The sequence below is a fragment of the Streptomyces sp. NPDC099050 genome (assembly GCF_044759865.1).
Lineage (GTDB): Bacteria > Actinomycetota > Actinomycetes > Streptomycetales > Streptomycetaceae > Streptomyces.
In genome coordinates, this window is record NZ_JBIWAE010000002.1 from 254,805 (window position 1) to 311,569 (window position 56,765).

Consider the following 56,765-nt stretch of genomic DNA (forward strand, 5'->3'; position numbering starts at 1 on the left):
CCGCTGCACCGAACAGTCGATGGACTTGGCGAGCGCCTTGGCCAGCATCGTCTTGCCGACGCCGGGCACGTCCTCGATCAGCAGGTGGCCCTCGGCGAGCAGGACGGTCAGCGCGAGGCGGACCACCTCGGGCTTGCCCTCGATCACGCTCTCGATCGATTCCCGCACCTGCTGCGCCGTGCTGGTCAGATCCGCGAGGCTCGCTCGGTCGTCATACGTGGTCACCTGGTTCTCCTCGACCCTTTCCCAGGGCCGGCGCACCATCGCGCATGACCGGCCCACCCCGAAACACCTCAGAAACCGCGAGCAATCAAGAACGTCGAAACGCGATCACCGGCCCGGAAGCTTCTTCCGGGTGACGTCTCCCCGCATTCTTGACGGCCCTTGGCCCTGGTGTCACTCAAGAGGTGGGATCGATCTCCCGCAGGAGCCCGGTGTGCACGTCGAAGACGAAGCCTCGCACATCGTCCTTGTGGGGCAGGAAGGGGTTCGTACGGACCCGCTGCATGGACTGGCGGACGTCCTGGTCCACGTCACGGAAGGCTTCGACGGCCCAGGCGGGACGCTGGCCGACCTCGTCCTCCAGCTCGTGCCGGAAGTCCTCGGTCAGGCTTTCGAGACCGCATCCGGTGTGGTGGATGAGGATCACCGTGCGGGTGCCGAGGGCCCGCTGGCTGATGGTGAGGGAGCGGATGGTGTCGTCGGTGACCACCCCGCCGGCGTTGCGGATCGTGTGACAGTCGCCCAGCTCCAGGCCGAGGGCGGCGTGCAGGTCGAGGCGGGCGTCCATACAGGCCACGACGGCCACCTGGAGGACCGGGCGGGCGTCCATGCCGGGGTCGGTGAACTTGGCGGCGTAGGCGCGGTTCGAGTCGACCAGGCGGTCGGTGACGGAGAGCTCCTCGGCGGCCTTGGACGCGGAGGCGGCGGACAGGGGTACGGAAGTCGTCATGGGTACGACGTTAGTGGTCACAGGGCGTATGAGCATGGAGTGAGGGTGGACAAAGAAGGTCACCTGATCCTGTTGTGAGCTAACCCACAGAGGTGAGGCGCACGGGGCCGTCCGGGTGATTCGCGGCTTTCGCGGCTTCGGTCGCACCGGGGCGCACGGCGCGCGGGGCGGTTCGTTGACCGCGGCGACCGTTGCACTAAAGTGACGCGAACCGGCCGGAGCCCGGCCCTGACCGGCCGCCCGGCCCTTTGGTAAGACTCCGCGTGCGCGGCGCGGCGTATGCCTGCCGCGCCGTTATCTGAGAGGGCGCTTTGACTAGCGAGTCCCGACACGTCCCGGTGATGCTCCAGCGGTGCCTGGACCTGTTGGCCCCGGCACTGGAGAGGCCCGGGGCCGTCGTCGTCGACTGCACCCTCGGCCTCGGCGGCCACAGCGAGGCCCTGCTCACCCGGTTCCCCGAGGCCCACCTGATCGGCCTGGACCGCGACAAGGAAGCCCTGCGCCTCTCCGGGGAGCGCCTCGCGCCCTTCGGGGACCGGGTCACCCTCGTCCACGCCATCTATGCCGACCTGGCCGAGGTGCTGGACGGCCTGCGCATCCCCACCGTGCAGGGCATCCTCTTCGACCTGGGCGTCTCCTCCATGCAGCTGGACGAGGCCGACCGCGGCTTCGCCTACGCGCAGGACGCCCCGCTCGACATGCGGATGGACCAGACGACGGGCATCAGCGCGGCCGAGGTCCTCAACACCTACGCGCCCGGCGAGCTGGTCCGCATCCTGCGCCAGTACGGCGAGGAGAAGCAGGCCAAGCGGATCGTGTCCGCGGTGGTGCGCGAGCGGGACAAGGACCCCTTCACCAACAGCGCCCGCCTCGTCGAACTGATCCGCGACTCCCTGCCGCAGGCGGCCAAGCGGACCGGCGGCAACCCGGCCAAGCGCACCTTCCAGGCCTTGCGCATCGAGGTCAACGGCGAACTGTCCGGACTGGAGCGGGCCATCCCCGCCGCCGTGGACCGGATCGCGGTCGGCGGCCGGATCGTGGTGCTCTCGTACCAGTCGCTGGAGGACCGCCTCGTCAAGCAGGCCTTCGCCGCCGGCGCGACCTCCACGGCCCCGCCCGGGCTGCCGGTCGTACCGGAGAAGTACCAGCCGAAGCTGAAGCTCCTGACGCGCGGCGCCGAGCTGCCGACGGAGGAGGAGATCGCGGAGAACCGGCGTGCGGCGCCGGCCCGCTGCCGCGGGGTGGAGCGCATCCGGGAGGCGCGGCTGTGAAACGCCTGGGGCGGGTGCTGGGGGGCCCGGTCGCCGGACAGGCGGCGCGGACCCCGTTCGTCCTGCTGGTCGTGGCGCTGCTCGGCGGCGGGCTGATCAGCCTGCTGCTGCTGAACTCGGCGCTGAACCAGGGCTCCTTCCAGCTGAGCAAGCTGAAGCGGGAGACGACCGCGCTCACGGACGAGGAACAGGCGCTGCAGCGGGACGTGGACGGCTACTCGGCGCCCGACGCGCTGCAGCGGCGGGCGCACGAGCTGGGCCTGGTGCCCGGTGGCAGCCCGGTCTTCATCGGTCCCGACGGCAAGGTCGCCGGGACCGCTTCGCCGGCCGCCGAGCCGCCGCCCCCGTCGCCGCCCGCGCCGCCCGCGCCCCCGGTGTCCGCCCCGCCGGTCTCGCCCACCCCGGGCGGGGCCGTGCCGAGCCCGGCGGGCTCCCCGGCCCCGGCGGGCTCCCCGCCCCCGGCCGCCTCGGGCGCAGCCGCTCCGGCTCCCGCCGCCGCTCCGTCGGGCGGCGCCCCCCAGCCCTCCCAGACCCCTGGACGGTGACGTAGTGACGCGTACCCCTGCGGGGCTGGTCCCCTACCCGCCCTTCCACCGTTCCCCAGAGGCTCCGGCGCAGCCGGGTTCCGCAGGCTCCCGGGGAGCTGCCGCGTGAGCCCCCAGGAGCCGCCGCGGCGGCGGGTGCCCGGGCCCGGGCGGGCCCGGACCGGGGCGGAACGGGCCCGGGGCGCGGCACGGCCCGCGGCAAGGCCCGCCACCCGCAGGCCCGCCCCCGCGAGGAAACCGCACACGATCCGGCTCGGCGCCCCCAAGCCCCGGCTGCGGCTGGTCGGCGTGGGCCTGACGATGGTGATGCTGGTGTTCGTCGTACGGCTGCTCCAGGTGCAGGCCGTCGACGCGTCCGCGTACTCCGCCAAGGCCTCCGAGAACCGCTTCGCCAGCTACACCCTGGCCGCCGAGCGCGGGGAGATCACCGACCGCAAGGGCGTGGCGCTCGCCACCAGCGTGGACGCGTACGACATCACCGCGGACCCGCACATGTTCACCGTGCAGGAGAGCAAGGCTCCCGACGCCCCCGAGCAGGCGGCGGCCCTCCTCGCGCCGATCCTCGGCAAGGACGCCAAGGAGATCGCCGCGCGCCTGAAGACGAAGAACACCCGTTACGTGGTCCTCGCCCGCCGCCAGACCCCCCAGGTCTGGAACCAGATCAAGGGCCTCAAGAAGGTCTTCGCCGAGAAGGCGACCGCCGACAAGAAGAACAACGGCCCCGGCGCCAACGTGCTGGCCGGCGTGTTCAACGAGAACAGCAGCAAGCGCGTGTACCCGAACGGCGACCTCGCCGCCGGGATACTGGGTTACGTCAACGCCGAGGGCAAGGGCGGCGGCGGCCTGGAGTCCTCCCTCGACAAGAAGCTGTCCGGCAAGGACGGCGAGCTCACGTACGCCCAGTCGGGCGGCCGCCGCGTGCCGACCGCCGGGTCCAGCGAGAAGCCCGCCGTGCCCGGCGAGGACATCGAGCTGACCATCGACCGCGACATCCAGTGGGCCGCGCAGAGCGCCATCACCGAGCAGGTCGCCAAGTCGGAGGCCGACCGCGGGTACGTCATCGTCCAGGACACCGCCACCGGCGAGGTCCTCGCCATGGCCAACGCCCCCGGCTTCGACCCCAACGACCTCTCCAAGGCCAGCTCCGCCGCCATGGGCAACGCCGCGCTCCAGGACGTGTACGAGCCCGGCTCCACCGCGAAGGTGATGTCGATGGCGGCCGTCCTGGAGGAGAAGAAGGCCAAGCCCGACACCCACGTCGAGGTCCCCAACCGGCTGCACCGCGGCGACCGGCTCTTCAAGGACGACATCGACCACCCGACCTGGTACCTGACCCTCAACGGGGTCCTGGCCAAGTCCTCCAACATCGGCACCATCCTGGCCACCGGCCAGCTCGGCCCGACGCAGCCGGAGTCCAACAAGGTCCTGTTCTCGTACCTGGACAAGTTCGGCATCGGCCGGTCCACCGGCCTGAACTACCCGGGCGAGTCCCGCGGCATCCTGGCCCCGCCGGAGAAGTGGTCCACTTCCCAGCAGTACACGATCCCCTTCGGCCAGGGCCTGTCCCTCAACGCCATGCAGGCGGCCTCCGTGTACTCGACCATCGCCAACGGCGGGGTGCGCATCGCCCCGACCCTGGTCCGCGGCACCAAGGGCCCCGACGGCCGCTTCACCCCGGCGCCCGCACCCGCGAAGAACCGGGTGGTCAGCAAGGAGACCGCCAAGACCCTCGCGGAAATGCTGGAGTCGGTGGTCGACGACCAGGAGGGCACCGGTACCAAGGCCCGCATCCCCGGCTACCGGGTCGGCGGCAAGACCGGCACCTCCAACCGGGTGGATCCGGCCACCGGCCGCTACAAGGGCTACACCGCCTCGTTCGCGGGATTCGCACCTGCGGACAACCCGCGCATCACCGTCTACTGCGCCATCCAGAATCCCACCAAGGGCAGTTACTTCGGTGGCCAGATCTGCGGGCCCATCTACAAGAAGGTCATGGAGTTCGCCCTCAAAACCCTCCAGATCGCTCCCACCGGAACCGCTCCCGCCGGACTCCCGGTCACCTACGAACCCGGCGTGCGGCCCGGCCTTCAGCCGAGCCCGCAGCCCGGTCAGTGACCGGCGCCCCCGGCCGGCCCGCCCCAGAAAAGCGTGAGGCACCATAAGTGACAACGATCACCCCCGAATCCGGGAACCACGCGTCCGCCGCCCCCCAGGCCGGGCCCTCGCTTCGCGAGCGGCCCGCCGCGCCCGGTACGCTCACCGCCGTGCCCCACGCTGATCAGCCCAGAACCACCCAGAACGACGCACCGGCAGCGCCGCCGGGAGCGCCACGTCCCCTGTCCGTCCGCCCGACCCCCCTGGGCGAGCTGGCGGAACTGCTGGGAGTGGAAGTCCCCGCCGCGCAGACGCGGATCACCGGCATCACGCACGATTCCCGTGCCGTGCGCCCCGGAGACCTGTACGCGGCCCTGCCGGGAGCCAAGCTGCACGGCGCGGACTTCGCCGCGCAGGCGGCCGCCCTCGGCGCCGCCGCGGTGCTGACCGATCCGGCCGGCGCCGAGCGCGCCGCGGCCACCGGACTCCCGGTCCTCGCCGTCGCCGACCCGCGCGGCCGGATGGGCGCCCTGGCCGCCGCGGTCTACGGACGGCCGGGCGAGGACCTGCTCCAGATCGGCATCACCGGTACCTCCGGCAAGACCACCACGGCGTACCTCGTCGAGGGCGGCCTGCGCGGCGGCGGACGCCGGACGGGGCTCATCGGCACCGTCGAGATGCGCGTCGGTGACGAGCGCATCAAGTCCGAGCGCACCACCCCCGAGGCCACCGACCTGCAGGCGCTCTTCGCGGTCATGCGCGAACGCGGCGTCGAGGCCGTCGCCATGGAGGTCTCCAGCCACGCCCTGGTGCTCGGCCGGGTCGACGGCTGCGTCTTCGACGTGGCCGTCTTCAACAACCTGAGCCCGGAGCACATGGAGTTCCACTCCGACATGGAGGACTACTTCCAGGCCAAGGCGCAGCTCTTCACCGAGCGCCGCGCCCGCCTCGGCGTGGTCAACATCGACGACGAGTATGGCCGCCGCCTCGCCAAGGAGTCGCCGATCCCGGTCGTCACCTTCTCCGCCACGGGCGACCCGGCCGCCGACTGGCGGGCCGAGGACGTGGTCTCGCGCCACATGGACTCGACCCTGACCCTGGTGGGTCCCGCGGGCGAGCGGGTCCGGGCCACCGCCCCGCTGCCCGGCCCGTTCAACGTGGCCAACACCGTGGCCGCCGTGGTCACGCTCGCCGCCGCCGGCCTCGACCCGCAGACCGCCGCCGACGGCGTCGCCGCGGTCCCCGGGGTGCCCGGCCGGCTGGAGCGGGTCGACGCGGGACAGCCGTACCTGGCCGTCGTGGACTACGCGCACAAGACGGACGCCGTCGAATCGGTCCTGCGGGCCCTGCGCGAGGTCACCACCGGCAAGCTGCACGTCGTACTGGGCTGCGGCGGCGACCGCGACACCACGAAGCGGGCCCCGATGGGCGCGGCGGCCGCCCGGTTCGCCGACACCGCCGTACTGACCGCCGACAACCCCCGCTCGGAGGACCCCCTCGCGATCCTCGCCGCGATGTTCCGCGGCGCCGTGTCCGTACCGCCCGCCGAGCGGGGCACCGTCCTCGTCGACGCCGACCGGGCGGCGGCCATCGCCGCCGCCGTCGCGCGCGCCGAGGCCGGCGACACCGTGCTGGTGGCCGGCAAGGGCCACGAGCAGGGCCAGGACACCGCGGGCGTCGTACGCCCCTTCGACGACCGGGCGGTCCTGCGCGCGGCCATCGAGACCCAAGCACGCCAGCGTCCCCGACAGGCCGAGGTGAACCAGTGATCGCCCTTTCCCTCGCCGAGATCGCCGAGATCACCGGTGGGCAGCCCCACGACATACCGGATCCGTCCGTCATGGTCACCGGTCCCGTCGTCTACGACTCCCGCGAGGTCCAGGCCGGCAGCCTGTTCGCCGCCTTCGTCGGGGAGCGGGTGGACGGCCACGACTACGCCGAAGGCGCCCTGGCCGCCGGGGCCGTGGCCGTCCTCGCGACCCGGCCCGTCGGCGTCCCGGCCATCGTCGTCCCCGACGTGGTGGCCGGGCTCGGCGCGCTCGCCCGGTCCGTCGTCGAACGCCTCGGCACCGACGTCGTGGCCCTCACCGGCTCCGCCGGGAAGACCTCCACCAAGGACCTGATCGCCCAGGTCCTCCAGCACCACGCGCCGACCGTGTGGACCCCCGGGAACCTCAACAACGAGATCGGCCTGCCGATCACGACGCTGCGGGTCACCGAGGACACGAAGCACCTGGTCCTGGAGATGGGTGCCCGCGGCATCGGCCACATCGCCTACCTCACCGGACTGACGCCCCCGCGGATCGGCGTGGTCCTCAATGTCGGCACCGCGCACATCGGGGAGTTCGGCGGCCGGGAGCAGATCGCGCAGGCCAAGGGCGAACTCGTCGAGTCCCTGCCGTCCGAGGCGGAGGGCGGCATCGCCGTCCTCAACGCCGATGACCTGCTGGTACGTGCCATGACCGGGCGTACGAAGGCCCGTACGGTGCTGTTCGGCGAGGCCGAGGACGCCGACATCAGGGCCACCGCGGTCCGGATGACGGACAGGGGACAGGCTTCCTTCACATTGCGAACACCGGCCGGGTGCAGCGACGTGACCTTGCGGCTGTACGGTGAGCACCACGTGTCGAACGCGCTCGCCGCGGCCGCCGTCGCCCACGTACTGGGCATGTCCGCCGAGGAGATCGCCATCGCGCTCTCCGGGGCGGGCAGCCTGTCCCGGTGGCGGATGGAGGTCACCGAGCGGGCGGACGGCGTGACGATCGTCAACGACGCCTACAACGCAAACCCCGAGTCCATGCGGGCCGCACTGCGCGCACTTGCCGCGATGGGCGGTGCCGGCAAGGCGAACGGGGGCCGCACGTGGGCGGTGCTCGGCCCGATGGCCGAGCTCGGAGACGACGCGCTCGCCGAGCACGACGCGGTCGGACGGCTTGTCGTCCGGCTCAACGTGAGCAAGCTGGTCGCGGTCGGGGGCAGGGAAGCCTCCTGGCTGCAACTGGGCGCATATAACGAGGGTTCGTGGGGTGAGGAGTCGGTGCTCGTGTCCGACGCACAGGCGGCGGTCGACCTGTTGCGCAGTGAACTGCGCCCGGGGGACGTCGTGCTGGTGAAGGCTTCCAGGTCAGCCGGCCTGGAGCGGGTGGCCCAGGCCCTGCTCGACGGCGAGGTCGCCGGCCGATGAGGCAGATCCTGTTCTCCGGAGTCATCGGACTCTTCCTCACGCTCGTCGGCACCCCGCTGCTGATCAAGGGTCTGGCCCGCAAGGGCTACGGCCAGTTCATCCGGGACGACGGGCCGCGCGGTCACGCCGGGAAGAAGGGCACGCCCACCATGGGCGGCATCTCCTTCATCCTGGCCACGCTGATCGCGTACGCCCTCACCAAGGTGATCACCGGAAGCCAGCCGACCTTCTCGGGCCTCCTCGTCCTCATGCTGATGGCGGGCATGGGCGTGGTCGGCTTCCTCGACGACTACATCAAGATCGTCAAGCAGCGTTCGCTCGGTCTGCGGGCCAAGGCCAAGATGGCCGGCCAGCTGATCGTCGGCATCGCCTTCGCGGTGCTCGCGCTGCAGTTCAAGGACGCGCGCGGACTCGCTCCGGCCTCCACCAAGCTGTCGTTCGTCACGGACTTCGGCTGGTCGATCGGCCCGGTGCTCTTCGTGGTCTGGGCGCTGTTCATGATCCTTGCGATGTCCAACGGCGTGAACCTGACCGACGGTCTCGACGGTCTGGCCACCGGCGCCGCCGTGATGGTCTTCGGTGCCTACACCTTCATCGGCGTCTGGCAGTACCAGGAGTCCTGCGCCAACGCGCAGACCCTGACCAACCCGAACGCCTGCTTCGAAGTGCGCGACCCACTGGACCTCGCCGTCGTCGCCGCCGCCCTGATGGGCGCCTGCTTCGGCTTCCTGTGGTGGAACACCTCGCCCGCCAAGATCTTCATGGGCGACACCGGCTCGCTGGCCCTCGGCGGCGCGCTCGCCGGCCTGGCGATCTGCTCCCGCACCGAGTTCCTGATGGCGCTCCTCGGCGGCCTCTTCGTCCTGATCACCATGTCGGTCGTCATCCAGGTCGGCTCCTTCAAGCTGACCGGCAAGCGCGTCTTCCGGATGGCACCGCTGCAGCACCACTTCGAACTCAAGGGGTGGTCGGAAGTCCTGGTCGTCGTCCGGTTCTGGATCATCCAGGGCATGTGCGTGATCGTGGGCCTCGGAGTCTTCTACGCGGGATGGGCAGCCGACAAGTGACCGCCTGGCACGGCAAGAACATCACCGTCGCCGGCCTCGGCGTGAGCGGCATCAGCGCCGCGAAGGCCCTGGCCGGGCTGGGTGCGCGGGTGACCGTCGTCGACAACGGGGACGGCGACGCGCGGCGTGCGCGGGCCGCCGAGCTCGCGGAGCTGGGCATCGAGGTCCGCCTCGGCGCCCTGGACGGCGGCGCCCGGGCGGGCGAGGTCCTGCCCGAGGGCACGGACCTCGTGGTCACCTCGCCCGGCTGGAAGCCCGACAGCCCGCTGTTCGCGGCAGCCGCCGCGATCGGCGTGGACGTCGTGGGCGACGTCGAGATCGCTTGGCTGCTGCGCGGCCCGGACGCCGCTCCCTGGCTGGCGATCACCGGAACGAACGGCAAGACCACCACCACCCAGATGCTCGCCTCGATCCTGAAGGCCGCCGGCCTCAGGACCGCGGCCGTCGGCAACATCGGCACCCCGATCATCGACGTGGTGCTCGGCGAGGAGCGGTACGACGTACTCGCCGTCGAGCTCTCCAGCTACCAACTGCACTGGGCGCCCTCGGTGCGCCCCCACTCCGCGGCCGTCCTGAACCTGGCCCCGGACCACCTCGACTGGCACGGCTCCATGGAGGCGTACGCCGCCGACAAGGGCCGCATCTACGAGGGCAACACGGTGGCCTGCGTCTACAACGCCGCGGACAAGGCCACCGAGGACCTGGTCGTCGAGGCGGACGTGGAAGAGGGCTGCCGGGCCATCGGCTTCACCCTCGGCGCCCCCGGCCCCTCCATGTTCGGCGTCGTCGACGGCATCCTCGTCGACCGGGCCTTCGTGGAGAACCGGCAGAAGAACGCCCAGGAACTCGCCGAGGTCGCGGACGTCAACCCGCCGGCCCCGCACAACATCGCCAACGCCCTCGCCGCCGCCGCCCTGGCCCGCGCCTTCGGCGTGGAGCCGCGCGCCGTCCGCGACGGACTGCGCGACTTCCGGCCGGACGCCCACCGGGTCAGCCACGTGGACGAGGTCGCCGGGGTCACGTACGTGGACGACTCCAAGGCCACCAACACCCATGCCGCGGAAGCCTCCCTGGCGGCCTTCGAGCCGGTGGTCTGGATCGCCGGCGGCCTCGCCAAGGGCGCGACCTTCGACGAGCTCGTGCAGAAGGCCGCGAAGCGTCTGCGGGGCGTCGTCCTGATGGGCGCGGACCGGGCCCTGATCGCCGAGGCACTGGCGCGACACGCCCCGGAGGTCCCGGTCGTGGACCTCGCACGGACCGACACTGGGGCGATGCTCGCGGCGGTCCGGGAAGCGGCCCGGCTCGCGGAACCCGGCGACACGGTTCTGCTGGCCCCTGCCTGTGCCTCGATGGACATGTTCGCGAACTACAGCAAGCGTGGGGACGCGTTCGCCGACGCGGTGCGCGAACTGGCCGCCGAGCAGGCCTAGGTCCGGCTCGATCCAGGGCAGGTTCCCTCCGGCCGACCGGCTGCTCGCCCCGTACGAGTGGGAGGGGAAGATCACAGATGCCGGCCAAGCAAGTGCTGCCGGGGCGGCGGCCGTCCGCGGACAAGACCGCCAGGGCTGCCCGGATCCCCAGGGAAGCCAGGGGCGCCAGACCCGGTGCGCCCGGGGCCGGCCGGGGAGTGCTGGGCCGGGGTCGCCCCGCGGCACGTCCCGGGAGGCCCGCCGGGGGCGGGCCGCTGACGCGGCTGCGGCGTACGCAACGGCAGTTGCGCCGGGCCTGGGACCGGCCCCTCACGGCGTATTACCTGATCTTCGGCAGCGCGCTGCTCATCACCGTGCTCGGCCTGGTGATGGTCTACTCGGCCTCCATGATCAAGGCGCTCCAGCTCGGGCTCGGCGACGCGTACTTCTTCAAGAAGCAGTTCCTGGCGGCCACGATCGGCACCGGACTGCTGCTGCTCGCCTCCAGGATGCCCGTCAAACTCCACCGGGCCCTGTCCTATCCGGTGCTCACCGGCACGCTCTTCCTGATGGTCCTGGTCCAGGTCCCCGGGATAGGAGTGTCGATCAACGGCAACCAGAATTGGATCTCCCTTGGCGGTCCGTTCATGCTGCAGCCAAGTGAGTTCGGCAAACTGGCCCTCATCCTCTGGGGCGCCGACCTGCTGGCGCGCAAGGGCGACAGGGACCTGCTGAGCCAGTGGAAACACCTGCTGGTGCCGCTGGTCCCGGTCACCTTCCTGCTGCTCGGGCTCATCATGCTCGGCGGGGACATGGGCACCGCGATGATCCTCGGAGCCATCCTGTTCGGACTGTTGTGGCTGGCCGGAGCCCCGACGCGGATGTTCGCGGCGGTCCTGGCCTTCGTGGGCGTGCTCGTCGCCCTGCTCATCAAGACCAGCCCGCACCGCATGGACCGGCTCCAGTGCATCGGAGTCTCCGAGCTGCCCGACAACGGGCTGTGCTGGCAGGCGGTCCACGGAATCTACGCCCTCGCATCGGGCGGATGGTTCGGTTCCGGACTGGGTGCCAGTGTGGAAAAATGGGGGCAACTGCCAGAGGCCCATACCGACTTCATCTTCGCCATCACCGGCGAGGAACTGGGTCTGGCGGGGACGCTGTCGGTGCTCGCCCTGTTCGCGGCCCTAGGCTATGCGGGTATCCGCGTGGCCGGACGCACGGAGGACCCCTTCGTACGGTTTGCCGCGGGAGGCGTGACCACCTGGATCACGGCGCAAGCCGTGATCAACATCGGTGCGGTGCTCGGCCTGCTGCCGATCGCCGGTGTCCCGCTCCCGCTGTTCTCCTACGGTGGGTCAGCCTTGCTGCCGACCATGTTCGCGGTCGGACTGCTCATCGCCTTCGCGCGGGAGGAGCCGGCGGCACGGGCGGCGCTCGCGATGCGGAGGCCCAAGAACGGCCGGCCGCGGACCGGGCAGAGATGGAAGTCGATGAGACGGCGCGTCAAGAAGCGTCCGTCCGGAGAGCGGTGAATTTCGGTGCATGTCGTACTCGCCGGTGGGGGGACCGCCGGCCACATCGAGCCGGCGCTGGCCCTCGCGGACGCCCTGCGCAGGCAGGACCCTTCCGTGGGCATCACCGCCCTCGGCACCGAACGCGGACTCGAAACCCGCCTGGTGCCCGAGCGCGGCTACGAGCTGGGACTCATCCCGGCCGTCCCGTTGCCCCGTAGGCCCACGCCCGAGCTGATCACCGTCCCAGGACGGCTGCGCGGCACCATCAAGGCCGCGGAGGAGATCCTCATCCGCACCAAGGCCGACTGCGTCGTCGGCTTTGGCGGCTATGTGGCCCTGCCCGGCTACCTCGCGGCCAAGCGCCTCGGGGTGCCGATCATCGTCCACGAGGCCAATGCCCGGCCCGGACTGGCCAACAAGATCGGCTCCCGGTACGCGTTCGCCGTCGCGGTCTCCACCCCCGACAGCAAGCTGCGCGGCGCCCGCTACGTGGGCATCCCGCTGCGCCGCTCGATCTCCACCCTCGACCGGGCGCTGGTCCGCCCGGAGGCGCGCGCCGCCTTCGGCCTGGACCCCAACCTGCCGACGCTGCTGGTCTCCGGCGGCTCGCAGGGCGCCCGGCGCCTCAACGAGGTGATCGAGCAGGTCGCGCCGACCCTCCAGCGCTCCGGGATCCAGATCCTGCACGCGGTCGGCCCGAAGAACGAACTGCCGCGTGTCGACAACATGCCCGGGATGCCGCCTTATGTGCCGGTACCGTACGTGGACCGGATGGATCTCGCGTACGCCGCCGCCGACATGATGCTCTGCCGCGCGGGCGCGATGACCGTCGCCGAACTGTCCGCCGTCGGGCTGCCCGCCGCCTACGTCCCGCTGCCCATCGGCAACGGCGAACAGCGGCTCAACGCCCAGCCGGTGGTCAAGGCCGGCGGCGGCCTGCTCGTGGACGACGCGGAACTGACGCCCCAGTGGGTGCTCAGCCAGGTCCTCCCGGTGCTCGCCGACCCGCACCGCCTGTACGAGATGTCCCGCGCCGCCGCCGAGTTCGGCCGGCGGGACGCCGACGAGCTGCTCGTCGGCATGGTGTACGAGGCGATCGCAGCCAACAGAGCCCGCTGACGCGGGAAGCACCGACGCAGGAGGCACAGGAGTGGCCGGAGCGAGCACCGCGCAGCGTGGCGGTCCGGGAGCCGCCGGGAAGGGCTCCGGCCCCCTCAAGCGGCCGGGGACCCCGAAGGCCCCCAAGTCGCCGAAGCCGCCCAAGGGCTCCGGTCCCGGGGGACCCCGCGGGCCGCGCCCGGGCGGCCTCCCGGGAGGGCTGCGCCGGGGGCCCCTCGTGGTCGCCGGGGCGCTCCTCGCACTGCTCCTGGCCGCCGGCTCCACCTGGGTGCTCTACGGCTCCTCCTGGCTCCGGGTCGAGAAGGTCACCGCCACCGGCGCCGAGGTCCTGACCCGGGAGCAGGTGCTGGCGGCGGCGGCCGTCCCCGTCGGCGCCCCCCTGGTGTCCGTGGACACCGACGAGATCGAAGCCCGGCTCCGCGGCCGGCTGCCCCGTATCGATTCGGTCGATGTGGTGCGGGCCTGGCCGCACGGAATCGGTGTGAAGGTGACGGAACGCAAACCTGTTCTGCTCATCAAGAAGGGCGCACAGTTCGTGGAAGTGGACGCTTCCGGTGTGCGATTCGACACGGTCGGACAGGCGCCGGCGGGTGTTCCGCTCCTCGAACTGAGCTCCAAGCAGTCTCCGAGCGGCCGCCGATTCGACGAGGAGCGGCTGCTGCGCGAGGCCGTCCACATCGCCGGAGTCCTCCCGGACTCCATCCGCAAGGAGACCGTGCAGGTCAAGATCCGGTCCTACGACTCGGTGGTGCTGGAGTTGAGCGGCGGCCGGTCGGTGGTCTGGGGGAGCGGCGAACAGGGCGAGGCGAAGGGCCGCGCGCTGACAGCGCTCCTGAAGGCCTCGCCCAAGGCTGACCGATTTGACGTGAGCGTCCCCACCGCCCCGGCGGTGTCCGGTAGTTGACGTCCGGTCGAACAGCGTCGCACCCTGGTTGGCCACCGATACGGGTGATCACATAGGGTGAAAAGAAAAACGGGAGGTTCGGCGTGTTCGTTGAACACGCGCTACTTGTCGACTTAGTGTCCTGTTCGGAAGAGTCCAAGGAACAGACACACTCATAACCCTAAACTTCAGGGTTAGGGTTCGGGTCGGCGTGTACGGACCGTCCCAATTTCGGCATCAGTCGTCGCACCGCAGGCCCGCGAGGCGAACGACACGTAACTCGAGGCGAGAGGCCTTCGACGTGGCAGCACCGCAGAACTACCTCGCAGTCATCAAGGTCATCGGTGTCGGCGGCGGTGGTGTCAATGCCATCAACCGAATGATCGAGGTCGGTCTCAAGGGCGTCGAGTTCATCGCCATCAACACAGACGCCCAGGCGCTGTTGATGAGCGACGCCGACGTCAAGCTCGACGTCGGCCGCGAACTCACCCGGGGCCTTGGCGCAGGCGCCAACCCCGATGTCGGCCGCAAGGCCGCGGAGGACCACCGCGAGGAGATCGAGGAGGTCCTCAAGGGGGCCGACATGGTCTTCGTCACCGCCGGTGAGGGCGGCGGCACCGGAACGGGCGGCGCACCCGTCGTCGCCAACATCGCGCGCTCGCTGGGCGCCCTGACGATCGGTGTGGTCACCCGGCCGTTCACCTTCGAGGGCCGGCGCCGCGCGAACCAGGCCGAGGACGGCATCGCCCAGCTCCGCGAGCAGGTCGACACCCTCATCGTCATCCCCAACGACCGCCTGCTGTCCATCTCGGACCGCCAGGTCAGCGTGCTGGACGCCTTCAAGTCGGCGGACCAGGTCCTGCTGTCCGGCGTCCAGGGCATCACCGACCTCATCACCACGCCGGGTCTGATCAACCTCGACTTCGCGGACGTCAAGTCCGTGATGTCCGAGGCCGGCTCGGCACTGATGGGCATCGGCTCGGCCCGCGGCGACGACCGCGCGGTGGCCGCCGCCGAGATGGCGATCTCCTCGCCGCTGCTGGAGGCGTCCATCGACGGCGCCCGCGGCGTGCTGCTCTCCATCTCCGGTGGCTCGGACCTCGGTCTCTTCGAGATCAACGAGGCCGCGCAGCTGGTGAGCGAGGCCGCGCACCCCGAGGCGAACATCATCTTCGGAGCCGTCATCGACGACGCGCTCGGCGACGAGGTACGGGTCACCGTCATCGCGGCCGGGTTCGACGGCGGACAGCCCCCCGCCCGCCGCGACAACGTCATCGGCGCGGCCTCCACCAAGCGCGAGGAGCCGGCCCCGGCTCCGGTCCGTGCCGCCGAGCCGGCCCGCCCGGCCTTCGGCGGACTCGGCTCGGTCACCCCGCGCGAGGAGCCGGTCCGCAGCGAGCCGGTCCCGGTCGCCGAGGCTCCGGCCCCGCAGGTCCCGACGGCCCGGCCGTACCAGGACAGCCCGGCCGAGGAACTGGACGTTCCGGACTTCTTGAAGTGACCCTGGAGCAGTACAGCGCGAGCGGCGCCCACTTCGCCTTCACCGACCGGTGGGGCGGGGTGAGCGCCGTTCCGTACGAGGAGCTCAATCTCGGCGGCGCGGTCGGAGACGACCCGGCCGCCGTTCGTGCGAACCGGGCCGCCGCGGCGAAGGCGCTGGGCATCGCGCCGGACCGGGTGGTCTGGATGAACCAGGTGCACGGCCGGGACGTGGCGGTGGTCGACGGCCCGTGGGGGCCGGACCAGCCGGTCCCCGCGGCGGACGCCGTGGTGACCGCCCGCCGGGGGCTCCCCCTCGCGGTCCTCACCGCCGACTGCACGCCCGTCCTGCTGGCCGACCCCGTCGCCGGCATCGCGGGAGCCGCCCACGCCGGGCGGCCCGGGCTGGTCGCCGGAGTCGTGGGCGCCGCCGTCGAGGCGATGGTCTCGCTCGGAGCCGACCCCGCGCGCATGGTCGCCCGGACCGGGCCGGCGGTGTGCGGACGCTGTTACGAGGTTCCCGCCGAGATGCGGGAGGCGGTCGCCGAGGTGGTGCCGGCCGCGTACGCCGAGACGAGCTGGGGAACACCGGCCGTCGACGTGGTGGCCGGGGTGCACGCGCAGCTCGCGGAGGCGGGGGTGGCCGACCTCGGCCGTTCCCCGGTCTGCACACTGGAGTCGCGGGACCACTTCTCGTACCGCCGCGACCGGATGACCGGGCGGCTTGCCGGATATGTCTGGTTGGACTGAAGAATGACGGATCGTAAGTCCGAGCTCGCCGAGAACCTCGCGCGGGTGGAGGAGCGGATCGGGGCCGCCTGCGCGGCCGCCGGCCGCAAGCGGGAAGAGGTGACCCTCATCGTGGTCACCAAGACCTACCCGGCGAGCGACGTACGACTGCTGGCGGACCTGGGTGTCCGTCACGTGGCGGAAAACCGGGACCAGGATGCGGCCCCCAAGGCCGAGGCCTGTGCGGATCTGCCCCTCACCTGGCACTTCGTCGGTCAGTTGCAGACGAACAAAGTCCGTTCGGTGGCGGGATACGCGCACCTCGTGCAGTCCGTCGACCGCCCCAAGCTCGTCACCGCCCTCTCGGTGGCCGCGGAAGGCGCCGGACGGGAACTGGGCTGCCTGGTACAGATCGCCCTCGACGCCGAGTCGGGCGAACGGGGGGCCCGCGGCGGCGCGGCGCCCGAGCAGCTCGACGAGTTGGCGGACCTCGTGGCGGCGGCCCCCGGACTGCGCGTCGAGGGCCTCATGACGGTCGCTCCGCTGGCCGGGCGCTACGCGGGACGCGAACAAGCGGCCTTCGAGCGGCTGGTGGAATTGTCATCCCGCCTGCGCGCGGACCATCCGGCTGCCACGATGGTTTCGGCCGGGATGAGCGCAGACCTGGAACAGGCCGTTGCGGCCGGTGCGACACATGTACGCGTCGGCACTGCGGTACTCGGCGCGAGACCCCGGCTCGGGTAACGTCGCGAAGAAAGTCGGACCACAGCAGAAAATATGGTCATTTCCGCTGATGAGCGGATAGGCCACGTGGATCGCGGGCAGTTGGTGACATTCGTGACACGGCGAGACACCTGCGACAGGGCGATCCACCACAGAGCGGAGGACTCAGAGAATGGCCGGCGCGATGCGCAAGATGGCGGTCTACCTCGGCCTCGTGGAGGACGACCGGTACGACAACCCGGGGTACGACCCCGACGACGAGTTCGAACCCGAGCCGGAGCCGGAGCGGCCGCGCGAGCGGGACCGTCGGCAGCAGCCCGTTTCGCATCAAACGCCCGTATCGGACGAACCGGTACGAGTTGCCCAACCCCCGGCACCAAGAGAACCCCTCTCAATGCCGGTTGAAAACGGACGTCCTGCGCGAATCGCCCCCGTGGCGTCCATCACACCCGATCGCTCGAATCTGGAGAAGAACGCCCCCGTGATCATGCCCAAGGTCGTCTCCGAGCGGGAGCCGTACCGCATCACGACGCTGCACCCCCGGACCTACAACGAGGCCCGTACCATCGGGGAACACTTCCGTGAGGGCACTCCGGTGATCATGAATCTCACGGAGATGGACGACACCGACGCGAAGCGTCTGGTCGACTTCGCCGCGGGTCTTGTCTTCGGTCTGCACGGCAGCATTGAACGCGTGACACAGAAGGTGTTCCTGCTGTCTCCTGCTAACGTCGATGTCACGGCGGAGGACAAGGCCCGCATCGCGGAGGGCGGGTTCTTCAACCAAAGCTAGACCGATCCGTCAGATACGGGACCGGGTACAGGGCGGAAGCAGGGGAGAGGGAAGCGCGGGATGGGCGTAGCACTGCAAGTGGTTTACATCGCGCTGATGTGCTTCCTCATCGTGCTGATCTTCCGACTGGTCATGGACTACGTGTTCCAGTTCGCACGTTCATGGACACCCGGCAAGGCGATGGTGGTCGTTCTGGAGGCCACCTACACTGTCACCGATCCACCGCTCAAGCTTCTTCGGCGGCTCATCCCGCCGTTGCGTCTCGGGGGCGTGGCACTCGACCTGTCCTTCTTCGTTCTGATGATCATCGTTTACATCCTCATCAGTTTCGTGAGCACCGCTGCGAGAAGCGTGTGAACGATGAGCTTCCCCGCAGGCGCGGGGACAGTCCCGATACGGTCCTGCCGACTGCCGACGACTACGTAGAGGTGAAGAAGACATGCCGCTGACTCCCGAGGACGTGCGGAACAAGCAGTTCACGACCGTCCGCCTGCGAGAGGGCTATGACGAGGACGAGGTCGACGCCTTCCTCGACGAGGTCGAGTCCGAACTGACGCGCCTGCTGCGCGAGAACGAGGACCTGCGCGCCAAGCTGGCGGCCGCGACGCGTGCCGCCGCGCAGAACCAGCAGCAGGGCATGCGCAAGCCGGACCCCCAGGACGGTGGAGGCCAGCGTGGCCCCGGCGCCCCCGTGCCCGCGGCCATATCCGGCCCCCCGCAGCAGCAGCCCCAGATGGGTCAGCCGCAGCTTCCGGGTGGCCCGCCCCAGCTTCCCGCCGGCCCCGGTGGGCACGGCCAGCAGGGTCCCGGCCCGATGGGCAACCCCATGCAGCAGCACACCATGGGTGGGCAGCAGCAGATGGGCCAGCAGGGCATGGGCCAGCAGCAGATGGGCCAGCAGGGCATGGGTCAGCAGGGCATGGGCCAGCAGGGTCCCGGCCCGATGGGCAACCCCATGCAGCAGCAGTCCATGGGTGGCCAGAACCCGCTCGGCCAGCAGATGGGCCAGCCGATGGGCCAGCAGATGCAGCCCATGGGGCAGCAGATGCAGCCGATGGGCCAGCAGATGCACCAGCAGCCGCAGCAGCTCCCGCAGCAGGGTCCCGGTGGCGACAGCGCCGCCCGCGTCCTGTCGCTCGCGCAGCAGACCGCCGACCAGGCGATCGCGGAGGCCCGCTCCGAGGCCAACAAGATCGTCGGCGAGGCCCGGTCGCGCGCCGAGGGCCTGGAGCGGGACGCCCGCGCCAAGGCCGACGCGCTGGAGCGGGACGCGCAGGAGAAGCACCGCGTCGCGATGGGCTCCCTGGAGTCCGCCCGCGCCACGCTGGAGCGCAAGGTCGAGGACCTGCGGGGCTTCGAGCGCGAGTACCGCACCCGTCTGAAGTCCTACCTGGAATCGCAGCTGCGCCAGCTGGAGACGCAGGCCGACGACTCGCTGGCTCCGCCGCGGAACCCCGCCGGTCCCGCGCTGCCGCCGTCGCCGACCCCGTCGATGGCTCCGGCCGGTGCGATGCACTCCATGGGCGGTCCGTCCATGGGCGGCGGCCCCTCCCCGATGGGTGGCCCGTCCCCGATGGCCCCCTCCTACGGTGGCGGCCAGCAGCAGATGTCCCCGGCGATGACGCAGCCGATGGCTCCGGTGCGGCCGGCTGCTCCGCAGCCGATGCAGCAGGCGCCGTCTCCCATGCGGGGCTTCCTGATCGACGAGGACGACAACTAAGCGGTATCCGTCGGCAGACGGCACGGGCCGGGCCCGGTTCCCCTTCGGGGGCACCGGGCCCGGCCCGTTTCCGTACCCGGGCCCGCGTGGGCGGGTGCGGGTGTGCCGCTGCGCGGGGCGAGGTCCCCTACCCGCCCTTCCACCGTTCCCTGGGCTCCGCCCCAGACCCCGCGCCTCAAACGCCGGCGAGGCTGGATCTTCCAGCCCGTCCGGCGTTTGAGGACCGGGTCCGGGCGGAGCCCGGGGAACGGTGGAAGGGCGGGTAGGGGAAACGCGAAGCGGCCCGCACCCCCCGGCAAGGGGGCGCGGGCCGCTTCGGCCCGGGGGCTACGCCTTGCGGAGGCGGAAGGTCAGGCCCAGGGGCTCGTCCTCGAAGGGGGCGCCGTACGACGCGTCGGCCTCGCCGGAGGCGTAGTCCGTGGCCAGGACCTCGTCCGCGATCAGCGTCGCGTGGTCGGTCAGGGCCGTCACCAGCTCGGGGTCCGACGTGGACCAGCGCAGGGCGATGCGGTCCGCGACGTCCAGGCCGGAGTTCTTCCGGGCCTCCTGGATCAGGCGGATCGCGTCACGGGCCAGGCCCGCCAGGCGGAGCTCCGGGGTGATCTCCAGGTCCAGCGCCACCGTCGCGCCGGAGTCGGAGGCCACGGACCAGCCCTCGCGCGGGGTCTCCGTGATGATGACCTCCTCGGGGGTGAGGGTGACGGTCTCGCCGTTCACCTCCACCGAGGCCCCACCGGAGCGCAGGGCCAGCGACAGCGCCGCCGCGTCGGCCGCGGCCACCGCCTTCGCCACGTCCTGCACGCCCTTGCCGAACCGCTTGCCCAGCGCACGGAAGTTCGCCTTGGCCGTGGTGTCGACCAGGGATCCGCCGACCTCCGAGAGGGAGGCCAGCGACGAGACGTTCAGCTCCTCCGTGATCTGCGAGTGCAGCTCGGGGGAGAGGGTCTCGAAGCCCGATACGGCGACCAGCGCGCGGGACAGCGGCTGGCGGGTCTTCACGCCCGACTCGGCCCGCGTCGCGCGGCCCAGCTCCACGAGGCGGCGTACCAGCAGCATCTGCCGGGACAGCTCCGGGTCGATCGCCGAGGCGTCCGGGACCGGCCACGTGGTCAGGTGCACCGACTCCGGGGCGTCCTGGGTGACCGGGACGACCATGTCCTGCCAGACCCGCTCCGTGATGAAGGGGGTGAGGGGGGCGAGGAGGCGGGTGACCGTCTCGACCACCTCGTGCAGGGTGCGCAGCGCGGCCGCGTCGCCCTGCCAGAAGCGGCGCCGCGAGCGGCGGACGTACCAGTTGGAGAGGTCGTCCACGAAGGAGGAGAGCAGCTTGCCGGCGCGCTGGGTGTCGTAGGACTCCATCGCCTCGGTGACCTCGGTCGTGAGGGTGTGGAGCTCCGAGAGCAGCCAGCGGTCGAGGACCGTGCGGTCCGCGGGCGCCGGGTCGGAGGCCGAGGGGGCCCAGTTCGACGTGCGGGCGTACAGGGCCTGGAAGGCGACCGTGTTCCAGTACGTGAGGAGCGTCTTGCGGACGACCTCCTGGATGGTGCCGTGGCCGACGCGGCGCGCCGCCCACGGGGAGCCGCCCGCCGCCATGAACCAGCGGACGGCGTCCGCGCCGTGAGTGTCCATCAGCTGGATCGGCTCGAGGGTGTTGCCCAGGTGCTTGGACATCTTGCGGCCGTCCTCGGCGAGGATGTGGCCCAGGCAGACCACGTTCTCGTAGGAGGACTTGTCGAAGACGAGGGTGCCCACCGCCATCAGCGTGTAGAACCACCCGCGCGTCTGGTCGATGGCCTCCGAGATGAACTGCGCCGGGTAGCGCTTCTCGAAGATCTCCTTGTTCTTGTGCGGGTAGCCCCACTGCGCGAACGGCATCGAACCCGAGTCGTACCAGGCGTCGATGACCTCCGGCACGCGCACCGAGGTGAGCTCGCAGCCCTCCGCCGTGCAGGGGAAGGTGACCTCGTCGATGTACGGGCGGTGCGGGTCCAGGTTCGACTGGTCCGTGCCCGTGAGGTCGCTCAGCTCGGCGAGGGAGCCGACGCAGGTGAGGTGGTTCTCCTCGCAGCGCCAGATGGGCAGCGGGGTGCCCCAGTAGCGGTTGCGGGACAGCGCCCAGTCGATGTTGTTGTTCAGCCAGTCGCCGAAGCGGCCCTGCTTGACGGAGTCCGGGAACCAGTTGGTCTTCTCGTTCTCCCGCAGCATCGCGTCCTTGACGGCGGTGGTGCGGACGTACCAGGACGGCTGAGCGTAGTAGAGCAGGGCGGTGTGGCAGCGCCAGCAGTGCGGGTAGCTGTGCTCGTAGGCGATGTGCTTGAAGAGCAGGCCGCGCGCGTCGAGGTCGGCGGTCAGCTTCTCGTCGGCCTTCTTGAAGAAGACGCCGCCGACGAGCGGGACCTCCTCCTCGAAGGTGCCGTCGGGGCGGACCGGGTTCACGACCGGCAGGCCGTACGCGCGGCAGACCGCGAGGTCGTCGGCGCCGAAGGCGGGGGACTGGTGGACCAGACCGGTGCCGTCCTCGGTCGTGACGTACTCGGCGTTGACGATGTAGTGCGCCTCGGCCGGGAACTCGACCAGGTCGAAGGGGCGCTGGTAGGTCCAGCGCTCCATCTCCTTGCCCGTGAAGCTCAGCCCGGTGGCCTCCCAGCCCTCGCCGAGGGACTTCTCCAGCAGGGGCTGGGCGACGACCAGCTTCTCTTCGCCGTTGGTGGCGACGGCGTAGGTGACGTCGGGGTGCGCGGCCACGGCGGTGTTGGAGACCAGGGTCCAGGGGGTGGTCGTCCAGACGACCAGCGCGGCCTCGCCCGCCAGGGGGCCGGAGGTCAGCGGGAAGCGGACGTAGACCGAGGGGTCGACGACCGTCTCGTAGCCCTGCGCCAGCTCGTGGTCCGAGAGGCCGGTGCCGCACCGGGGGCACCAGGGGGCCACCCGGTGGTCCTGGGTGAGCAGGCCCTTGTTGAAGATCTCCTTCAGCGACCACCACACGGACTCGACGTACTCGGGGTCCATGGTGCGGTAGGCGTCGTCGAGGTCGACCCAGTAGCCCATCCGGTTCGTGAGCTCGGTGAAGGCGTCGGTGTGGCGGGTCACCGACTCGCGGCACTTGGCGTTGAACTCGGCGATGCCGTACGCCTCGATGTCCTTCTTGCCGTTGAAGCCCAGTTCCTTCTCGACGGCGAGCTCGACGGGCAGGCCGTGGCAGTCCCAGCCGGCCTTGCGGGCCACGTGGTAGCCGCGCATGGTGCGGAACCGGGGGAAGACGTCCTTGAAGACGCGGGCCTCGATGTGGTGCGCGCCGGGCATGCCGTTCGCGGTGGGCGGGCCCTCGTAGAAGACCCACTCGGGGCGTCCCTCGGACTGCTCCAGGGTCTTGGCGAAGGTCTTGCTCTCGCGCCAGAAGTCGAGGACCGCGTGCTCGAGGGCAGGCAGGTCGACCTGGGCGGGTACCGGGCGGTACTGCGGCGGTGTGGTCATGAGGCTGAACTCTTCCTCCGGCGGGGTGTCACTTCCGTCCGGAGGGACGAGAGCCGCCCTCGTTTCGAAGGACCTGCTGCTCCCGCGGTACCACCCTCCTTGGCCCGCGGACCTGTGGTCCGCCGGCCCCCTCATTGGGGTGCGAAGCCGGTTCTACTCGCCCTACGGGAATCCCGGTGGACTTTCTTCCGGCGGCTCCGGGGTGATCCTTCGCATCGCGCTCGCCCCCGGGCTCTCACCGTCCCCGGGTCGCTCCTGGCTGCGTCCGACGCTACTCGTCCCCATCCATGCCTCTCGCTGGGCCCAGTGTACGGGCCGGGGCGCCGGTCGGCAGACCGGTTTGCGGGGCGTGGCGCGGGGGTCCGGGCGGGGCGCGGGCCGGGGCCTGGACCGGAGTCCCGGCCGGGGCTCGGAACCGGTCTCGGACCCGGGCCCGGAGCCGGCCCGCGCCCCTCCCGGACCGGGCCCGGATTGACCCGAATGGGCCGACGGGCCGCTCCGGGCTGCGGTGGGGCGGGTGGGGCGGATTACCGGGCTCCCCGCTGGGCACAACGGATGCAGGTTGACCTCGATGGACGCGTGCCCCGTTGCCGCGGGGCCGGAGTCGATTTATCGTTCCGGCACGATTCGCGAGCAATGATCACAGTATGTGAAGGGGCCGCGGCCATGGTGGCGAAGAAGACCGCCGGGAGTACTGCCAAGAAGGCTGTCGGGAAGGCTGCGGAGAAGCCGGCGCAGGAGCCGGTGACGGAGGTGGCGGCCCCCGATCCGGAGGCCGGACCGGTGGAAGGTGCTGCCGCCGGGAAGAAGGCGGCCGCCACGAAGAAGGCCGCCGCGAAGAAGACGGCCACGACGAAGACGGCCACGAAGACGGCCACGACGAAGACGGCCACGAAGACGGCCACGACGAAGACGGCCACGAAGACGGCCGCGAAGACGGCCGCGGCCAAGACGGCCGGGGCCGAGGGGGCGGCGCAGGCCGCGCACGAGACGGGAGCCCGGAAAGTGGTTGCCAAGAAGAGCACCGGCACGGCCAGGAAGACGGCCACGGCCGCGACCAGCGGGCTGCCGAAGGCGCGGGGCACCGCGGGGCTGGCCCCCGGCGAGCTCGCCGTACGGCCCGGCGAGGACCCCTGGACCCCGGACGAGGTCGCCGACGCGCGGGCCGAGCTGGAGAGCGAGGTGCTGCGGCTGCGCGCCGAGCTCCAGGCCTCCGACGCGGCCATCTCCGGGCTGATGAGGGACTCCGGCGACGGCGCCGGCGACGACCAGGCCGACACCGGGACCAAGAACATCACCCGGGAGTCCGAGCTCGCCCTCGCGGCGAACGCCAACTCGATGCTGGAGCAGACCGAGCGCGCGCTGGAACGGCTGGAGTCCGGCACGTACGGCCTCTGCGAGAACTGCGGGCAGCCCATCGGCAAGGCGCGGATGCAGGCCTTCCCGCGAGCCACGCTGTGCGTGGACTGCAAGCAGAAGCAGGAGCGGCGGCACTGAGCGGGGGCCGGGCGCGGGCCGGAGCGCGGGCCGGGCGGGCCCCGGTCGGGCGCCGGAGGGCCCCGCGCGGGCGCCGGAGGGCCCCGGGTCCGCGCGGGCAGGCTCCGCCGGGGTCCGGCCGGGTCGGCGGCCGGGGCGGCGGCCGAAGGGTGCCCTGACGTACTCTCGTGTCTCGTCAGGGTCCAGGTACCTGGCGGGCTGGTCGGCGGCGGCGCCGTACCGTCCGGCAACCTGGTTCGAGCTAGTTCGAGGGACTCACGTGGCAGAGGCGGAGCGCATCATCGGTACGCCGGAGGTCGGGGAAGACGGTACCCAGCCCGAATCCGCCGCGCCCAAGGGGCGGCGGCGGATCGCCGCGCTGCTCGTCGTGGCGCTTCTCGCCTACCTGGTCGACCTGGGCAGCAAGATGCTGGTCGTCGCGAAGCTGGAGCACCAGCCGTCGATCCAGGTCATCGGAGACCTGCTGAAGTTCGACGCGATCCGCAACCCCGGAGCCGCCTTCGGCTTCGGCGAGGCCTTCACGATCATCTTCACCTGCATCGCCGCCACCGTCATCGTGGTGATCGTGCGGCTCGCGCGGAAGCTGTACAGCCTGCCCTGGGCGATCGCGCTGGGCCTGCTGCTGGGCGGGGCGCTGGGCAACCTCACCGACCGGATCTTCCGCTCGCCGGGCGTCTTCCGCGGTGCGGTCGTCGACTTCATCGCACCCGCCCACTTCGCCGTCTTCAACCTCGCGGACTCGGCGATCGTGTGCGGCGGGATCCTGATCGTGCTGCTGTCCTTCAAGGGCCTGGACCCGGACGGCACCGTCCACAAGGACTGATCGCGGGAATGGTCTTCTGTCGAGTCCTGCATACTCGACAGGTGAGTACGATTCCCGAGATCCGCACCCTGCCCGTACCCGATGGCCTCGAGGGCGAGCGCGTCGACGCCGCGATCGCCCGTATGTTCGGTTTTTCCCGGACGAAGGCGGCCGAACTCGCGGCCGCGGGAAAGGTGCTGGTCGACGGCAGTGTCGTCGGGAAGTCCGAGCGTGTGCACGGTGGCGCCTGGCTCGAAGTCGAGATGCCCGAACCGCCGCGGAAGGTCGAGCTCGTCGCCGAGCCCGTTCCCGGCATGGAGATCGTCCATGACGACGACGACATCGTCGTCATCATGAAGCCGGTCGGCGTCGCCGCGCACCCCAGCCCCGGCTGGACCGGCACCACCGTCATCGGCGGCCTGGCCGCCGCCGGCTACCGCATCTCCACCTCCGGCGCCTCCGAGCGCCAGGGCATCGTGCACCGGCTCGACGTCGGCACCTCCGGCCTGATGGCCGTCGCGAAGTCGGAGCGCGCGTACACCTCGCTGAAGAACCAGTTCCGCGAGCGGATCGTCGACAAGCGCTACCACGCGCTGGTGCAGGGCCACCCCGACCCGATGAGCGGCACGATCGACGCGCCGATCGGGCGCCACCCCACCGCCGACTACAAGTGGGCCGTGACCCAGGAGGGCAAGCCCTCCGTCACCCACTACGACCTGATCGAGGCCTTCCGCGCCGCCTCGCTGCTGGACATCAAGCTGGAGACCGGCCGCACGCACCAGATCCGCGTGCACATGGCCGCGCACAAGCACCCCTGCGTCGGCGACCTGACCTACGGCGCCGACCCGACCGTCGCGAAGCGCCTCGGGCTCACCCGGCAGTGGCTGCACGCGGTGCGGCTCGGGTTCGAGCACCCCTCGGACGGGCAGTGGGTCGAGTTCGCGAGCACCTACCCGGCGGACCTGCAGAACGCGCTGGACGTGATCCGCAAGGAGAGCGAGTGACCGCGGGCGGCGGCGGTGTCGTCGTACGGGTCGCCGCCACCGAAGCGGACCTGAAGGCCTGCTTCGGCGTGCGGACCGAGGTGTTCGTGGTCGAGCAGTCGGTGCCGGAGTCGATCGAGTACGACGCGTACGACGAGATCGCGGTGCACGTGCTGGCCGAGGGGCCGGACGGCGTGCCGCTGGGCACCGGCCGGCTGCTGTACGGGCCCGGGGCCCTGGGCAAGACGGGCTCCCCGGAGGTCGGCTCGCTCGGGCGGCTGGCCGTCTCCAAGTCCGCGCGCGGACTTGGGGTGGGGGTCGCGCTGGTGCGGGCGATCGAGGCGGAGGCGGTCCGGCTGGGCCTTGCGGCCGTTGACCTGGGCGCGCAGACCCATGCGATGGGGTTCTACGAGCGGCTGGGGTACGTGGCCTACGGGCCGGAGTTCGAGGACGCGGGGATTCCGCACCAGGCGATGCGGCGCGCTCTGCCGTAGCCCTGAGCCTGGCTGGGTGAACGCAGGCAGCCCTGCGGGGCCGTCCCCTACCCGCCCTTCCACCGTTCCCTGGGCTCCGCCCAGACCCGGTCCTCAAACGCCGGACGGGCTGAAAAGACCCTGGGGCTCCGCCCCGGACCCCGGACCCCGGTCCTCAAACGCCGGGCGGCTGAAAGAGCCCCGGGCCCGGCGCCCCAGGATACGGCGCGGCACGCAGCCTCAACCCCGTCGCCGAGCGCGGCGGACTGGCAGTGTGTGGGAGTGGATCAGCTCCTGCTGTTGTTCGTGTTGTTGCTCGGGGCCGTGGTGACGGTGCCGCTGGGGGACCGGTTGGGGCTGCCCTCGCCGGTGTTGATGACGCTCGGCGGGGTGGTGCTCGCCCTGGTGCCCGTAGTGCCCAATGTCGACATCCCGCCCGAGTACATCCTGCCGCTCGTGCTGCCCCCGCTGCTGTACGCCTCCGTGCAGCGGACCTCCTGGCGGCAGTTCGCCGCCAACGTACGGCCCATCCTGCTGCTGGCCGTCGCGCTGGTCTTCGTGACCACCGTGGCCGTCGCCTGGACCGCGCACGCCCTCGTGCCGGGGCTCTCGATCGCCGCGGCCGTCGCGCTCGGCGCGCTCGTCGCCCCGCCCGACCCCGTCGCCGCCACCGCCGTTGCCGGTTCGCTCGGGTTGCCCCGGCGCATGGTGTCGATCCTGGAGGGCGAGGGGCTCTTCAACGACGTCACCGCCATCGTGCTCTACCACGTGGCCATCGCCGCCGCGGTCAGCGGCAGTTTCTCCTGGCCCGAGGCGCTCGGGGAGTTCGTGCTGTCGGCCGTCGTGGCCGTCGCGGTGGGGCTCGGGCTCGGCTGGGCCGCCAACCGGCTCATGGGGCGGCTCGGCGATGCCACGCTCCAGATCGGGCTGACCCTGCTGGTGCCGTTCGTGGCGTACGTGCTGGCCGAGGAGTTCCGGGGCTCCGGCGTGCTGGCCGTCCTGACCACGGCGCTGTTCCTCGCCGAGTATGCGACCGACGCCGACGACGTGCTGGGCCGGCTCGCCGGGCACACGTTCTGGGAGGTCGTCGACATGCTGGTCACCGGTGTGGCCTTCGGGCTCATCGGGCTGGAGCTGCACCACGTGTTCGGGTCTGCCCAGGGGCGGGGCTGGGAGATGGCCGGGTGGGCGGCGGCCGTGGTCGCGGTCGTGATCGGCGTACGGCTGGTGTGGCTGCTGCCGGCCGGCTGGCTGGCGAAACGGCTCCACTCGCGGCGCGACTACGAGGAGGAGATCCCGCTGAGCTGGCGGGAGTCCGTGGTGATGTGGTGGGCGGGCATGCGGGGCGTGGCCTCGGTGGCGCTCGCGCTCGCCATTCCCTTCGAGACGGACGCGGGCGATCCCTTCCCGGCCCGGCAGGAGATCGTCTTCATCGCCTTCGCGGTGATCATGTCCACCCTGGTGGTCCAGGGGCTGACCCTGCCGTGGCTGGTCCGCCGGCTCGGCGTGGAGGCCGACACGGACGCGGAGGCGGAGATCGCCCGCGCGCTCGCGATCCGCGCCGCCAAGGCCGCGAAGCGGCGGCTGAAGGAGATCGAGGAGGTGGAGGACCTGCCCGAGGACCTGGTGGAGGTGCTCTACCGCAGGGCGTACGACGTGGGCGCCAGGATCAGCCCGGACATGGTGGACGAGGAGCGGCGGGAGGCGTACGCGAAGCGGGTGGAGCGGATCCGCGACGTGCAGCGCATCCAGCGGGAGATGATGTCCGCCGCCCGGCACGAGGTGCTGGCCGCGCGCAGCGAACCGGGCGCCGATCCGGAGATCGTCGACCGGGTGCTCCGGCACCTGGACGTCCGCAGCCTGCGCAACCCGTAGCCGCAACCACGACCCTGGCCGTCGGGTGCCGCGACCGGGCCCGATCCGGGGATCGGGCCCGATCGGCGGGACCCGACAGGGACGCCTAGACCTGGTAGCGGTCCGGGGCGAAGAGGTGGAGGTGGGCGGCTATCCAGTCCGAGGTGCGGGTCAGGCCCTCCTGGAGGGAGACCTCGGGCTTCCAGCCGGCCCAGTCGCGGGCCCGGGCGTTGTCCGACAGGAGGCGCTGGACCTCGCTGCCCGCGGGACGCAGCCGGGCCGGATCGACGACCACCTCCGCGTCCCGGCCCGAGGCCGTGATCAGGGCCCGGGCCAGGTCGCCGATGGAGATCTCCTCCCCGGTGCCGAGGTTGACCACCTCGCCCAGGGCCCGGTCGCATTCCGCGACGGCGAGGAAGCCCGCGGCGGTGTCGGTGACGTAGGTGAAGTCACGGGTGGGCGCCAGGGAGCCGAGGCGGACCTCGCGGGCGCCCGAGTGGAGCTGGGCCAGGATGGTGGGGATGACCGCGCGGGCCGACTGGCGGGGGCCGTAGGTGTTGAACGGCCGGACCACCGTGACCGGAAGCTCGAACGCATGGTGGAAGGAGAGCGCCATCATGTCCGAGCCGATCTTCGACGCGGAGTACGGGGACTGCGGCTGGAGCGGGTGGCTCTCGGAGATCGGGGCGGTCAGGGCCGTGCCGTAGACCTCGCTGGTGGAGGTGTGGACGAGCCGGCGCACGCCGTGGCGGCGGCAGGCCTCGGCCATGTTCTCGGTACCGGTGACGTTGGTCTGGACGTACGCGCCGGGCGAGGCGTAGCTGTACGGGATCCCGATCAGCGCCGCCAGGTGGAAGACCGTGTCGCAGCCGGCCACCGCGTCGCTGACCCGGCCCGCGTCGCGGACGTCGCCCGCCCACATCTCCACGGACCCGTCCGGATCGGCCAGGTAGCGGGCCAGGTGGCCCTTCTCGGCGTACGGCTTGTAGTGCACGAAGGCGCGGACCTTCGCGCCCCGCGCGACCAGCAGGTCGACGAGCGTGGAGCCGATGAACCCCTCGGCGCCGGTGACCAGGACCGTACGGCCGCTCCAGTCGGCGGGGGTGCGTGCCGGGGTGAGGCTGAGCGTGGGGGTGGGCTCGGGCGTAGGGGTGGGCGTGGTCATACGAGCTCCAGGGGAGTGGGGGAGAAGGAGGGGAAGCCGGCCACCCGCAGGACCTGCGAGGCCAGTAGTTCGGCGGCCCGTGCGTGCGGGCCCGGGTCGGCCGCGCCGGCCATCGCCGCCAGCCGCGCCGGGTCGGCCAGCAGCGGGCCGAGCAGCTCCGCGAGGCGCTCGGCCGTGGCCTCGGCGTCCGCCAGCAGGAGGCCGGCGCCCGCGTCGGACAGCACCCGGGCGTTGTGCGTCTGGTGGTCGCCCGGGGCGTACGGGTAGGGGACCAGGACGGCGGGGATCCCGGTCGCGGCGAGCTCCGCCACCGTCGCCGAGCCCGCCCGGCACACCACCAGGTCGGCGGCCGCGTAGACCAGGTCCATCCGGTCCAGGTACGGCACGGCGTGCGCGATCCGGCCCCCGCCCGAGGCGGACAGGGCGGCCACCGTGTCCGCGAGCGTGGCCGGACCCGTCTTGATCAGCAGCTGTACGTCCTCCCGCGCCTGCCAGGCGGCCGCCAGCCCGGCCGCGGCGGAGGTCAGGCGTACGGCGCCCAGGCTGCCGCCGTTGAACACCACGAGCCGCCGCCCGTCCGGCACCCCGAGCTCCCGCCGGGCCCGAGCGCGCAGGGCGGCCCGCTCGGGGCGGGACCGTCCGGCCAGTCCCGACAGCGCGGCGGAGATGGGCATTCCGGTGGTCAGCGCCCGCGCCCCGCCCGCCAGGTGCTCCCGGCTGCGGTCGAAGGCCACCGCCATGTGCGGGGTGAGTCGGGCCGCGAACTGGTTGGCCCGGCCCGGTACCGCGTTGGACTCGTGGATCACCGCCGGCAGTCCGGCCAGCCGGGCCCCGAGCACGGCGGGGGCGCTCGGATAGCCGCCCATGCCGACGGCCACGTGCGCGCCCTGCGCCCGGATCACGGCCCGCGCCTGCCCGGCCGAGCGCAGCAGCGCCGCCGGGAGGAGGAAGCGCCTGGCGCCCAGCGCCGGGTCGAAGGGGATCATGTCCACGGTGTGCAGGCGGTAGCCGGCCGCCGGGATCAGTTCGGTCTCCAGCCCGCGTTGGGTGCCGATGAACGAGATCGTCGCGTCCGGGACGGCGGCGCGCAGCGCCTCCGCCAGGGCGAGGCCGGGATAGATGTGGCCGCCGGTGCCGCCCGCGCCGATCACGACGGAAAGCGATGAGGGGGAGGGTGAGGAGGTCATGGACGCAGACTTCCGGTGCGCCCTAAGAAGGTTCTAAGAGGTTCTCCCGGAGCATTTGGGAGGCTTTGCCGCATGCAGCGGATTCTGGTGGTGGACGACGAGCCCGAGGTGCGGGCCGCCGTCGAGGACGGCCTCGCCGTCGAGGGGTACGAGGTGCGCGGCGCGGCCGACGGGCTGGCCGCGCTGTCCGAGGTGGCCCTCTGGCAGCCGGACGCGATGGTCCTCGACGTGATGATGCCGGTGCTGGACGGGCTCGCCGTGTGCCGGCAGCTGCGGGCGGTGGGCGACCGTACGCCCATCCTCGTCCTCACGGCCCTGGACGCGGTGAGCGACCGGGTGGACGGGCTGGAGGCGGGCGCCGACGACTACCTGGTCAAACCGTTCGCGCTCGACGAGCTCGTGGCCCGGGTACGGGCCCTCCTGCGGCGGGCCGCCCCCGACGATCCGGCCGGGGGCGCGCCCGTGCTCGCGTACGGGGACCTCGTCCTCGACCCGGCCACCCGCACCGGGCGGCGCGGCGAGCGGCCGCTGGAGTTCAGCCGAACCGAGTCGGCGCTGCTGGAACTGCTGCTGCGCCACCCCGGGCAGGTGCTGCCGCGCGAACTGGTCCTGGAACTGGTGTGGGGCCGGGACTTCGGGCCGGACTCCAACTCCCTGGCCGTCTACGTCGGCTACCTGCGCCGCAAGCTGGAGGCGGGCGGCGAGCCCCGGCTGGTGCACACCGTGCACGGGGTCGGCTACCGGCTGGACGCCGCGTGAGTGGGCGGGGATCCGGCGGGGGATCCGGTGCGGGGCCCGGCGCGGGGCCCGGTGGGGGATCCGGTGCGGGATCCGGTGCGGGATCCGGCGCGGGGCCCGCTTGGGGATCCGGTGCGGGGCCCCGCGCGGGATCCGGGTCCGGTGCGGGGTGGCGGCGCAGGTGGCCGTTGCGGACCCGGCTGGCGCTGGCCGTCACCGCCGCGGTGGCCTTCGTGGCCCTCGGCGTGTGCACGGCCGCCTTCCTCGAAGGGCGGGCCGCGCTCTACCAGCAGCTCGACCTGAGCCTGACCCAGGCCGCGCGGCTCGCCGCGAAGCAGTACGGGGACTCCCCGCCCGGGGTCGCCTCCTGGGACTGCCGGTACCTGGCCGCGCCCGCCTGCGCGCAGATCGTTCCGGTCGACCCGCGCAAGGACCCGGGAGGAGGGAAGAGCGCCTACCGGATGCCGGTGGCCCCGGCCACCCGGCTGGTGGCCGCGCGGGAACTGGCCCCCTTCTACACGGACATCGTCGTCGAGGGGCATCCCGCGCGGATGCTCACCACCGACTTCCTCAAGGACCGGGCCCTCCAGGTCGCGGTGCGCTCCGACTCGGTGGAGACCGGCATCGACCGGGCCGCCCGCCGGCTCGCCGTCACCGCCGCGGGCGGGGTGCTGCTCGCCGCGCTGCTCGGGTACTGGGTCGCGCGGACGGGTCTGGCGCCGGTCACCCGGCTCACCGCCACCGCCGAGCGGATCGCCGCCACCAGGGACCCGAGGCACCGGATCGAACTGCCGGCCCCCGGGCGCGGCCGCGAGGACGAGATCACCCGGCTGGCCGGGAGCTTCAACACCATGCTCGGGGAGCTGGAGCAGTCCGTCACCGCGCAGCGGCGGCTCGTCGCGGACGCGTCGCACGAGCTGCGGACCCCGCTGACGGCGCTGCGCACGAACGCGGAGCTGCTGGCGCGGGGGGACCGGCTGACGGCGGAGCAGCGGGAACGGGCCTCGCTGGCGCTCGGGAGGCAGCTGCGGGAGGTGACGGGGCTGGTCAACGACCTGATCGAGCTGGCCCGCGACGAGGAGCCGCAGCTGCTGGTGGAACAGGTGCGGCTGGCTCCGCTGGTGGAGTACTGCGTGGGGGCCGCGCGGGCGCACTGGCCGGGGGTGGCGTTCCGGGTACGCGTCCCGGCGGAGCCCGTGGTGGTGGCGGGGGTGCCGGCGCGGCTCAGCCGGCTGCTGGGGAACTTGCTGGACAACGCGGCGAAGTTCAGCCCGGGCGGGGCGGAGGTGGAGGTCGGCCTGGTGGTCCGGGGCGGGGCCGCGGAGGTGACCGTACGGGATCACGGGCCGGGGATCTCGGACGAGGATCTGCCGTACGTCTTCGACCGGTTCTACCGGGCGGGGGCGGCGCGGGCCCTGCCGGGGTCCGGGCTGGGGCTGGCGATGGCCCGGCAGATCGCTCGGGCGCATGCCGCGGAGCTGGTGGCCGAGGTCGCCCCGGGCGGGGGTGCGATGTTCCGGCTGACCTTCGCGGTCCCCGGCTGACACCGGCCCTGTTCACGGCCCTCCGGGGCGGAGTCCCCGCTGCGGCCGTTGCCGCTGCGCGGGGCGAGGTCCCCTACCCTCCCCCAGACTCCGTCCGCGGGGACCCCCGGTTCCACCGTTCCCCGGGGCTGCGCCCCGGACCCCCTGGGGCTCCGCCCCAGACCCCGGTCCTCAAGCGCCGGACGGCTGAAAGGACACACCCCGGACGGCTGGGTGGGATTACTGGGAAGGCGGGAGGGTCGCCTCCGTTGTCGCGATGTGGGGGAGGGCGTACGGGTGGTGGGTCGTCAGCCAGGTGATCAGGCGTTCGCGGACCGCGCAGCGGACGGTCCAGACGGCGTCGCCGTCCTTCGCCGTGACCACCGCGCGGACCTGGATGGTGTGCGGGGTGGTGTCGGTGACGGCCAGGGAGCCGGTGCGGCCGTCCCATTCCGGGATGTCCTTCAGGATCCGCTGCAGCTGCTCGCGCATCAGGTCCACCGGGGCGCTGTGGTCCAGGTGCCAGAACACGGTGCCCGTCATCTGCGCGCCGCCGCGCGACCAGTTCTCGTAGGGCTTGCTCGTGAAGTACGCGACCGGCATCGTGATCCGGCGCTCGTCCCAGGTGCGGACCGTGAGGAAGGTGAGGGTGATCTCCTCGACCGTGCCCCACTCCTTGTCCACCACCACCGTGTCCCCGATCCGGACGGTGTCGCCGAAGGCGATCTGGAGTCCGGCGAAGAGGTTGCCGAGGGCGGCCTGCGCCGCGATGCCCGCCACGATGCCGAGTACGCCCGCCGAGGCCAGCATCGAGGTGCCGACCGTCCGCATCTCGGGGAACGTCAGGAGCATCGCGCCGAGGGCCACCACGATCACCACCGCCGTGACCACCCGCTGGATGAGGGTGACCTGCGTGCGGACCCGGCGGACCCGGGCCTGGTCGGAGGCGTCGGCGGCGTAGCGGGCGTACGTGGAGTCCACGATCGCCGTCGTGATGCGCACCAGCAGCCACGCGGCCGCCGCGATCAGGACCAGGGTCAGCACGTGCCCGGGGCCGTCCGCGCGCCGGCGCACGGCCTGGAGCAGGGAGGCGGCCAGGACCACCAGGAACGGCGGGCGGCAGCGGCGCAGCAGCCCCCACAGCGGGGTTTCGCTGTGCCGGGCGTCGGCGCGGCGCAGCAGCAGGTCCAGCAGCCAGCCCGCGAGCAGGGTGATGGCCAGGGTGCCGGCGACGGCCGCGATCGGGCGCAGGAGGGAGTCCGTGTCCATGCAGGCCAACGTAACCGGAGGGGGTCGCTCGAAGCTGGCACGATGGGGGCATGAACATCATGCTTTTCCATTCGACCTACGGGCTGCGGCCCGCCGTGCGGGAGGCGGCCGACCGGCTGCGCGCGGCCGGGCACCAGGTCCAGGTGCCGGACCTCTTCGAGGGACGCACCTTCGAGACCGTCGAGGAGGGCATGGCCCACCGGGACGCGATCGGCCGTGACGAGCTGCTCAAGCGGGCGGTCCTGGCCTCGGCCCCCTATTCCGACCAGGGCCTGGTCTACGCGGGCTTCTCCTTCGGCGGTTCGGTCGCCCAGCACCTGGCGCTCGCCGACGAGAAGGCGCGCGGGCTGCTGCTCCTGCACGGGACGGCCGACCTGGAGGAGAACTCGTACGTCGACGAGCTGCCGGTGCAGCTGCACATCGCCGACCCGGACCCCTTCGAGCCGCACGACTGGCTGACGGCCTGGTACCTGCGGATGCGCAAGGCCGGGGCGGACGTGGAGGTCCACGGCTATCCGGGGGCCGGGCACCTGTTCACCGACCCGGGGCTGGACGACTACGACGCCGAGGCCGCGGAGCAGGCCTGGGCGGTCGCCCTCGCCTTCCTCGACGGTATTTAGACGGTATCTAGACGCCATTCGGGCGTTATTCGGGCGTCATTCGGGCGCGGACGCGAGGAAGGGGCCCCGCTCGCGGGGCCCCTTCGTCATGCGTGCGTCAGGCGCGGTACGCCGTCCACATGCTCTTCATGCGGGTCACCTGGCCCGCGGTGAACTGGTACATGCAGGAGTCGTACGTGTAGTCCATGAAGTTGTGGATCGGGTCGACGCCCGCCTTGCTGGCGCAGGTGTCCCGTCCGGTCGGGCACTCGAAGGCCGCGCTCTTCTCGGCCGGGGTGTCCGAGACGGAGTCGCCCGCGCCGTTACAGCCGCCCTGGAAGGTGTGGTAGAGGCCCAGCCAGTGGCCGACCTCGTGGGTCGCGGTGTCGCCCTCGTTGTAGTTGGCGGCGGAGCCGCCCGGCAGCGAGGTGTCCAGGACGACCACGCCGTCCATCTTCGGCTGGGAGGCGTAGGAGCTGGGGAAGGTGGCCCAGCCCAGCAGCCCGCCGGAGAGGTTGGCGGTGTAGAAGTTGAGGGCGTTCGCGCCGCCCTGGCGCAGGGTGTTCTTCATAGTCTTCTCGGCCGTGGAGCCGGAAGCCAGGTTGTACCAGCTCGCGTTGTCCGTGTAGTCGGTGCCCGCCAGGGTGAACTGGTAGGTGCTGTCGACGTTTCCGGTGCCCTGGCCGGCGAAGGCCGCGTTCAGGACCGCCAGCTGCTTGCTGATGTCGGTGGCCGTCAGCTTTCCGGTGGTGCCGGAGTGGATGACGTGGAAGTACACGGGGATGCTCGTGGCGGCCTCGGCGGCGCGCAGGCTGCGGGGCTCCTTCGAGATCTTGTCCAGCTTCGCCTTGAGGTCGGCGTCCATGGCCTTGGACTGGGCCTCGGTGACCTCGTTCGGCTCGGCCGCGTGCTGGTCCTTCGGGCGCGCCACACGGGCGTTGGCCGCGGCGCCGGAGGCGTCCTCGGCGCACACCTCCGCGCCGGTCTTGGCGGCCGCGACCGTGGTGGGGGCGGCGAGCGGGGTGAAGGCCAGGGTGCCGGTGAGTACGGCGGCGCCCATCAGGCGGCGGCGAAGAAGGGGGGATATGCGGGCAAGAGCGCGCACGTGTGCTCCTCGCGAGTGGGGGGTTGAGCGGGAGGGATCTCCTCAGCTGGCGGGAATCTTACGTGCGCATGTCATAAACAGGTCAAGTGGTCTACGTAAAAGATTTGTTGCTTCTGATGACGAAGGGGCACCTGGTCTACGCCAAGTGCCCCTCCACGCAGGAAATCCGGCCGAATGTCAGCGCACCGGCCGGTCCGCCCGTTCGACCTTCTGAGTCCCGTTCAACGTGCGGTACGAGCGCGCCCAGGCGGCCGTGGCGTCCTGGCGGCGCTTGTCCGAAACCACGTAGTAGTCCATCTGGGAACGCTCGGCGGTCACGTCCAGCACGCCGTAGCCGTGGGCGTCCATGTCCAGCCATTTCACGTGCCGGTTGGCCGCCTTGATCGCCGTCTCGGCGACCAGTGAGGCCGTGTCCGCCGGGACGTGCAGCAGGTCGTCGACGTTGTCGGAGGTCACCGACGTCACCACGAACTCCACGCCCGCCGACCGCGACCACGGGTAGGTGGCCGCCGTCACCGGGACGTCGTTCGCCCAGGCCATGTGGATGTCGCCGGTCAGGAAGACCGTGTTGCGGACGGAGCGGTCCGTCAGATGTCCCAGCAGCTCCCGGCGGTCGTCCGTGTACCCGTCCCACTGGTCCACGTTGACCGCGAGGCCGCCCGCGGGCAGGCCGAGCAGCTCGGAGAGGGGCCCCAGCAGGTGCGCGGGCAGCGAGCCGAAGGCCACCGGCGAGATCATCACCGAGGTGCCCACCAGCTTCCAGGTGGCCTGCGAGCCGGCCAGTCCGGCCTTCAGCCAGTCCAGCTGGGCCCGCCCGGTGATGCTGCGCTCCGGGTCGTCCACGGCGCCGCTGCCGATGCCCGCCTGCTGCGAGCGGAAGGTGCGAAGGTCCAGCAGGTGCAGGTCGGCGAGGGTGCCGAAGCGCAGCCTGCGGTAGACGGTGCCCTCGGTGGAGGTGCGCACCGGCATCCACTCGAAGTACGCCTGGCGGGCGGCGGCCGCGCGGGCCCCGAAGGAGCCCTCGGTGGCGGGGTCGTGGTTCTCGGCGCCGCCGGACCAGGTGTCGTTGGCGATCTCGTGGTCGTCCCAGATCGCGATGACCGGGTGGGCCTGGTGCAGGGCTTGGAGATCGGGGTCGGTCTTGTACTTCCCGTGCCGGGTGCGGTAGTCGGCCAGGGTGAGGATCTCGTGCAGCGGCTCGTGCTGCCGTACGACGTACTTCGGCTCGGGGTAGCCGCCGCTCTTGTACTCGTAGATGTAGTCGCCCAGGTGCAGGACGGCGTCCAGGTCGGCCCGCGCGGCCAGGTGGCGGTACGCGGAGAAGTACCCGGCCTCCCAGTTGGCGCAGGAGACCACACCGAAGCGGACCCCGGCGGGCGCGGTGGTGGCGGCGGGGGCGGTACGGGTGCGCCCGGCCGGGGAGACGGTGCTGCCGGCGGTGAACCGGTACCAGTACGCCGTCTGCGGCCGCAGGCCCCGTACATCGGCCTTGACGGTGTGGTCCGAGGCCGCGCTCGCGGTGACGGTGCCGCTCGCGACGATCCGGGAGAAGGCCTTGTCCTCGGCGACCTCCCAGCCCACCGCGACGGCCGGGCCCGCGCCGGAGCCCGGTACGGCCGCGGCGGTCGGGGTGACGCGGGTCCACAGCAGGACCCCGTCGGGGAGCGGGTCGCCGGAGGCGACGCCGTGCAGGAAGGAGGGGGTGTCGTCGGCGGTGGCGGCGTGGGCGGCTTCGGCGCCCAGCGCGGCGATCGGGACGAGGGCCGCCGTGGCCGCCGCGGCCAGGACGACCGTACGGCGGCGGGGAGTCGGCACGATCGCCGATTCCGGGGAAGAAGGGGAGAGTTGACTGGTCACGGATGATCATATTACCGACGGGTATCGGATCGGTGCCAGACCTGTGAAGGCAACGGACGGGCGAACTCTGGGAGTTCGCCCGTCCGCCGGGGGTGCCGCGAGGAGGAACGGTCAGCCGGCGGTGGCCTTGTCGATCGCCGCCGTGAACGCCTCGGGCGTCTGCGGCAGCGGGTCGATCTTCTTGCCGTCCACCTTCAGCGTCGGCGTGCCCGTCACCCCGCTCTTGTCGAAGGTCTTGGACATCTCCAGCGCCCACCGGTCGTAGGTGCCGTCCTCGACCGCCTTCTTGAACTCGGCGTTCCCCTTGAGCGCCGGTACCTGGTCCGCGACCGACAGCAGGTAGTCGTCCTTGGCGAACTTGTCGTCCTTCTCCTCCGGGTGGTTCGCCGCGGAGTAGAGGGCCGTCTTGTACTCCAGGAACGCCTCGGGGCTCACGTTGAGGGCCGCGCCCAGCGCGCTCAGGGCGTTCTTCGAACCGGAGCCGGGGAAGCCCTTGTCCAGGAAGGTCGCACCGACGAACTGGATCTTGTACTTGCCGGCGTCGAGGTCCTTCTTGACCTGCGGGCCGACCGCCTGCTCGAAGCTCGCGCAGACCGGGCAGCGGGCGTCCTCGTACAGCTCCAGGGTCTTCTTGGCGTCGGCCTTGCCGATGACCACCGTCGTGTTGTTCTCGCCCGAGGTGTTCTTCGGCGCGACCAGCGGCGCGTCGGCGGCCTTCTCCCAGGCGCTCGGCTTGCTCGACTGGACGACGGCGTAACCGACGCCGCCGGCCAGGGCGAGGGCGGCCACGACGCCGCCCGCCACGAACACCTGCCGGCGGACCTTGGCCCTCTTGGCCTGCTGCTCGCGCTCGATGCGCAGCTTCTCGCGGGCCGCCGCCTTGTTCGCCTGGCTGTTGCGTGCGCTCATCGTTGTCTCCGTGGGGTGTGGCTCCGCGGTGGAGCCGGCTGGAAGGGGGGACTGTCCTCGTACGTCAGGCGCCGGTGAAGGCGCCGTGTGCGCGAGGAGGTCCCCGCCGTCCCACGGAATGCACGGGGAAGCGGGTACGGGCCACCGTGCTGCGCAGCGCCGCCGGAAGCGAGAGCCGTACCGGGGCCAGGGCCCGCGCGGCACGGGCCGAGGCCATCCGCAGCGGGCGGAAGGCGCAGGCGGACGCCGCGCGCAGCAGCCGGCCGAGCGCCCGCTCCCCGCGGTGCAGCCACAGCGAGGCGAGCAGTCCGACCGATACGTGCGCGCCCAGCAGCAGCCAGGGCGTCCACGGTCCCGGTGCGGGCAGCAGCGCGGCCGGGCCGGCGGGCCCGGCCGCCTCGGCCAGCGCACCGCCCACCGGGCTGCCGCCGCAGAAGTCGGCGAGCCCCATGGCGCGCAGCGGACCCGAGACGGGGCCGCCCGCGGGGCCGTAGCAGAGGTGCTGGCCGGCGGTCAGGACGGTGTCGGCGGCCAGTTCCAGGGGAACGAGCAGCCCGGCGATGTGACCGAGGCCCCGCTCGCGTCCGGCCAGGGCGAAGGCGATCGCGAACACCGCCGCGAAGGCCCCTCCCACCAGGGCGGGAGGCAGCGGCACCCGGGACATCAGGACGTGCGAGCCGGTCGAGAGCAGCACGACGACCGCGCTGAACAGCGCGGCCCGCAGCCCTCGGAGACCCACCCCGGATATGTCCATCGTCGCGAGTGTGCCACGAGTCCCTGTGAGGACGGGGCCCTAGGTCCCCTCTAGGGGAGGATCCGGCCGTTGCGGAAGAGGTCCACGAAGATCTGGTGGTCGGCGCGGGCCCGGGCGCCGTAGGCGTGGGCGAAGTCCACCAGCAGGTCCGCGAAGCCCTCCTCGTCGGCGGCGATGGCCGCGTCGATGGCCCGCTCGGTGGAGAACGGGACCAGCGTCTGGCCGCTCTCCTGCTCGTCCGCCGCTCCGTGCATGGTCGCCGTGGCCCGGCCGAGGTCCGCGACCACGGCCGCGATCTCCTCCGGGTCGTCCAGGTCCGACCAGTCCAGGTCCACCGCGTACGGGGAGACCTCCGCGACCAGCTGCCCGGCCCCGTCCAGCTCCGTCCAGCCGAGCCACGGGTCGGCGTGCGCCTGCAGGGCCCGCTGGGAGATCACGGTGCGGTGCCCCTCGTGCCGGAAGTAGTCCCGCACCGCCCGGTCGGTGATGTGCCGGGAGACGGCCGGGGTCTGCGCCTGCTTGAGGTAGATCACGACGTCGTTCTCCAGGGCGTCGCTGTGCCCCTCCAGCAGGATGTTGTACGAGGGCAGGCCCGCCGAGCCGATCCCGACGCCCCGGCGGCCCACCACGTCCTTGACCCGGTAGGAGTCCGGGCGGACCAGGGATTCGTCGGGCAGGGTCTCCAGGTACCCGTCGAAGGCGGCGAGCACCTTGTACCGGGTGGCCGCGTCCAGCTCGATCGTCCCGGGGCCGGGGGAGAAGCGGCGCTCGAACTCGCGGATCTCGGTCATCGAGTCGAGGAGCGAGAAGCGGGTGCGGCGCCGCGCGGCGCGCAGGGCCTCCAGCAGCGGGCCGTCGGCGGTGTCCAGGGTGAAGGCCGGGACCTCGTCGTTCTTCGCCCCGGTCGCCAGCGCGTGGATGCGCTCCCGGTAGGCGGCCGCGTAGATCCGGACCAGCTCGCTGATCTGGTCGTCGCTGAGCGCCTTGGTGTAGCCGAGCAGGGCGACGGAGGCGGAGAACCGCTTCAGGTCCCAGGTGAAGGGGCCGACGTAGGCCTCGTCGAAGTCGTTGACGTTGAAGACCAGCCGGCCCTGCGCGTTCATGTAGGTGCCGAAGTTCTCGGCGTGCAGATCGCCGTGGATCCACACCCGGCCGGTGCGCTCGTCCAGGTAGGGGCCGCCGTGCCGCTCGCGCTCTAGGTCGGCATAGAAGAGGCAGGCGGTGCCCCGGTAGAAGGCGAAGGCCGAGGCCGCCATCTTGCGGAACTTGACGCGGAAGGCCGCGGGGTCCGCGGTGATCAGCTCGCCGAATGCGATGTCGAACACGTCGAGTATCTGCTCGGCGCGCTGCTCGTCGGTCGTCTCGGGAACCGCCATGGCGGGTGCCTCCAGGTGGTGCGGGGTGGATCGCATTTCGGACACTGCCGTTGGGTCGTGCAACGCATGACCGTACCCGTCAGTGCCCGTGTTCTGTCACTGGGGCCACGTAGGATTCATAGCTGCCGCCCCTCTCTCCCCGCCCGGAGGCCCCCACCGTGACCAAGACGCCGTTCACGCACCTGCACGTCCACACCCAGTACTCCCTGCTGGACGGTGCCGCGCGGCTGAAGGACATGTTCAACGCGTGCAACGAGATGGGCATGACGCACATCGCCATGTCCGACCACGGCAATCTGCACGGGGCGTATGACTTCTTCCACACCGCGAAGAAGGCCGGGGTCACGCCGATCATCGGCATCGAGGCGTACGTGGCTCCGGAGTCCCGGCGCAACAAGCGGCGCATCCAATGGGGCCAGCCCCACCAGAAGCGCGACGACGTGTCCGGTTCCGGCGGTTACACCCACAAGACGATCTGGGCGGCGAACTCCACCGGGCTGCACAACCTCTTCCGGCTGTCCTCCGACGCGTATGCCGAGGGCTGGCTGACGAAGTGGCCGCGCATGGACAGGGAGACCATCTCCCAGTGGTCGGAGGGCCTGATCGCCTCCACCGGCTGCCCGTCCGGCGAGCTGCAGACCAGGCTGCGCCTCGGCCAGTTCGACGAGGCCCTGAAGGCGGCGTCGGAGTACCAGGACATCTTCGGCAAGGACCGGTACTTCCTGGAGCTGATGGACCACGGCATCGAGATCGAGCGCCGGGTCCGCGACGGGCTGCTGGAGGTCGGCAAGAAGCTCGGCATCCCGCCGCTGGTGACGAACGACTCGCACTACACGTACGCGCACGAGTCGGCCGCGCACGACGCCCTGCTCTGCATCCAGACCGGCAAGAACCTCTCCGACCCGGACCGCTTCCGCTTCGACGGCACCGGCTACTACCTGAAGTCCACGGAGGAGATGTACGCCGTCGACTCCTCGGACGCCTGGCAGGAGGGCTGCCGCAACACCCTCCTGGTGGCCGAGCAGGTCGATACCACCGGCATGTTCGAGGCCAAGAACCTCATGCCGAAGTTCGAGATCCCCGAAGACGGCTACACCGAGGTCACCTGGTTCAAGGAGGAAGTGCGGCGCGGCATGGCCCGCCGCTACCCCGGAGGCGTCCCCGAGGACCGGCAGAAGCAGGCCGAGTACGAGCTGGACGTCATCATCCAGATGGGGTTCCCGGGCTACTTCCTCGTCGTCGCCGACTTCATCATGTGGGCCAAGAAGCAGGGCATCGCGGTCGGCCCCGGCCGAGGCTCCGCCGCCGGCTCGATCGTCGCGTACGCCATGGGCATCACCGACCTCGACCCGATCACCCACGGCCTGATCTTCGAGCGGTTCCTGAACCCCGAGCGCGTCTCCATGCCCGACGTCGACATCGACTTCGACGAGCGCAGGCGCGTCGAAGTGATCCGGTACGTGACCGACAAGTACGGCGACGACAAGGTCGCCATGATCGGCACGTACGGAAAGATCAAGGCGAAGAACGCCATCAAGGACTCGGCCCGGGTCCTCGGCTACCCGTACGCCATGGGCGACCGGCTCACCAAGGCCATGCCCGCCGACGTCCTCGGCAAGGGCATCGACCTCAACGGCATCACCGACCCCTCGCACCCGCGCTACGGCGAAGCCGGCGAGATCCGGGCGATGTACGAGAACGAGCCGGACGTCAAGAAGGTCATCGACACCGCCCGCGGCGTCGAGGGCCTGGTCCGCCAGATGGGCGTGCACGCCGCCGGCGTGATCATGTCCAGCGAGCCGATCGTCGACCACGCCCCGGTCTGGGTGCGGCACACGGACGGCGTGACGATCACGCAGTGGGACTACCCGCAGTGCGAGTCGCTCGGCCTGATCAAGATGGACTTCCTGGGCCTGCGCAACCTCACGATCATGGACGACGCCGTCAAGATGGTGAAGGCCAACAAGGGGATCGACCTCGATCTCCTGGGCCTGCCGCTCGACGACCCCAAGACCTTCGAACTGCTCGGCCGCGGCGACACCCTCGGCGTCTTCCAGTTCGACGGCGGGCCCATGCGCTCCCTGCTGCGCCTGATGAAGCCCGACAACTTCGAGGACATCTCCGCCGTCTCGGCCCTGTACCGGCCGGGCCCGATGGGCATGAACTCGCACACGAACTACGCCCTGCGCAAGAACAAGCAGCAGGAGATCACCCCGATCCACCCGGAGCTGGAGGAGCCGCTCAGGGAGATCCTCGGCGTCACCTACGGCCTCATCGTGTACCAGGAGCAGGTCCAGAAGGCCGCCCAGATCATCGCCGGCTACTCGCTCGGCGAGGCCGACATCCTGCGCCGCGTGATGGGCAAGAAGAAGCCCGACGAACTGGCGAAGAACTTCGTCATCTTCGAGGCCGGCGCCAAGGAGAAGGGCTTCAGCGACCAGGCGATCAAGGCGCTGTGGGACGTCCTGGTCCCCTTCGCCGGCTACGCCTTCAACAAGGCCCACTCCGCCGCGTACGGCCTGGTCTCCTACTGGACCGCCTACCTCAAGGCCAATTTCCCGGCCGAGTACATGGCGGGCCTGCTCACCTCGGTCAAGGACGACAAGGACAAGTCCGCGATCTACCTGAACGAGTGCCGCCGGATGGGCATCAAGGTGCTCCCGCCGAACGTGAACGAGTCGGAGGCGAACTTCGCCGCCCAGGGCGACGACGTGATCCTCTTCGGCCTCACGGCCGTGCGCAACGTCGGCACCAACGTCGTGGAGTCGATCATCAAGAGCAGGAAGGCGAAGGGGAAGTACTCCTCCTTCCCCGACTTCCTGGACAAGGTCGAGGCCGTCGTCTGCAACAAGCGCACGGTCGAGTCCCTGATCAAGGCCGGCGCCTTCGACGAGATGGGCCACACCCGCAAGGGCCTGGTCGCCCACCACGAACCGATGATCGACAACGTGGTCGCCGTCAAGCGCAAGGAGGCCGAGGGGCAGTTCGACCTCTTCGGCGGAATGGGTGACGAGGACGCGAGCGACGAGCCCGGCTTCGGTCTCGACGTGGAGTTCTCCGACGTCGAGTGGGAGAAGTCCTACCTGCTCGCCCAGGAGCGCGAGATGCTCGGGCTCTACGTCTCCGACCACCCGCTCTTCGGCCTGGAGCACGTCCTGTCCGACAAGACGGACGCCGGCATCTCCCAGCTCACCGGCGGGGAGCACGGCGACGGCGCGGTCGTCACCATCGGCGGCATCATCTCGGGCCTCCAGCGCAAGATGACCAAGCAGGGCAACGCCTGGGCCATCGCCACCGTCGAGGACCTGGCCGGCTCCATCGAATGCATGTTCTTCCCCGCGACCTATCAGCTCGTCTCCACGCAGCTGGTCGAGGACACCGTCGTCTTCGTCAAGGGGCGCCTGGACAAGCGCGAGGACGTCCCCCGGCTGGTCGCCATGGAGATGATGGTCCCCGACGTCTCGAACGCGGGGACCAACGCCCCCGTCGTCCTCACCATCCCCACCGTCAAGGTCACCCCGCCGATGGTGACCCGGCTCGGCGAGATCCTGCGCCACCACCAGGGCAACAGCGAGGTCCGCATCAAGCTCCAGGGGCCGCGCACCACCACCGTGCTCCGGCTCGACAAGCACCGGGTCAAGCCGGACCCGGCGCTCTTCGGCGACCTCAAGGTGCTGCTCGGCCCGTCCTGCCTGGCCGGCTAGGCACCGCCCACTCCGTATGCGGGAAGGCCCGCCCCTGTCGACAGGGGCGGGCCTTCCCGCATACGGAGTGGTGCGGGGTGATGCGGGTGGAGGCGTCAGTTGTGGCCGAACTTCTTTTCCCTCTTCTTGCCGGCCATGTGCAGCGGACTCGGGGCCGCCGGGGTCGAGGTGGAGGACGAGGAGTCCATCGAGCTCTTCGCCGGATCCTGTGAAGCCGAGCGCTCTTCGGACTTGGCGGGCTGCTGGCGGTTCTTGTTCTTGGCCATGGGATGCCTCCGTGGGGGGTGTAGGGGCCAGGGCCGCCTTCACACTCACACAGCGCCGTAAACGGCGCATTTTGGATCATTACCGCGCGTAGTCGGGGCTCCCGCCGGGGAGCTCCGTGAGATACGCCACGCCGATGATCGAGTTCCGGCCGTCAAGGCCGTTGCCGTCGGGCAGACTCGTGGAAACCGCGAAAGACACAGAGGACCCCCAGGGGAAGAGGGTGGTACGCGTGGACCGCTGCGTCGTCCTGGTGGACGCCGGCTATCTGCTGGGCGCCGCCGCGAGCCTCCTCGCAGGAGAGCCGTCCCGCTCCCGGATCACCGTCGACCATGCGGCGCTCATCCAGGGCCTGCGCGAACGCGCCGAAGCCGACACCGAGCAGCCGCTCCTGCGGATCTACTGGTTCGACGGCGCACCCGACCGGGTGCCCCAGCCCGAGCACCGGCGCCTGCGCGTCATGCCCCGCGTCACCGTCCGCCTGGGCGCCCTGACCCGCAGCGACGGCCGCTGGGCCCAGAAGGGCGTCGACGCGGCCATGCACGCCGAGCTCACCGAGCTCGCCCGCAACCGGGCCTGCTCGGACGTCGTGCTCGTCACCGGCGACGGTGACCTGCTGCCCGGGCTGATGTCCGCCAAGGAACACGGGGTCGCCGTCCACCTGTGGGCCGTCCAGGCCGCCGACGGGGACTACAACCAGTCCGAGGACCTCGTCGCCGAAGCCGACGAACGCCGCGTCCTGGACCGCACCTGGATCACCCGCGCCGTCCGCGCCCGCGACCTCACCGGACTCTGCGCCCCCGCGCCGGCCCCGCGCCCCGAGATCGCCGCCATCCTCTCCGCGCCGCTGCCCGAGGCCGCCCTCGCCGAGGCCGCCCGCGGCAGCGGAACCCGGCCCGAGGCCCCCGTGGAGCCCGAGGAGGGCGGCGTACCGGCCGCCTCCGCGGCCGCCACCGCCAACGGCAAGGCCGTCCCGACCCCGAAGGACCTCGCGGGCGCCCTGCGCGCCCCCGGCACCGCCGCACCCGCCCCCGGGCCCGGCGGCCAGCCCCTCGGTGCGGCCCCGGCGGGCAGTGCCCTGCGCTGGTCTTCCGACAAGGGGTGGGTCGACCGCGCCGGGCCGCTCGGCGAGCCCGCCGAGACCGCCTCGCTGCCCACCCTCGCCCAGCTCACCTCCGCCGAGCAGCGCTGGGCGGACCGCGAGGAGGACATCACCACCGTCGGCGGCGACCCCTTCGAGGTCGGCCAGGTGTTCGCCCGGCGCTGGATGGAGCGGCTCCCGGAGACCGTGCACCTGCAGAAGCTCGCTACCATGTACCCGCGGATCCCGCACCGGATCGACGGGGAGCTGCTGCGCTACGCCGCCCGCTTCGGGCTCCTCGCGCACAAGGACGACCAGATCGACGAGCACGACCGCTACGCCATCCGGGCCGGCTTCTGGCGCGAGATCGACGTACGGGCGGCCGCGGAACACGTGGCCGGCGGCGGTCCGGCCGCCACCCCGGCCCCGGCGCCCGGCGCCCCCGCGGCCCCCGTGGCGGTGGCCCAGGCGGCCCCGGCAGCCGAGTAGGGGCCGCAACCCCGTAGGCTGCTCCCTCGTGAGTACGGGGACAGCACAGGCGGATACGGACACGGCAGGGGCCGCGGGACCGGCTTCCGACGTGGTCTGCGCGGTACGTGACCTGGTCAAGACGTATCCCGCGGTACGAGGACGGCGCGGGGCCCCGGCCCTGCCCGAGACCCGTGCCACCGACGGGATCACCCTGGACGTGCGGCGCGGTGAGATCTTCGGGCTGCTCGGCCCCAACGGCGCCGGCAAATCGACCCTGGTCCGCCAGCTGACCGGCCTCCTGCGGCCCGATTCCGGCTCGGTGAACCTGCTCGGCCACGACCTCGTACGCCACCCCGACCGGTCCGCCCGGCTGCTCTCCTACCTGGGTCAGGAATCCACCGCCCTCGACGAGCTCACGGTCTCGCTGGCCGCCGAGACGACCGGCCGGCTGCGCGGCCTCGGCCTGCGCGAGGCGCGGGCCGCCCGGGACTCCGTACTGGAGGAGCTCGGCCTGACGGGCATCGCCGGACGCCCCCTGAAGAAGCTGTCCGGCGGGCAGCGGCGCCTCGCGTGCTTCGCGGCGGCGCTGGTGGGTGAGCGGCCCGTGCTGGTGCTCGACGAACCCACGACCGGCATGGACCCGGTGGCCCGGCGGGCCGTCTGGGCCGCCGTCGACCGCCGCCGCGCCGAGACCGGGGCCACCGTGCTGCTGGTCACCCACAACGTCATCGAGGCGGAGACCGTCCTCGACCGGGTCGCCGTCATCGACCAGGGCCGGGTCATCGCCTGCGACACCCCCGCCGGGCTCAAGGCGCGGGTGTCCGGCGAGGTCCGGCTCGAACTGGTCTGGCGCACCGCGCCGCCGCTGGAGCTCCCGGAGGTCGCCGCGCTCGCCGCCGCGGCCACCGAGTCCGGGCGGCGCTGGGTGCTGCGGCTCGGACCCGACGAGGCGCGGGCGGCGGTCGCCGCCGTGACCGGCGGCCCGGCCTTCGCCGCCCTCGACGATTTCACGCTGGCCACGCCGAGCCTGGAGGACGTGTACCTCGCCCTGGGCGGACGCACCTCGAAGGGACTGGTGAAGGCGTGAGCGCCACCGCCGCCGAAACGGCCGCCGCCGAAACCGCCACCGCCGACACCGCCGCCGCACCCGTCACCGCCGTCGGCGTACTGGCTCCGCGCGCCCGGTTCTTCCCGGCGCTGGCCGCCGTCTACCGGGCCCAGCTGTCCCGCGCGCGGGTCTCGCGGATCCCGCTGCTGTTCGTGGCCACCTTCCAGTCCGTCGGGATCATGATCCTGATGCGAGGCGTCGTCGACGGGGGCTCCGAGGCGCGGGCCGTCGTCGCCGGTTCCTCCGTGCTGGTCGTCGCCTTCGTCGCGCTGAACCTGCTCGCCCAGTACTTCGGCCAGCTCCGGGCCAGCGGCGGGCTCGACCACTACGCCACCCTGCCCGTGCCGCCCGCGTCCGTGGTGCTGGGCGCGGCAGCCGCGTACGCCTCCTTCACGCTGCCCGGCACGCTGGTGACCGCCGTGTTCGGCAGCGTGCTGTTCGGGCTGCCGATGGGCGGACTGTGGATCCTGGCCGCCGTGGTGCCGCTGGCCGGCGCCGCCCTCGCCGGGCTCGGCGCGGCGCTGGGCCTGCTCGCCCCCCGGCAGGAGCTGGCCACCCTCGCCGGACAGCTCGGCATGTCGGCGGCCCTGCTGCTCGGCGTGCTGCCGCCCGAGCGGATGCCGGACGTCATCGTCTGGGCGCGGGACCTGCTGCCGTCCACGTACGGCGTGGAGGCGTTCGCCCGGACCTTCGAGCCCCACCCCGACTGGGCGGCGGTCCTCCTCGACCTCGGCGTGTGCGCGGGGGTGGGCGTGCTGTCGCTCGCCGTCGCGACCTGGGCCTACCGGCGGGCAGCGGTCCGCTGACGCCCGCCAGGGGGCATGGCGGCGCCGATCGTTAAATCAAACACTTCCTGGCACGATGTGGGGGTGACCGAAGCCGTGACCCCCTATGACAAGTCCGATCAGCCGCCGTCGGAGGCGTCCTGCGCCGCGACGGAGGCCGGCGCCGCGCCCGCGTCCGAGCCCGCCTTTTCCCCGTCCGACATCCGCGACGGGGCCGCCATCGCCCTCGTGCTCGGTGTGGCCGGCGTGCTCCTCGGGCTGCTGTGGGTCTGGCTCGCGCCGCGCGTGCAGTACGTCTCCAACGGCGAGGCCGTGTTCCTGCGGGACACCGAGAGCGAGGCGCGGATCGGGGCCGACGGGACCTTCCTGCTGCTGTCCGTCGGATTCGGCGTGCTGAGCGCGGTGGCCGTGTTCCTGTGGCGGCGCGGTGGGGGTGCGGCGCAGGTCGTCGGGCTCGCGGTCGGGTCGGTCTTCGCCGCGCTGGTCGGCTGGCGGGTGGGACTGTGGCTGGGGCCGTCCTCGGACCTGGTCGCGGTCGCCCGGAAGGCGGGGAAGGGCGTCCCGTTCGACGCCCCGCTGGAGTTGCTCGCGCACGGCGCGCTGCTCGGGTGGCCGATGGCCGCGGTCGTCGTGCACCTCGCGCTGACCGCGCTGTGGGGGACCCGGGATCCGGCGCCGGAGCTCTCGGTCTGGCCGTCCGGGTACTACCAGGCCCCTGCCGGTCCCGCCCCCGCGGACTCTGCCGGGCACCCGTCTCCGGACCCGTCCGGTACGCAGCCCCCGCGGCCGTAGGCCCGGCTGGGAGGGGCGCCCTGCGGGGGCTGTCCCCTACCCACCCTTCCACCGTTCCCCGGGCGCTGCCCGGACCCGTCGGGCCCCGGGCCGCGCCCGAGGCCCCGGGGCTCCGCCCCAGACCCCGCGCCTCAAACGCCGGCGAGGCCGGATGTGCCGCGCAGCGGCACATCCAGCCCGTCCGGTGACGTCAGTCGCGGGCGATCGGGGCCAGGGTGGCTGCGGTCAGGGCGGCCAGGGTGGCGGGGGCGAGTTCGACCTCCAGGCCGCGGCGGCCCGCCGAGACGCAGATCGTGGGGAAGGCCGAGGCCGAGGCGTCCAGGACCGTGGGGAGGCGCTTGCGCTGGCCCAGCGGGGAGATGCCGCCCAGGACGTAGCCCGTGGTGCGTTCCGCCAGGGCCGGGTCGGCCATCGCCGCCCGCTTGCCGCCCGCCGCGGCGGCCAGGGCCTTCAGGTCGAGGCTGCCCGAGACCGGGACCACGGCGACCACCAGGGAGCCGTCCACGTCGGCGAGGAGCGTCTTGAAGACCTGCGCGGGGGAGACCCCGAGGGCCTGCGCCGCCTCCTCGCCGTAGGACGGGTGGGCCGGGTCGTGCTCGTAGGCGTGCACGGTGAAATCGGCGCCGGCCGCCGTCAGGGTCACGATCGCCGGAGTGCCCGCCGGCTTCTTCTTCGCCATGGGTCCTTCGTCAGTTGGGGCTCGTCGGGGCGCGGGTGAGGTCCACGGCCGGGAGCGAGGGGAGGTGGCGGATGACGGCCGTCTCGGTGCGCAGCAGCTTCAGCTCCTCCGCGAGGCGGGTCGCGGTGTCGGGGGCCTGGAGGAGGCGCTGCTTCGCCGGGATGTCCAGCACCGCGGCGGCCGCGACCAGGTACGAGACCACCGACGGCTCGTCGGGGAGGTCCATGCCGGTCAGGGACCGTTCGCGGGCTCCGGCGAGCCGCTTCTGGTACGTGCGGAACGCCCGCAGCACGCCCTCGGCCAGCGCTCCCGCGCCGTCGCCCGCGTCCTCCGGGAGTTCCTCCAGCTCCGCCACGAGGAACGGGCCGGACGCGTCGACCGACAGGAGCCGGACGCGGACCGTGCCGGTCGCCATCACCTCGAAGCTGCCGTCCTCCCGCTCGCGGATGGAGGCCGCGTCCGCGATGCAGCCCACCCGGTGGAAGGCCTGGACCGGGTCCGCTCCGAAGCCGGCGGCCGGGCCGCGCTCGGGCACGGCCGTCTGGTCGGGCAGACCGGGCGCGGTCGGGGCGACCTCCCGGCCGTCGCGGATCGCGACGACCGCGAAACGGCGGGGCTCGTCCTCTCCCGCCTTCAGCAGCTCGCGCATCATGGCGCGATAACGCTCCTCGAAGATGTTCAGCGGGAGGACGAGTCCCGGGAACAGCACCGAGTTCAGCGGGAAGAGGGGCAGGCGAACGGTGGTCACGAGGCACAGGGTAATGGCCGTGGCCGGGGGGCGGTCACCCCCGCCTCAGGACGCGGGAGGCGCCCGCCGCGACCGTGGTGGCCAGGATCCAGCCCAGGATGACCAGGGCGGCCGTGCCCCACTGCCAGCCGCCGCGCAGAATCCACTGGTCCTGCTGGCCCAGGTCGATCACCGGCAGCAGCAGGTCCAGCGCGAACAGTGCGGGGTTCCAGTCCGGGGCCTCCTCCGCCTTCAGCGGCGGGGGCTTGCCGTGCACCGCGAAGAGCACGGCCCCGGCCGCCCACAGCAGGGCCATCCACAGCGCCGCCCGCCCCGGCCGGTAGCCGTAGACCACCGTCCAGTCCTGGAGGTAACCCCACGCGCGCAGCGCCGGCGGCAGCGTCGACCGCCGGCGCCGCTGTTTGGCCAGCAGCACCCCGCGGGCGTCCGAGTCCTCCCCGGAGGCCCGCAGGACCGCGGCGAGCCGCTCGTACGGTTCCGGGGAGTACTCGGGGGTGGCCGCCTCGACCCACTCCAGCCGGCGGGCCGGCGGGAAAAGGCCCCGGGGCGCGAGGTTCTCGTAGGCGAAACCCTCGATGGACAGCAGGCCCGGGCGGGCCGGCCAGCTCGTGGCCGTGTCCACGAGCTTGACCACCCGCGAGCCCGACAGCACCACCCGCCCCCGCTCCGGGCGCTCGCCCACGAACCGCAGCTCCGGGGTGTGGATGCGGCGCAGCGAGACCTCCTGGTCCTCCGTGAGGGTGAACCGGGCCCCGTAGAAGTCCACGGCGTCCCCGAAGCGGCCGTCGTCCAGGCGCAGGCCGCCCCGGCACTCGAAGTGCCGCGCGGGCTCGCCCCGCAGCGGGGTGTAGCCCTGCCCGTAGGAGGGAGTGGAGGAGCCGGAGTCGCCCGAGGCGTAGTCCAGGGCGATGGAGGTCAGGTAGAGGGTGCGCTCCACGGTGAGCTGCGGCGCGTTCAGCGCCCGCTTCCCGTCCGGATTGCTCAGGCGGGCCCCGCGCAGGCTCATCGACACGCCGACCTTGGCGCCGCGCAGGCTCAGCTCCCCGTACGTCTGGAGCAGCTCGCCCTGGAAGTCCTGGGCCACCGACAGGCCGTCGGCGGCCAGGGCCCGCCCCTTGCCGTCGCGCTGCAGTACCGCCTCGCTGATCAGCAGGTCGGTGCCGATCTGCGCGTCGGTCAGCCGGATCCCGCGCGCCACCCGGCAGCGCGCCAGGTGCAGATCGCCCTCGGTGTGCAGCCGGGCGGCGTCCAGCCGGGGTATCGCGCAGTTGACCAGGCGCAGGGTGCCGAAGCGGGTCTCGGAGAGCTGCACCTCGCCGTCGAAGCGGCAGGACTGGAGCTCCACGTACGGGGTGACCGTGCCGCCGGACAGGTCGAGGCGGCCCGTGATCCGTACGCCGCGCAGCTTCAGGGAGGCCACCCGGCCCGGCACCGGGCCCGGCCCGTGGAGCAGCAGCAGGGCCACCACGGCCGCGCGGACACTGCGCTCGGGGCCCCAGACCCGGTCGGCGTGCGGATCGTCCCGTTCGGCGGTGCGGGAGCTGAGATCGCAGACGCTGCCGGTCCGGTACGCGTCCCACATGAGCCGCTCGGGGCCGGTGAGACCGTCCGGTTCCCCGTCCGGGCGTGCTTCGGCCATGGCGGCCCCCCTCCGCTCGTCCGCGCGGACACCACCGCGCCTACCCGCACGCTAGAGGGCCGCTGTGACATCGGGAAACGTCCGTGGCGTGTATCAGCCAGTGATACGGACGAACGGTGGCGCGAGGCGGTCTGAGAGAATTGCCGGGTGATCTCTCGTATCGACCTGCGCGGCGACACCCTCCCCGAGGGTGGCGCCCTGCGCGATCTGCTGCCCCGTGCCGAGTTCGACGTAGAAGCCGCCCTGGAGAAGGTGCGGCCCATCTGCGAGGACGTCCACCATCGTGGGACGGCGGCGCTGATCGAGTACGCGCGGAAGTTCGACGGGGTCGAGCTCAAGCAGGTCAGGGTGCCCGTCGAGGCGCTCAAGACCGCTCTGGAACAGCTCGACCCGGCCGTCCGCGCCGCCCTGGAGGAGTCGATCCGGCGCGCCCGGATCGTGCACCGGAGCCAGCGCCGCTCCGAGCACACCACCCAGGTGGTGCCCGGCGGAACGGTGACCGAGAAGTGGGTTCCGGTGGAGCGCGTGGGGCTGTACGCCCCGGGCGGCCGCTCGGTGTACCCGTCCTCCGTCGTCATGAACGTCGTGCCGGCCCAGGAGGCGGGCGTCGAGTCCATCGCGCTCGCGTCCCCGCCGCAGGCCGACTTCGACGGCCTGCCGCACCCGACGATCCTCGCCGCGTGCGCGCTGCTCGGCGTCGACGAGGTGTACGCCGCGGGCGGCGCCCAGGCCGTCGCGATGTTCGCGTACGGGACCACCGGCGAGGACGGCTGCGCCCCCGCCAACATGGTGACCGGCCCCGGCAACATCTGGGTCGCCGCCGCCAAGCGCTACTTCACCGGCAAGATCGGCATCGACACCGAGGCCGGCCCCACCGAGATCGCGGTCCTCGCGGACTCCACGGCCGACCCGGTGCACGTCGCCGCCGACCTGATCAGCCAGGCCGAGCACGACCCGCTGGCCGCCGCCGTCCTGGTGACGGACTCCGAGGAGCTCGCGGTCGCCGTCGAGAAGGAGCTGGAGCCGCAGGTCGCGGCCACCAAGCACATCGAGGACCGGATCAAGCCCGCGCTGGCCGGCCGCCAGTCCGCGATCGTGCTGGTCGACAGCCTGGAGGACGGCCTCAAGGTCGTCGACGCGTACGGCGCCGAGCACCTGGAGATCCAGACCGCCGACGCGGCCGCCTGGGCCGCCCGCGTGCGCAACGCCGGAGCGATCTTCGTCGGGCCGTGGTCCCCGGTCTCGCTCGGCGACTACTGCGCCGGCTCCAACCACGTGCTGCCCACCGGGGGCTGCGCCTGCCACTCCTCGGGCCTGTCCGTGCAGTCCTTCCTGCGCGGCATCCACATCGTCGACTACACGCGCGACGCCCTCGCCGAGGTCACCCACCACGTGGTGACCCTCGCCGAGGCCGAGGACCTGCCCGCGCACGGCGCGGCCCTCAAGGCACGTTTCGGGTGGAAGGTTCCCCAGGCATGACCGGCACCACTGACAGCACTGACGCCCCGGGCACCGCGGCCGTCATCGGCATCGACGACCTCCCCATCCGGGACGAGCTGCGCGGCAAGACCCCGTACGGCGCCCCGCAGCTGGACGTGCCCGTCCAGCTCAACACCAACGAGAACCCGTACGGGCTGCCCGAGGCGCTCGTCGCGCGCATCGCCGAGCGCGTCGCCGAGGCCGCCCGCACCCTCAACCGGTACCCCGACCGGGACGCCGTCGAGCTGCGCACCGAGCTCGCCGCCTACCTCACCCGTACCGGCAAGCACCCGGTCGCGCGCGAGAACGTATGGGCCGCCAACGGCTCCAACGAGGTCCTCCAGCAGCTGCTGCAAACCTTCGGCGGGCCCGGCCGCACCGCGATCGGCTTCGAGCCCTCGTACTCGATGCACGCGCTGATCGCGCGCGGCACCGGGACCGACTGGATCTCCGGTCCGCGGAGCGAGGACTTCACCATCGACGTGGAGACGGCCGAGCGGGCGATCGCCGAGCACGCGCCCAACGTCGTCTTCATCACCTCGCCCAACAACCCCACGGGCACCGCGGTCGGGGCGGAGACGGTCCTGGCCCTCTACGAGGCCGCGCAGGCGGCCGGGCCCAGCCTGGTCGTCGTGGACGAGGCCTACGTGGAGTTCAGCCACCGCGACTCGCTGCTGCCGCTCATCGAGGGCCGCCCGAACCTGGTGGTCTCCCGGACCATGTCCAAGGCCTTCGGCGCCGCGGGCCTGCGCCTGGGCTACCTCGCCGCGCACCCCGCCGTGGTCGACGCCGTACAGCTCGTACGCCTGCCGTACCACCTGTCGGCCGTCACCCAGGCGACCGCGCTGGCCGCCCTGGAATTCACCGACACCCTGCTCGGCTACGTCGAGCAGCTCAAGGCCGAGCGCGACCGCCTGGTCACCGAGCTGCGGGGGATCGGCTTCGAGGTCACCGACTCCGACTCGAACTTCGTACAGTTCGGCCGGTTCGAGAACTCCCACACCGCCTGGCAGAAGATCCTCGACCAGGGCGTCCTGGTCCGGGACAACGGCGTACCGGGATGGCTGCGGGTCACCGCGGGCACCCCGGCCGAGAACGACGCGTTCCTGGAAGCGGTTCGCGCACTGAAGAAGGAGCAGCACGCATGAGCCGCATCGGACGGGTCGAACGGACCACGAAGGAGACCTCGGTCCTCGTCGAGATAAACCTCGACGGCACCGGCAAGGTCGACGTCTCGACGGGCGTGGGCTTCTACGACCACATGCTCGACCAGCTCGGCCGCCACGGCCTCTTCGACCTCACGGTCAAGACCGAGGGCGACCTGCACATCGACAGCCACCACACCATCGAGGACAGCGCGCTGGCGCTGGGCGCCGCCTTCAAGCAGGCCCTCGGCGACAAGGTCGGCATCTACCGCTTCGGCAACTGCACCGTGCCGCTCGACGAGTCCCTCGCCCAGGTGACCGTCGACCTGTCCGGCCGCCCGTACCTCGTGCACACCGAGCCCGAGAACATGGCGCCGATGATCGGCTCGTACGACACGACGATGACCCGGCACATCTTCGAGTCCTTCGTCGCGCAGGCCCAGATCGCCCTGCACATCCACGTGCCGTACGGCCGCAACGCCCACCACATCGTGGAGTGCCAGTTCAAGGCGCTGGCCCGGGCCCTGCGCTACGCCGCCGAGTTCGACCCGCGCGCCGCCGGGATCCTGCCCTCCACGAAGGGCGCCCTCTAGCGTGAACGGGCTCAACACGATCCTGATCGTCCTCGGCCTGTTCCTGGCCGGCGGCGTCTACTCCTTCAAGAAGCAGGAGATGCCCGCCTCGGTCATCGTCCTGCTCGCCATCGGCTCCGTGATGTGCCTGGTCGCCGGAGTCCTGCGGATCCAGGGAATTTGGGAATGAGCGCAGTCAGCCCCACCAAGAAGGTCGTGGTCTTCGACTACGGCTTCGGCAACGTCCGCTCCGCCGAGCGCGCCCTCGCGCGCGCCGGCGCGGACGTGGAGATCACCCGCGACTACGACAAGGCCATGGACGCCGACGGCCTCCTCGTCCCCGGCGTCGGAGCCTTCTCCGCCTGCATGCAGGGGCTCAAGGACGCGCGCGGCGACTGGATCATCGGCCGCCGGCTCTCCGGCGGCCGCCCGGTCATGGGCATCTGCGTCGGCATGCAGATCCTCTTCGAGCGCGGCATCGAGCACGGCGTGGAGACCGAGGGACTGGACGAGTGGCCCGGCACGGTCGGCCCGCTCCAGGCCCCGATCGTCCCCCACATGGGCTGGAACACCGTGGACGCGCCGGCCGACAGCCAGGCCTTCGCCGGCCTGGACGAGGACGCCCGCTTCTACTTCGTGCACTCCTACGCGGCCCACGACTGGTCGCTGGAAGTCACCAACCCGCTGATCAAGGCCCCCAAGGTCACGTGGGCCACGCACGGCGAGCGGTTCGTCGCGGCGGTGGAGAACGGGGCCCTGTGGGCCACCCAGTTCCACCCCGAGAAGTCCGGGGACGCCGGCGCCCAGCTCCTCACCAACTGGATCGAGACCCTGTGATGACGACGTCGAAGAAGCTCGAACTGCTCCCCGCCGTCGACGTCCGCGACGGCCAGGCCGTCCGCCTCGTGCACGGCGTGTCCGGCAGCGAGACCTCCTACGGCTCCCCGCTCCAGGCCGCCCTGGCCTGGCAGTCCTCCGGCGCCGAATGGCTGCACCTGGTCGACCTGGACGCCGCCTTCGGCACCGGTGACAACCGCGCGCTCGTCGCCGAGATCACCGGCGCCATGGACATCAAGGTCGAACTGTCCGGCGGCATCCGCGACGACGCCACGCTCGCCGCGGCCCTCGCCACCGGCTGCACCCGCGTCAACCTCGGCACCGCCGCCCTGGAGACCCCCGAGTGGGCCGCCAAGGCCATCGCCGAGCACGGCGACAAGATCGCGGTGGGCCTCGACGTACGCGGCACCACCC

At 71.9% G+C, this 56,765-nt stretch carries 50 protein-coding genes (2 of these 50 cut by a window edge); 35 read left to right on the forward strand and 15 right to left on the reverse strand.

Translation table 11 applies throughout. The features are described from left to right. Together ACIQV3_RS04155 and ACIQV3_RS04160 are read right to left on the reverse strand one after the other, a co-directional pair. A protein-coding gene (locus ACIQV3_RS04155) for an AAA family ATPase (RefSeq protein WP_403709555.1) crosses the window boundary here: on the reverse strand, positions 1–225 show its 5' portion. The gene continues 786 nt to the left of window position 1, outside the view; only the first 225 of its 1,011 coding nucleotides appear in the window; it begins with the start codon at positions 223–225; its stop codon lies beyond the left edge, outside the window. A 175-nt stretch (positions 226–400) separates the two neighbouring features. Next, the gene (locus tag ACIQV3_RS04160) at positions 401–952 is read right to left on the reverse strand and encodes a beta-class carbonic anhydrase (protein WP_403709557.1); all 552 of its coding nucleotides are present in this window, start codon (positions 950–952) and stop codon (positions 401–403) included. A 341-nt stretch (positions 953–1,293) separates the two neighbouring features. Here ACIQV3_RS04160 and rsmH point away from each other — a divergent pair, with 341 nt between their 5' ends. The 16 genes from rsmH to ACIQV3_RS04240 all read left to right on the forward strand — a co-directional run bounded on the left by rsmH (position 1,294) and on the right by ACIQV3_RS04240 (position 19,482). Further along, entirely contained in the window at positions 1,294–2,223 is a 930-nt protein-coding gene (gene rsmH, locus ACIQV3_RS04165) for a 16S rRNA (cytosine(1402)-N(4))-methyltransferase RsmH (RefSeq protein ID WP_403710138.1), read from the forward strand. Beyond that, the gene (locus ACIQV3_RS04170; protein ID WP_403709559.1) at positions 2,220–2,768 is read left to right on the forward strand and encodes a hypothetical protein; all 549 of its coding nucleotides are present in this window, start codon (positions 2,220–2,222) and stop codon (positions 2,766–2,768) included. The genes rsmH and ACIQV3_RS04170 overlap by 4 nt, the downstream gene beginning before the upstream one ends. Before the next feature lie 105 nt (positions 2,769–2,873). Further along, positions 2,874–4,883 carry a peptidoglycan D,D-transpeptidase FtsI family protein gene (locus tag ACIQV3_RS04175; RefSeq protein ID WP_403709561.1) on the forward strand — a complete coding sequence of 670 codons (2,010 nt, stop codon included), beginning with the start codon at positions 2,874–2,876 and terminating at the stop codon, positions 4,881–4,883. Positions 4,884–4,930: 47 nt separating this feature from the next. Further along, entirely contained in the window at positions 4,931–6,631 is a 1,701-nt protein-coding gene (locus ACIQV3_RS04180) for a UDP-N-acetylmuramoyl-L-alanyl-D-glutamate--2,6-diaminopimelate ligase (RefSeq protein ID WP_403709563.1), read from the forward strand. Then, positions 6,628–8,046, forward strand: coding sequence for a UDP-N-acetylmuramoyl-tripeptide--D-alanyl-D-alanine ligase (gene murF / locus ACIQV3_RS04185; RefSeq protein ID WP_403709565.1), 1,419 nt, complete (start codon positions 6,628–6,630; stop codon positions 8,044–8,046). The genes ACIQV3_RS04180 and murF overlap by 4 nt, the downstream gene beginning before the upstream one ends. Then, complete coding sequence (gene mraY, locus ACIQV3_RS04190; protein WP_403709567.1) at positions 8,043–9,113, forward strand: phospho-N-acetylmuramoyl-pentapeptide-transferase; 1,071 nt, start codon at positions 8,043–8,045, stop codon at positions 9,111–9,113. The genes murF and mraY overlap by 4 nt, the downstream gene beginning before the upstream one ends. Beyond that, on the forward strand, positions 9,095–10,543 hold the full coding sequence (murD, locus tag ACIQV3_RS04195) for a UDP-N-acetylmuramoyl-L-alanine--D-glutamate ligase (RefSeq protein ID WP_403709569.1): 1,449 nt from the start codon (positions 9,095–9,097) through the stop codon (positions 10,541–10,543). Before mraY ends, murD begins: the two co-directional genes overlap by 19 nt. 77 nt (positions 10,544–10,620) lie before the next feature. Beyond that, positions 10,621–12,054: a putative lipid II flippase FtsW gene (gene ftsW / locus ACIQV3_RS04200; protein ID WP_403709571.1), complete on the forward strand. Its 1,434-nt coding sequence runs from the start codon at positions 10,621–10,623 to the stop codon at positions 12,052–12,054. A gap of 6 nt (positions 12,055–12,060) precedes the next feature. After that, entirely contained in the window at positions 12,061–13,155 is a 1,095-nt protein-coding gene (gene murG / locus ACIQV3_RS04205; RefSeq protein ID WP_403709573.1) for an undecaprenyldiphospho-muramoylpentapeptide beta-N-acetylglucosaminyltransferase, read from the forward strand. Between the two features lie 31 nt (positions 13,156–13,186). Continuing rightward, on the forward strand, positions 13,187–14,059 hold the full coding sequence (locus ACIQV3_RS04210) for a cell division protein FtsQ/DivIB (protein ID WP_403709575.1): 873 nt from the start codon (positions 13,187–13,189) through the stop codon (positions 14,057–14,059). 280 nt (positions 14,060–14,339) lie between these two features. Next, positions 14,340–15,539 carry a cell division protein FtsZ gene (ftsZ, locus tag ACIQV3_RS04215; RefSeq protein ID WP_243330151.1) on the forward strand — a complete coding sequence of 400 codons (1,200 nt, stop codon included), beginning with the start codon at positions 14,340–14,342 and terminating at the stop codon, positions 15,537–15,539. Continuing rightward, positions 15,536–16,267, forward strand: coding sequence for a peptidoglycan editing factor PgeF (gene pgeF, locus ACIQV3_RS04220; protein WP_403709577.1), 732 nt, complete (start codon positions 15,536–15,538; stop codon positions 16,265–16,267). The genes ftsZ and pgeF overlap by 4 nt, the downstream gene beginning before the upstream one ends. A 3-nt stretch (positions 16,268–16,270) precedes the next feature. Then, entirely contained in the window at positions 16,271–16,990 is a 720-nt protein-coding gene (locus ACIQV3_RS04225) for a YggS family pyridoxal phosphate-dependent enzyme (protein ID WP_403709579.1), read from the forward strand. Positions 16,991–17,141: 151 nt separating this feature from the next. Then, a complete protein-coding gene (locus tag ACIQV3_RS04230) occupies positions 17,142–17,762 on the forward strand; it encodes a cell division protein SepF (RefSeq protein WP_327307174.1) in 621 nt (206 codons plus the stop codon). Positions 17,763–17,822: 60 nt separating this feature from the next. After that, positions 17,823–18,119: a YggT family protein gene (locus ACIQV3_RS04235; RefSeq protein ID WP_112450285.1), complete on the forward strand. Its 297-nt coding sequence runs from the start codon at positions 17,823–17,825 to the stop codon at positions 18,117–18,119. 82 nt (positions 18,120–18,201) lie between these two features. Beyond that, positions 18,202–19,482 carry a DivIVA domain-containing protein gene (locus ACIQV3_RS04240; RefSeq protein ID WP_403709582.1) on the forward strand — a complete coding sequence of 427 codons (1,281 nt, stop codon included), beginning with the start codon at positions 18,202–18,204 and terminating at the stop codon, positions 19,480–19,482. A gap of 327 nt (positions 19,483–19,809) precedes the next feature. On the opposite strand, the gene ileS is transcribed toward ACIQV3_RS04240, so the two are convergent. Next, positions 19,810–22,956, reverse strand: coding sequence for an isoleucine--tRNA ligase (gene ileS, locus ACIQV3_RS04245; protein WP_403709584.1), 3,147 nt, complete (start codon positions 22,954–22,956; stop codon positions 19,810–19,812). Between the two features lie 666 nt (positions 22,957–23,622). Between ileS and ACIQV3_RS04250 the strand changes: the two genes are divergently transcribed. The 5 genes from ACIQV3_RS04250 (at position 23,623) to ACIQV3_RS04270 (ending at position 28,586) form a co-directional block, all read left to right on the forward strand. Beyond that, complete coding sequence (locus tag ACIQV3_RS04250) at positions 23,623–24,453, forward strand: TraR/DksA family transcriptional regulator (RefSeq protein WP_403709586.1); 831 nt, start codon at positions 23,623–23,625, stop codon at positions 24,451–24,453. Between the two features lie 259 nt (positions 24,454–24,712). Then, the gene (gene lspA, locus ACIQV3_RS04255; RefSeq protein WP_403709588.1) at positions 24,713–25,276 is read left to right on the forward strand and encodes a signal peptidase II; all 564 of its coding nucleotides are present in this window, start codon (positions 24,713–24,715) and stop codon (positions 25,274–25,276) included. A gap of 41 nt (positions 25,277–25,317) precedes the next feature. Next, complete coding sequence (locus ACIQV3_RS04260; protein ID WP_266909448.1) at positions 25,318–26,259, forward strand: RluA family pseudouridine synthase; 942 nt, start codon at positions 25,318–25,320, stop codon at positions 26,257–26,259. Then, positions 26,256–26,732 (forward strand): GNAT family N-acetyltransferase, encoded by a 477-nt coding sequence (locus ACIQV3_RS04265; protein WP_403709590.1) that lies wholly within the window; start codon positions 26,256–26,258, stop codon positions 26,730–26,732. The genes ACIQV3_RS04260 and ACIQV3_RS04265 overlap by 4 nt, the downstream gene beginning before the upstream one ends. Positions 26,733–26,993: 261 nt before the next feature. After that, positions 26,994–28,586, forward strand: a complete 1,593-nt coding sequence (locus tag ACIQV3_RS04270; RefSeq protein WP_403709592.1) for a Na+/H+ antiporter — start codon at positions 26,994–26,996, stop codon at positions 28,584–28,586. Positions 28,587–28,671: 85 nt separating this feature from the next. On the opposite strand, the gene ACIQV3_RS04275 is transcribed toward ACIQV3_RS04270, so the two are convergent. Next, positions 28,672–29,730: an SDR family NAD(P)-dependent oxidoreductase gene (locus ACIQV3_RS04275; RefSeq protein ID WP_403709594.1), complete on the reverse strand. Its 1,059-nt coding sequence runs from the start codon at positions 29,728–29,730 to the stop codon at positions 28,672–28,674. Continuing rightward, the gene (locus ACIQV3_RS04280) at positions 29,727–30,917 is read right to left on the reverse strand and encodes a UDP-N-acetylglucosamine--N-acetylmuramyl-(pentapeptide) pyrophosphoryl-undecaprenol N-acetylglucosamine transferase (RefSeq protein ID WP_403709596.1); all 1,191 of its coding nucleotides are present in this window, start codon (positions 30,915–30,917) and stop codon (positions 29,727–29,729) included. Before ACIQV3_RS04280 ends, ACIQV3_RS04275 begins: the two co-directional genes overlap by 4 nt. A 72-nt stretch (positions 30,918–30,989) precedes the next feature. On the opposite strand from ACIQV3_RS04280, the gene ACIQV3_RS04285 reads away from it, so the two are divergent. Both ACIQV3_RS04285 and ACIQV3_RS04290 read left to right on the forward strand, forming a co-directional pair. After that, on the forward strand, positions 30,990–31,676 hold the full coding sequence (locus tag ACIQV3_RS04285) for a response regulator transcription factor (protein WP_403709598.1): 687 nt from the start codon (positions 30,990–30,992) through the stop codon (positions 31,674–31,676). Between the two features lie 167 nt (positions 31,677–31,843). Then, positions 31,844–33,199 (forward strand): sensor histidine kinase, encoded by a 1,356-nt coding sequence (locus tag ACIQV3_RS04290; protein WP_403709600.1) that lies wholly within the window; start codon positions 31,844–31,846, stop codon positions 33,197–33,199. 219 nt (positions 33,200–33,418) lie between these two features. On the opposite strand, the gene ACIQV3_RS04295 is transcribed toward ACIQV3_RS04290, so the two are convergent. Next, positions 33,419–34,447, reverse strand: a complete 1,029-nt coding sequence (locus ACIQV3_RS04295) for a mechanosensitive ion channel family protein (RefSeq protein WP_403709602.1) — start codon at positions 34,445–34,447, stop codon at positions 33,419–33,421. Positions 34,448–34,497: 50 nt separating this feature from the next. Between ACIQV3_RS04295 and ACIQV3_RS04300 the strand changes: the two genes are divergently transcribed. Continuing rightward, a complete protein-coding gene (locus ACIQV3_RS04300) occupies positions 34,498–35,067 on the forward strand; it encodes a dienelactone hydrolase family protein (RefSeq protein WP_403709604.1) in 570 nt (189 codons plus the stop codon). A gap of 97 nt (positions 35,068–35,164) precedes the next feature. On the opposite strand, the gene ACIQV3_RS04305 is transcribed toward ACIQV3_RS04300, so the two are convergent. From ACIQV3_RS04305 to ACIQV3_RS04325, 5 genes are all read right to left on the reverse strand, one after another. Further along, positions 35,165–36,106: a zinc metalloprotease gene (locus tag ACIQV3_RS04305; RefSeq protein ID WP_403710140.1), complete on the reverse strand. Its 942-nt coding sequence runs from the start codon at positions 36,104–36,106 to the stop codon at positions 35,165–35,167. 222 nt (positions 36,107–36,328) lie between these two features. Further along, positions 36,329–38,008: an alkaline phosphatase D family protein gene (locus tag ACIQV3_RS04310; RefSeq protein ID WP_403709606.1), complete on the reverse strand. Its 1,680-nt coding sequence runs from the start codon at positions 38,006–38,008 to the stop codon at positions 36,329–36,331. A 111-nt stretch (positions 38,009–38,119) separates the two neighbouring features. Then, entirely contained in the window at positions 38,120–38,917 is a 798-nt protein-coding gene (locus ACIQV3_RS04315; protein ID WP_403709608.1) for a DsbA family protein, read from the reverse strand. 64 nt (positions 38,918–38,981) lie between these two features. Next, entirely contained in the window at positions 38,982–39,671 is a 690-nt protein-coding gene (locus ACIQV3_RS04320; RefSeq protein WP_403709610.1) for a hypothetical protein, read from the reverse strand. Positions 39,672–39,721: 50 nt separating this feature from the next. Further along, positions 39,722–41,047, reverse strand: a complete 1,326-nt coding sequence (locus ACIQV3_RS04325; protein WP_403710142.1) for a DUF2252 domain-containing protein — start codon at positions 41,045–41,047, stop codon at positions 39,722–39,724. Between the two features lie 158 nt (positions 41,048–41,205). On the opposite strand from ACIQV3_RS04325, the gene dnaE reads away from it, so the two are divergent. After that, positions 41,206–44,751, forward strand: coding sequence for a DNA polymerase III subunit alpha (gene dnaE, locus ACIQV3_RS04330; RefSeq protein WP_403709612.1), 3,546 nt, complete (start codon positions 41,206–41,208; stop codon positions 44,749–44,751). Between the two features lie 95 nt (positions 44,752–44,846). Here dnaE and ACIQV3_RS04335 read toward each other — a convergent pair whose 3' ends face one another. Continuing rightward, positions 44,847–45,017 (reverse strand): hypothetical protein, encoded by a 171-nt coding sequence (locus ACIQV3_RS04335; RefSeq protein WP_403709614.1) that lies wholly within the window; start codon positions 45,015–45,017, stop codon positions 44,847–44,849. Positions 45,018–45,247: 230 nt separating this feature from the next. Between ACIQV3_RS04335 and ACIQV3_RS04340 the strand changes: the two genes are divergently transcribed. From ACIQV3_RS04340 to ACIQV3_RS04355, 4 genes are all read left to right on the forward strand, one after another. Beyond that, positions 45,248–46,585, forward strand: a complete 1,338-nt coding sequence (locus ACIQV3_RS04340; RefSeq protein ID WP_403709616.1) for an NYN domain-containing protein — start codon at positions 45,248–45,250, stop codon at positions 46,583–46,585. A gap of 28 nt (positions 46,586–46,613) precedes the next feature. After that, entirely contained in the window at positions 46,614–47,654 is a 1,041-nt protein-coding gene (locus ACIQV3_RS04345; protein ID WP_403709618.1) for an ABC transporter ATP-binding protein, read from the forward strand. Next, complete coding sequence (locus ACIQV3_RS04350; RefSeq protein WP_403709620.1) at positions 47,651–48,481, forward strand: ABC transporter permease; 831 nt, start codon at positions 47,651–47,653, stop codon at positions 48,479–48,481. The genes ACIQV3_RS04345 and ACIQV3_RS04350 overlap by 4 nt, the downstream gene beginning before the upstream one ends. A gap of 63 nt (positions 48,482–48,544) precedes the next feature. Continuing rightward, positions 48,545–49,252: a hypothetical protein gene (locus ACIQV3_RS04355; RefSeq protein WP_403709622.1), complete on the forward strand. Its 708-nt coding sequence runs from the start codon at positions 48,545–48,547 to the stop codon at positions 49,250–49,252. Positions 49,253–49,442: 190 nt separating this feature from the next. Here ACIQV3_RS04355 and ybaK read toward each other — a convergent pair whose 3' ends face one another. From ybaK to ACIQV3_RS04370, 3 genes are read right to left on the reverse strand one after another with little or no spacing between them, the layout of a single operon-like run. Beyond that, positions 49,443–49,931: a Cys-tRNA(Pro) deacylase gene (ybaK, locus tag ACIQV3_RS04360; protein WP_403709624.1), complete on the reverse strand. Its 489-nt coding sequence runs from the start codon at positions 49,929–49,931 to the stop codon at positions 49,443–49,445. A gap of 10 nt (positions 49,932–49,941) precedes the next feature. Next, entirely contained in the window at positions 49,942–50,679 is a 738-nt protein-coding gene (locus tag ACIQV3_RS04365) for an LON peptidase substrate-binding domain-containing protein (RefSeq protein ID WP_327307196.1), read from the reverse strand. Between the two features lie 34 nt (positions 50,680–50,713). Further along, positions 50,714–52,318, reverse strand: coding sequence for an oxidoreductase (locus tag ACIQV3_RS04370; protein ID WP_403709626.1), 1,605 nt, complete (start codon positions 52,316–52,318; stop codon positions 50,714–50,716). A gap of 147 nt (positions 52,319–52,465) precedes the next feature. On the opposite strand from ACIQV3_RS04370, the gene hisD reads away from it, so the two are divergent. The 6 genes in view from hisD to priA are tightly spaced (at most 1 nt apart) and all read left to right on the forward strand, a layout consistent with a single transcriptional unit that may run on beyond the window. Beyond that, positions 52,466–53,797 carry a histidinol dehydrogenase gene (gene hisD, locus ACIQV3_RS04375; RefSeq protein WP_403709628.1) on the forward strand — a complete coding sequence of 444 codons (1,332 nt, stop codon included), beginning with the start codon at positions 52,466–52,468 and terminating at the stop codon, positions 53,795–53,797. Next, on the forward strand, positions 53,794–54,945 hold the full coding sequence (locus ACIQV3_RS04380; RefSeq protein ID WP_403709630.1) for a histidinol-phosphate transaminase: 1,152 nt from the start codon (positions 53,794–53,796) through the stop codon (positions 54,943–54,945). Before hisD ends, ACIQV3_RS04380 begins: the two co-directional genes overlap by 4 nt. Continuing rightward, positions 54,942–55,535: an imidazoleglycerol-phosphate dehydratase HisB gene (gene hisB, locus ACIQV3_RS04385; protein WP_215035049.1), complete on the forward strand. Its 594-nt coding sequence runs from the start codon at positions 54,942–54,944 to the stop codon at positions 55,533–55,535. Before ACIQV3_RS04380 ends, hisB begins: the two co-directional genes overlap by 4 nt. 1 nt (position 55,536) lies before the next feature. Beyond that, positions 55,537–55,704 carry a hypothetical protein gene (locus tag ACIQV3_RS04390; protein ID WP_250743789.1) on the forward strand — a complete coding sequence of 56 codons (168 nt, stop codon included), beginning with the start codon at positions 55,537–55,539 and terminating at the stop codon, positions 55,702–55,704. Beyond that, positions 55,701–56,351, forward strand: coding sequence for an imidazole glycerol phosphate synthase subunit HisH (hisH, locus tag ACIQV3_RS04395; RefSeq protein ID WP_385370932.1), 651 nt, complete (start codon positions 55,701–55,703; stop codon positions 56,349–56,351). The genes ACIQV3_RS04390 and hisH overlap by 4 nt, the downstream gene beginning before the upstream one ends. Continuing rightward, positions 56,351–56,765, forward strand: partial view of a bifunctional 1-(5-phosphoribosyl)-5-((5-phosphoribosylamino)methylideneamino)imidazole-4-carboxamide isomerase/phosphoribosylanthranilate isomerase PriA gene (gene priA, locus ACIQV3_RS04400; RefSeq protein WP_389433802.1) — the 5' portion only. It continues 320 nt past the right edge of the window; the window shows 415 of its 735 coding nt (coding positions 1–415); its start codon is at positions 56,351–56,353; its stop codon lies beyond the right edge, outside the window. Before hisH ends, priA begins: the two co-directional genes overlap by 1 nt.

What these genes read in the sequence shown, in the direction of transcription:
- ACIQV3_RS04160 (WP_403709557.1), bottom strand. Translation starts at nt 952, where the DNA reads ATGACGACTTCCGTACCCCTGTCCGCCGCCTCCGCGTCCAAGGCCGCC.
- rsmH (WP_403710138.1), top strand. Translation starts at nt 1,294, where the DNA reads ATGCTCCAGCGGTGCCTGGACCTGTTGGCCCCGGCACTGGAGAGGCCC.
- mraY (WP_403709567.1), top strand. Translation starts at nt 8,043, where the DNA reads ATGAGGCAGATCCTGTTCTCCGGAGTCATCGGACTCTTCCTCACGCTC.
- murD (WP_403709569.1), top strand. Translation starts at nt 9,095, where the DNA reads ATGGGCAGCCGACAAGTGACCGCCTGGCACGGCAAGAACATCACCGTC.
- ftsW (WP_403709571.1), top strand. Translation starts at nt 10,621, where the DNA reads ATGCCGGCCAAGCAAGTGCTGCCGGGGCGGCGGCCGTCCGCGGACAAG.
- ACIQV3_RS04225 (WP_403709579.1), top strand. Translation starts at nt 16,271, where the DNA reads ATGACGGATCGTAAGTCCGAGCTCGCCGAGAACCTCGCGCGGGTGGAG.
- ACIQV3_RS04230 (WP_327307174.1), top strand. Translation starts at nt 17,142, where the DNA reads ATGGCCGGCGCGATGCGCAAGATGGCGGTCTACCTCGGCCTCGTGGAG.
- ACIQV3_RS04235 (WP_112450285.1), top strand. Translation starts at nt 17,823, where the DNA reads ATGGGCGTAGCACTGCAAGTGGTTTACATCGCGCTGATGTGCTTCCTC.
- ACIQV3_RS04240 (WP_403709582.1), top strand. Translation starts at nt 18,202, where the DNA reads ATGCCGCTGACTCCCGAGGACGTGCGGAACAAGCAGTTCACGACCGTC.
- ileS (WP_403709584.1), bottom strand. Translation starts at nt 22,956, where the DNA reads ATGACCACACCGCCGCAGTACCGCCCGGTACCCGCCCAGGTCGACCTG.
- ACIQV3_RS04250 (WP_403709586.1), top strand. Translation starts at nt 23,623, where the DNA reads ATGGTGGCGAAGAAGACCGCCGGGAGTACTGCCAAGAAGGCTGTCGGG.
- ACIQV3_RS04275 (WP_403709594.1), bottom strand. Translation starts at nt 29,730, where the DNA reads ATGACCACGCCCACCCCTACGCCCGAGCCCACCCCCACGCTCAGCCTC.
- ACIQV3_RS04280 (WP_403709596.1), bottom strand. Translation starts at nt 30,917, where the DNA reads ATGACCTCCTCACCCTCCCCCTCATCGCTTTCCGTCGTGATCGGCGCG.
- ACIQV3_RS04285 (WP_403709598.1), top strand. Translation starts at nt 30,990, where the DNA reads ATGCAGCGGATTCTGGTGGTGGACGACGAGCCCGAGGTGCGGGCCGCC.
- ACIQV3_RS04295 (WP_403709602.1), bottom strand. Translation starts at nt 34,447, where the DNA reads ATGGACACGGACTCCCTCCTGCGCCCGATCGCGGCCGTCGCCGGCACC.
- ACIQV3_RS04300 (WP_403709604.1), top strand. Translation starts at nt 34,498, where the DNA reads ATGAACATCATGCTTTTCCATTCGACCTACGGGCTGCGGCCCGCCGTG.
- ACIQV3_RS04305 (WP_403710140.1), bottom strand. Translation starts at nt 36,106, where the DNA reads ATGGGCGCCGCCGTACTCACCGGCACCCTGGCCTTCACCCCGCTCGCC.
- ACIQV3_RS04315 (WP_403709608.1), bottom strand. Translation starts at nt 38,917, where the DNA reads ATGAGCGCACGCAACAGCCAGGCGAACAAGGCGGCGGCCCGCGAGAAG.
- ACIQV3_RS04320 (WP_403709610.1), bottom strand. Translation starts at nt 39,671, where the DNA reads ATGGACATATCCGGGGTGGGTCTCCGAGGGCTGCGGGCCGCGCTGTTC.
- ACIQV3_RS04325 (WP_403710142.1), bottom strand. Translation starts at nt 41,047, where the DNA reads ATGGCGGTTCCCGAGACGACCGACGAGCAGCGCGCCGAGCAGATACTC.
- ACIQV3_RS04335 (WP_403709614.1), bottom strand. Translation starts at nt 45,017, where the DNA reads ATGGCCAAGAACAAGAACCGCCAGCAGCCCGCCAAGTCCGAAGAGCGC.
- ybaK (WP_403709624.1), bottom strand. Translation starts at nt 49,931, where the DNA reads ATGGCGAAGAAGAAGCCGGCGGGCACTCCGGCGATCGTGACCCTGACG.
- ACIQV3_RS04370 (WP_403709626.1), bottom strand. Translation starts at nt 52,318, where the DNA reads ATGGCCGAAGCACGCCCGGACGGGGAACCGGACGGTCTCACCGGCCCC.
- ACIQV3_RS04380 (WP_403709630.1), top strand. Translation starts at nt 53,794, where the DNA reads ATGACCGGCACCACTGACAGCACTGACGCCCCGGGCACCGCGGCCGTC.
- hisB (WP_215035049.1), top strand. Translation starts at nt 54,942, where the DNA reads ATGAGCCGCATCGGACGGGTCGAACGGACCACGAAGGAGACCTCGGTC.
- hisH (WP_385370932.1), top strand. Translation starts at nt 55,701, where the DNA reads ATGAGCGCAGTCAGCCCCACCAAGAAGGTCGTGGTCTTCGACTACGGC.